This window comes from Gluconacetobacter liquefaciens (assembly GCF_003350405.1).
Classification (GTDB): Bacteria; Pseudomonadota; Alphaproteobacteria; order Acetobacterales; family Acetobacteraceae; genus Gluconacetobacter; species Gluconacetobacter liquefaciens.
This window is the reverse complement of record NZ_QQAW01000019.1, coordinates 1-42,619: the sequence shown is the minus strand read 5'-3', so window position 1 is coordinate 42,619 and position 42,619 is coordinate 1. Positions and strand designations below refer to the sequence as shown.

Annotated in this window: 46 protein-coding genes, 1 tRNA gene and 1 pseudogene; 9 read left to right on the top strand and 39 right to left on the bottom strand. The window is 57.9% G+C overall.

Features of this window, described 5'->3' with window-relative positions:
* Positions 1 to 816 (top strand): annotated as a pseudogene (locus C7453_RS18315) (IS3 family transposase); the annotation flags it as partial.
* 483 nt (positions 817 to 1,299) lie between these two features.
* On the opposite strand, the gene C7453_RS18305 reads toward C7453_RS18315, so the two are convergent.
* From C7453_RS18305 to trbB, 14 genes are all read right to left on the bottom strand, one after another.
* Positions 1,300 to 2,283 (bottom strand): CBASS cGAMP-activated phospholipase, encoded by a 984-nt coding sequence (locus C7453_RS18305; RefSeq protein WP_211311105.1) that lies wholly within the window; start codon positions 2,281 to 2,283, stop codon positions 1,300 to 1,302.
* Between the two features lie 497 nt (positions 2,284 to 2,780).
* Positions 2,781 to 3,980 carry a nucleotidyltransferase domain-containing protein gene (locus tag C7453_RS18295; RefSeq protein ID WP_114729625.1) on the bottom strand — a complete coding sequence of 400 codons (1,200 nt, stop codon included), beginning with the start codon at positions 3,978 to 3,980 and terminating at the stop codon, positions 2,781 to 2,783.
* 93 nt (positions 3,981 to 4,073) lie between these two features.
* On the bottom strand, positions 4,074 to 6,296 hold the full coding sequence (locus tag C7453_RS18290) for a S8 family peptidase (RefSeq protein WP_114729624.1): 2,223 nt from the start codon (positions 6,294 to 6,296) through the stop codon (positions 4,074 to 4,076).
* Positions 6,293 to 7,450 (bottom strand): AAA family ATPase, encoded by a 1,158-nt coding sequence (locus C7453_RS18285; RefSeq protein WP_114729623.1) that lies wholly within the window; start codon positions 7,448 to 7,450, stop codon positions 6,293 to 6,295. Before C7453_RS18285 ends, C7453_RS18290 begins: the two co-directional genes overlap by 4 nt.
* A 215-nt stretch (positions 7,451 to 7,665) precedes the next feature.
* Complete coding sequence (locus tag C7453_RS18280) at positions 7,666 to 7,905, bottom strand: DUF2274 domain-containing protein (protein ID WP_114729622.1); 240 nt, start codon at positions 7,903 to 7,905, stop codon at positions 7,666 to 7,668.
* The gene (locus C7453_RS18275; protein WP_114729621.1) at positions 7,902 to 9,080 is read right to left on the bottom strand and encodes a TrbI/VirB10 family protein; all 1,179 of its coding nucleotides are present in this window, start codon (positions 9,078 to 9,080) and stop codon (positions 7,902 to 7,904) included. Before C7453_RS18275 ends, C7453_RS18280 begins: the two co-directional genes overlap by 4 nt.
* Positions 9,077 to 10,078: a P-type conjugative transfer protein TrbG gene (trbG, locus tag C7453_RS18270; protein ID WP_114729620.1), complete on the bottom strand. Its 1,002-nt coding sequence runs from the start codon at positions 10,076 to 10,078 to the stop codon at positions 9,077 to 9,079. The genes C7453_RS18275 and trbG overlap by 4 nt, the downstream gene beginning before the upstream one ends.
* Complete coding sequence (gene trbF, locus C7453_RS18265; RefSeq protein WP_114729619.1) at positions 10,075 to 10,758, bottom strand: conjugal transfer protein TrbF; 684 nt, start codon at positions 10,756 to 10,758, stop codon at positions 10,075 to 10,077. The genes trbG and trbF overlap by 4 nt, the downstream gene beginning before the upstream one ends.
* Before the next feature lie 5 nt (positions 10,759 to 10,763).
* Positions 10,764 to 12,161, bottom strand: a complete 1,398-nt coding sequence (trbL, locus tag C7453_RS18260) for a P-type conjugative transfer protein TrbL (protein WP_114729618.1) — start codon at positions 12,159 to 12,161, stop codon at positions 10,764 to 10,766.
* Between the two features lie 5 nt (positions 12,162 to 12,166).
* Positions 12,167 to 12,928, bottom strand: coding sequence for a P-type conjugative transfer protein TrbJ (gene trbJ, locus C7453_RS18255; protein WP_114729617.1), 762 nt, complete (start codon positions 12,926 to 12,928; stop codon positions 12,167 to 12,169).
* Complete coding sequence (gene trbE / locus C7453_RS18250; RefSeq protein WP_114729616.1) at positions 12,925 to 15,366, bottom strand: conjugal transfer protein TrbE; 2,442 nt, start codon at positions 15,364 to 15,366, stop codon at positions 12,925 to 12,927. The genes trbJ and trbE overlap by 4 nt, the downstream gene beginning before the upstream one ends.
* A gap of 13 nt (positions 15,367 to 15,379) precedes the next feature.
* Entirely contained in the window at positions 15,380 to 15,658 is a 279-nt protein-coding gene (locus C7453_RS18245) for a VirB3 family type IV secretion system protein (RefSeq protein ID WP_063905681.1), read from the bottom strand.
* On the bottom strand, positions 15,658 to 15,990 hold the full coding sequence (locus C7453_RS18240) for a TrbC/VirB2 family protein (protein ID WP_114729615.1): 333 nt from the start codon (positions 15,988 to 15,990) through the stop codon (positions 15,658 to 15,660). The genes C7453_RS18245 and C7453_RS18240 overlap by 1 nt, the downstream gene beginning before the upstream one ends.
* Positions 15,987 to 16,964 carry a P-type conjugative transfer ATPase TrbB gene (trbB, locus tag C7453_RS18235; RefSeq protein WP_114729614.1) on the bottom strand — a complete coding sequence of 326 codons (978 nt, stop codon included), beginning with the start codon at positions 16,962 to 16,964 and terminating at the stop codon, positions 15,987 to 15,989. The genes C7453_RS18240 and trbB overlap by 4 nt, the downstream gene beginning before the upstream one ends.
* A gap of 134 nt (positions 16,965 to 17,098) precedes the next feature.
* Between trbB and C7453_RS18230 the strand changes: the two genes are divergently transcribed.
* Complete coding sequence (locus C7453_RS18230) at positions 17,099 to 18,205, top strand: DNA-methyltransferase (protein WP_211311103.1); 1,107 nt, start codon at positions 17,099 to 17,101, stop codon at positions 18,203 to 18,205.
* On the opposite strand, the gene C7453_RS18225 is transcribed toward C7453_RS18230, so the two are convergent.
* The 5 genes from C7453_RS18225 to C7453_RS18205 form a co-directional block, all read right to left on the bottom strand.
* Positions 18,202 to 18,909 carry a PDDEXK family nuclease gene (locus C7453_RS18225; protein WP_170143283.1) on the bottom strand — a complete coding sequence of 236 codons (708 nt, stop codon included), beginning with the start codon at positions 18,907 to 18,909 and terminating at the stop codon, positions 18,202 to 18,204. The genes C7453_RS18230 and C7453_RS18225 overlap by 4 nt on opposite strands.
* The gene (locus C7453_RS18220) at positions 18,906 to 19,136 is read right to left on the bottom strand and encodes a helix-turn-helix domain-containing protein (protein WP_114729611.1); all 231 of its coding nucleotides are present in this window, start codon (positions 19,134 to 19,136) and stop codon (positions 18,906 to 18,908) included. The genes C7453_RS18225 and C7453_RS18220 overlap by 4 nt, the downstream gene beginning before the upstream one ends.
* Positions 19,137 to 19,212: 76 nt before the next feature.
* Positions 19,213 to 19,650, bottom strand: coding sequence for a ribbon-helix-helix domain-containing protein (locus C7453_RS18215; protein WP_456303639.1), 438 nt, complete (start codon positions 19,648 to 19,650; stop codon positions 19,213 to 19,215).
* 2 nt (positions 19,651 to 19,652) lie between these two features.
* The gene (locus C7453_RS18210; RefSeq protein ID WP_114729609.1) at positions 19,653 to 21,641 is read right to left on the bottom strand and encodes a conjugal transfer protein TraG; all 1,989 of its coding nucleotides are present in this window, start codon (positions 21,639 to 21,641) and stop codon (positions 19,653 to 19,655) included.
* Positions 21,642 to 21,758: 117 nt separating this feature from the next.
* Positions 21,759 to 22,055 (bottom strand): DUF2285 domain-containing protein, encoded by a 297-nt coding sequence (locus C7453_RS18205; RefSeq protein WP_114729608.1) that lies wholly within the window; start codon positions 22,053 to 22,055, stop codon positions 21,759 to 21,761.
* Between the two features lie 106 nt (positions 22,056 to 22,161).
* Between C7453_RS18205 and C7453_RS18200 the strand changes: the two genes are divergently transcribed.
* Both C7453_RS18200 and C7453_RS18195 read left to right on the top strand, forming a co-directional pair.
* Positions 22,162 to 22,446 (top strand): helix-turn-helix domain-containing protein, encoded by a 285-nt coding sequence (locus tag C7453_RS18200; RefSeq protein ID WP_114729632.1) that lies wholly within the window; start codon positions 22,162 to 22,164, stop codon positions 22,444 to 22,446.
* A gap of 49 nt (positions 22,447 to 22,495) precedes the next feature.
* Positions 22,496 to 22,720, top strand: a complete 225-nt coding sequence (locus C7453_RS18195) for a helix-turn-helix domain-containing protein (protein ID WP_114729607.1) — start codon at positions 22,496 to 22,498, stop codon at positions 22,718 to 22,720.
* A 23-nt stretch (positions 22,721 to 22,743) separates the two neighbouring features.
* On the opposite strand, the gene C7453_RS18190 is transcribed toward C7453_RS18195, so the two are convergent.
* The 6 genes from C7453_RS18190 to C7453_RS18165 form a co-directional block, all read right to left on the bottom strand.
* Positions 22,744 to 23,346, bottom strand: coding sequence for an isochorismatase family protein (locus C7453_RS18190; protein WP_114729606.1), 603 nt, complete (start codon positions 23,344 to 23,346; stop codon positions 22,744 to 22,746).
* Between the two features lie 46 nt (positions 23,347 to 23,392).
* Positions 23,393 to 24,358 carry a LysR substrate-binding domain-containing protein gene (locus C7453_RS18185; RefSeq protein ID WP_114729631.1) on the bottom strand — a complete coding sequence of 322 codons (966 nt, stop codon included), beginning with the start codon at positions 24,356 to 24,358 and terminating at the stop codon, positions 23,393 to 23,395.
* An 89-nt stretch (positions 24,359 to 24,447) separates the two neighbouring features.
* Positions 24,448 to 25,443, bottom strand: a complete 996-nt coding sequence (locus tag C7453_RS18180) for an aldo/keto reductase (RefSeq protein WP_114729605.1) — start codon at positions 25,441 to 25,443, stop codon at positions 24,448 to 24,450.
* 16 nt (positions 25,444 to 25,459) lie between these two features.
* Complete coding sequence (locus tag C7453_RS18175) at positions 25,460 to 26,302, bottom strand: MBL fold metallo-hydrolase (RefSeq protein WP_114729604.1); 843 nt, start codon at positions 26,300 to 26,302, stop codon at positions 25,460 to 25,462.
* Positions 26,303 to 26,335: 33 nt separating this feature from the next.
* Positions 26,336 to 26,662 (bottom strand): hypothetical protein, encoded by a 327-nt coding sequence (locus tag C7453_RS18170; RefSeq protein WP_114729603.1) that lies wholly within the window; start codon positions 26,660 to 26,662, stop codon positions 26,336 to 26,338.
* Positions 26,655 to 27,209, bottom strand: a complete 555-nt coding sequence (locus C7453_RS18165; RefSeq protein WP_114729630.1) for a sugar ABC transporter — start codon at positions 27,207 to 27,209, stop codon at positions 26,655 to 26,657. The genes C7453_RS18170 and C7453_RS18165 overlap by 8 nt, the downstream gene beginning before the upstream one ends.
* Before the next feature lie 164 nt (positions 27,210 to 27,373).
* Between C7453_RS18165 and C7453_RS18160 the strand changes: the two genes are divergently transcribed.
* On the top strand, positions 27,374 to 28,282 hold the full coding sequence (locus C7453_RS18160) for a LysR substrate-binding domain-containing protein (protein ID WP_114729602.1): 909 nt from the start codon (positions 27,374 to 27,376) through the stop codon (positions 28,280 to 28,282).
* Between the two features lie 5 nt (positions 28,283 to 28,287).
* On the opposite strand, the gene C7453_RS19840 is transcribed toward C7453_RS18160, so the two are convergent.
* The 13 genes from C7453_RS19840 to C7453_RS18100 all read right to left on the bottom strand — a co-directional run bounded on the left by C7453_RS19840 (position 28,288) and on the right by C7453_RS18100 (position 39,717).
* A complete protein-coding gene (locus C7453_RS19840; RefSeq protein WP_371858510.1) occupies positions 28,288 to 29,520 on the bottom strand; it encodes a DUF3363 domain-containing protein in 1,233 nt (410 codons plus the stop codon).
* Positions 29,521 to 30,577: 1,057 nt separating this feature from the next.
* Positions 30,578 to 31,231, bottom strand: coding sequence for a lytic transglycosylase domain-containing protein (locus tag C7453_RS18150; protein ID WP_114729629.1), 654 nt, complete (start codon positions 31,229 to 31,231; stop codon positions 30,578 to 30,580).
* A gap of 4 nt (positions 31,232 to 31,235) precedes the next feature.
* Entirely contained in the window at positions 31,236 to 31,571 is a 336-nt protein-coding gene (locus C7453_RS18145) for a DUF736 domain-containing protein (RefSeq protein ID WP_114729600.1), read from the bottom strand.
* Positions 31,555 to 32,160, bottom strand: a complete 606-nt coding sequence (locus tag C7453_RS18140; RefSeq protein ID WP_114729599.1) for a S26 family signal peptidase — start codon at positions 32,158 to 32,160, stop codon at positions 31,555 to 31,557. The genes C7453_RS18145 and C7453_RS18140 overlap by 17 nt, the downstream gene beginning before the upstream one ends.
* The gene (locus C7453_RS18135) at positions 32,157 to 32,672 is read right to left on the bottom strand and encodes a DUF2840 domain-containing protein (protein WP_114729598.1); all 516 of its coding nucleotides are present in this window, start codon (positions 32,670 to 32,672) and stop codon (positions 32,157 to 32,159) included. Before C7453_RS18135 ends, C7453_RS18140 begins: the two co-directional genes overlap by 4 nt.
* Complete coding sequence (locus C7453_RS18130) at positions 32,669 to 33,787, bottom strand: replication initiator protein A (RefSeq protein ID WP_114729597.1); 1,119 nt, start codon at positions 33,785 to 33,787, stop codon at positions 32,669 to 32,671. Before C7453_RS18130 ends, C7453_RS18135 begins: the two co-directional genes overlap by 4 nt.
* Entirely contained in the window at positions 33,788 to 34,057 is a 270-nt protein-coding gene (locus C7453_RS18125) for a helix-turn-helix transcriptional regulator (protein WP_114729596.1), read from the bottom strand.
* Between the two features lie 253 nt (positions 34,058 to 34,310).
* On the bottom strand, positions 34,311 to 35,618 hold the full coding sequence (locus C7453_RS18120) for a hypothetical protein (RefSeq protein ID WP_141289116.1): 1,308 nt from the start codon (positions 35,616 to 35,618) through the stop codon (positions 34,311 to 34,313).
* A gap of 415 nt (positions 35,619 to 36,033) precedes the next feature.
* Positions 36,034 to 36,825 (bottom strand): hypothetical protein, encoded by a 792-nt coding sequence (locus C7453_RS18785; protein WP_141289114.1) that lies wholly within the window; start codon positions 36,823 to 36,825, stop codon positions 36,034 to 36,036.
* 236 nt (positions 36,826 to 37,061) lie between these two features.
* Entirely contained in the window at positions 37,062 to 37,547 is a 486-nt protein-coding gene (locus C7453_RS18115) for a DUF2285 domain-containing protein (protein WP_114729594.1), read from the bottom strand.
* Between the two features lie 49 nt (positions 37,548 to 37,596).
* Positions 37,597 to 37,851 carry a transcriptional regulator domain-containing protein gene (locus C7453_RS18110; protein ID WP_114729593.1) on the bottom strand — a complete coding sequence of 85 codons (255 nt, stop codon included), beginning with the start codon at positions 37,849 to 37,851 and terminating at the stop codon, positions 37,597 to 37,599.
* Between the two features lie 304 nt (positions 37,852 to 38,155).
* A complete protein-coding gene (locus C7453_RS18105; protein WP_114729592.1) occupies positions 38,156 to 38,836 on the bottom strand; it encodes a DNA methyltransferase in 681 nt (226 codons plus the stop codon).
* 203 nt (positions 38,837 to 39,039) lie between these two features.
* Positions 39,040 to 39,717: a DUF2726 domain-containing protein gene (locus tag C7453_RS18100; protein WP_114729591.1), complete on the bottom strand. Its 678-nt coding sequence runs from the start codon at positions 39,715 to 39,717 to the stop codon at positions 39,040 to 39,042.
* A 128-nt stretch (positions 39,718 to 39,845) separates the two neighbouring features.
* On the opposite strand from C7453_RS18100, the gene C7453_RS18095 reads away from it, so the two are divergent.
* The 4 genes from C7453_RS18095 (at position 39,846) to C7453_RS18080 (ending at position 42,568) form a co-directional block, all read left to right on the top strand.
* The gene (locus tag C7453_RS18095) at positions 39,846 to 40,055 is read left to right on the top strand and encodes a hypothetical protein (protein WP_114729590.1); all 210 of its coding nucleotides are present in this window, start codon (positions 39,846 to 39,848) and stop codon (positions 40,053 to 40,055) included.
* A gap of 108 nt (positions 40,056 to 40,163) precedes the next feature.
* Positions 40,164 to 40,487, top strand: coding sequence for a type II toxin-antitoxin system HigB family toxin (locus C7453_RS18090; protein WP_114729589.1), 324 nt, complete (start codon positions 40,164 to 40,166; stop codon positions 40,485 to 40,487).
* A complete protein-coding gene (locus C7453_RS18085; protein WP_114729588.1) occupies positions 40,477 to 40,857 on the top strand; it encodes a helix-turn-helix domain-containing protein in 381 nt (126 codons plus the stop codon). Before C7453_RS18090 ends, C7453_RS18085 begins: the two co-directional genes overlap by 11 nt.
* 13 nt (positions 40,858 to 40,870) lie before the next feature.
* The gene (locus C7453_RS18080) at positions 40,871 to 42,568 is read left to right on the top strand and encodes a recombinase family protein (protein ID WP_114729628.1); all 1,698 of its coding nucleotides are present in this window, start codon (positions 40,871 to 40,873) and stop codon (positions 42,566 to 42,568) included.
* Here C7453_RS18080 and C7453_RS18075 read toward each other — a convergent pair.
* Positions 42,525 to 42,601: transfer RNA gene (locus C7453_RS18075), tRNA-Met, on the bottom strand. The genes C7453_RS18080 and C7453_RS18075 overlap by 44 nt on opposite strands.
* Positions 42,602 to 42,619: the final 18 nt, after the last annotated feature.

Below are 42,619 nucleotides of genomic sequence, written 5' to 3'. Positions count from 1 at the left end.
GTGGACAGGCTTCAGGGGGAGTGGAAGATCTCGACACGGCGCGCCTGTGCGGTGCTGCAGATCGATCGTTCCCTGTATGTCTACAAGTCGAAGCGCGGCACGTAGGCCGAACTGACGCAGCGGATCCGGGAGATCTGCGCAACCCGTATGCGCTATGGCTATCGCCGCGTTCATATCCTGCTGCAGCGGGATGGCTGGGCGGTGAACCCGAAGCGGATCTATCGTCTTTACAAGGAGTTGGGCATGCAACTGCGCAACAAGGTGCCCAGGCGCCGGGTCAAGGCGAAAGTGCGCGAGGACCGTCGTCCGGCGACACATACCAATGATAGCTGGGCGATGGATTTTGTTCACGACCAGCTTGCGACGGGGCGCAAGATCAGGATCCTGACCGTGATCGACACCTTCTCCCGTTTCTCGCCGGCCACCGATCCCCGGTTCAGTTACCGCGGCGAGGATGTCGTCCAGACCCTGGAGCGGATCTGCGGGCAGATGGGTTATCCCAGGAGCATCCGGGTCGACCAGGGCTCGGAGTTTGTCAGCCGGGATCTGGATCTATGGGCGTATCAGAAGGGTGTCGTGCTCGACTTTTCTCGCCCGGGCAAGCCGACCGACAACAGCTTCATCGAGTCCTTCAACGGCAAATTCCGGGCCGAGTGCCTGAACACGCACTGGTTCATGAGCCTTGACGACGCCCGGGCAAAAATGGAGGCTTGGCGTCAGGACTACAACGAGGTCCGCCCACACAGTGCCATCGGTAACAAACCCCCGATATCGCTGCTGAACGGCTCTCCGGCGGATCTGCTAGTGGAGCCTTGAACCCGGAAGTTTCCAGTTCACGCTGGCCCAAAGTCGGGGAGCACTTCAAAACCCCACAGACCCTAACTCAAAACTGAGGGCACGTTCGGGGCAGGGTCAGAGAAGGTCGTGCTGACGCCCGGCCCGAACCGGGGCGAGATCGACGCGATGCTGTATGGAGAACTGGAGACGATGCTGACCTGGATCGAACGGCAAGTCATTGGAAAGTCTGAAAAAAGAAACACCCCCGGAGCGAGGCTCACGGGAGTGCCGGAATCGTTGGTTGCGGGGGCCTGCAAGCACCGATACCGACAATCACTAGCATTTTCTATTTAGGCGAATAAGCAAGTATCTTTATCAAAAATAAAATATGACCCTTAAGATCTCTATGTAAAAAATGACTGCAAGGAGGCGTTATCCTATATATAATTCTCAGTTATTATTACTTTGAAAGCTCGTTCGGAGCCTTTGATTTGCAATATTCACTTGCCCCCACAAGCAGACTCATAGTGGATGATACGGAATAAATGTATCGGCAGGTTTATCAAAAAAATGCCGTCGAAGTTCAGGAAGCTTCTCACGCGCTTCCACAACTGCGCGATTCTTCATTTCAGCAATACGACCAGCATTATCTAATGTGTAACGACCTGACGGGGCTATCTGGTCTACACGCCAGATAGCTTGGTGGCCGTGACCATCTCCTGTAAGTATTTTTGCAGCGCCGAGCGCACTATGAGATTGACCTGCCATGAACAGCCGAGTGACATGAGCAGCCATCGGCAATTTTCCAGTCCATCGAGGCGGGGCATTAACTTCTTCGATCGTCCCGATACTAAGCACCTTCAGGCTCTTGGCGGGCCATCCCAGCGTTCCGACCGCCTCGACCACCGCTGCGCCAATCGGATTATTGGCCCAAACACCACCGTCAATAAGCTCGACTTGATCAGACGTATTATGTGCAGGCAGAAATGTTGGAGCCGCAGCAGTAGCCATCGCTGCATCTACTGCCAACTGCCCAAAATCAGTTTCCAGTCGCGGATGGTGGGCCGTCTTATAGATGTAAACGCGTTCCAATATCGGGTGCCACGCAGGGATAAGCAGTCGAGTTGCGCTTTCCCCAAGACGCCGTTCTCCGAGAATGCCGTCGAGAGCAGCGCGGAGTTCTGTCGCTTCATATTTACTGCCAACCCAGTGCCGCGCGCTTCTCCAGCGCTGACGGAGCCAATTACGAATAATGCCGTGCTGCTGATCGAAGATTGCGGGTCCACGCTCCTCATAAAGTTTTAGAATCTCGTTTGCAGAAAGCCCCAAACCCAAGCCAACAGCTATAATGCCACCGGTCGACGTGCCTGCGATCAAATCAAAGTATCGACCGATCGGATGCTCGAGATGCTCTTCAAGCCGGGCAAGAAAAGCTGCGGGAAACACTCCTCGAATTCCCCCTCCATCTAAACACAAAATACGGTAGAATTTATCCTGATCATCCAACTTGATCATATCCGTTTTGTAATTGGTGTCAGAAGCTTACGCTTCGGTTTATGACTATCGGATCGCTCTCGCACTCTAGGATGTAATCCACCACCTGACCATTCATCGGACAGCAGCCATGCCTCGAAATAGAACAACCAGAGTGCCGTCCATGGTACGATCGTCTGATCTAGCCACATCCAATTTCCCCACTCGCCCGAGTTTGGAAGATAAAGACAAAGCCGTGTTGGGAATTGTTCATATACGTGAGGTAGTTTTCTTCCCTCAGCCAAGATCGTAAGATCAGGCTGGTCAATGTAGACTGCCGGTGCCTTCCCTTGCCGATATTCTATCCGAGCATGATACAACCTGCTTAAGGGCGTAGGCGTTACCGGAAAACTCCACGTAAGAATGTTACCGCGCAGTTTTCCGTGACCTTCACAGATCGGGTTAGACCGTAAGGCGATATACTGTTGGGAAGGCGTCAGCGGCCGAGGAAGATAGAAGCGCATTGGAAACTATGGCGCCCCATAAAACGTATTACTACGGACTGATGTCGTCCGCGCCACAGGCATTTTTGCAGTTGTCAAGCCAATCCCAGGCGCAAAGGCCAGCATACGGGCGGATCGCACGGCCGACATGCTATCAAGCATCTCCTGGATAATTTCTCGCGCAGGAGCCTGTCCAAACGATGACGCAAGGGTTCTACCCAAACCATCAAGCCCTTCAGCAGCACTCAGTCGCTCCAAATCCAGCATCATTACAGCGTGCCACTCGAAAAATTCCTCTGCCTTAACTGGCTCCTCATTCCAACGTTCAGCGAAATTTTCGCCCTCAGTTGTTTCGTTCCAGATAGCCCAATAGATGCGTCCGCTTACCATATTTCTGCGGATAAAAGCAGGCATGTGACGAATCACTGCATGCAAGACATCCAACTCGCTGTCGAACACCATCGTCTGGACACAGTGTTCGTAACTCCACGCAGCAAGCGTAGTTATAATTACTGAAATCGGCGCTAAAGACATATCACGTTCGAGAAAATAACTGTCGCGATGTCTCTTCGCAATTTGCACAATCCGGCACAAAAGTCCTTTAAAGCGAGGACGCTCCGGGAACGGTTCAATATCCGCATCCGCGCGTGCTCGGTCTTCCGCATAACTCATCAGAAGACGCATCTGCGGAACCAACTCGGCCCGACGCTTGAATGCATCTCGGTATCCTTTGGGATTGCTCGCCTTCCATTCGCAAAGGGTTTTATCAGGTACCAATTCTCCGCTGTTGGCACAATCCGCGTTTGGAATAGACGGCGTTATATCCAAATGGAATTCATCTGCATAATTTAGTCGCCAGCAACGCGGCTTTTCCTGAAGAATATTATTATAACGCTGATTGGCCTTCAGTCGGTCACCAACTATCTGCTTGCACAGGGCTGGCGGCAGCCACTGACCGAAAGCCGGAAGATGGCAAACCAAGTCTACATCGTACTCAGTCTGGCCAATCGGCTTTACGGTGGTTCCGAGCGCAATCGACCCTTGCAAGTAAATACTACTGGAGGCAAGCCGGCTATCGCCGGCGGCAGCCAACCATTGACCCACCGCTTCATAACTGGATTTGGCACGACTAGCTTGAGTCTCGCTTGGTTCCAATCGCTCGCAGAGCCGCTCCAAGAGTCCGAAAAGTTCTACCTTCCTGAGCGCAGGGCGCCGTTCAATGTACATTGCAACCTCTGATCAGATGGACTGAACCCATTCACTCGAATGCCAAAGCACCCATTCAATTCGAAAAATACAAAATTCCAACTCCAACAGTTCCTATGTTCGAATTGGCAGAGTTACTTTTGGCTGAATTGGTACGAGTGCTTTTGTATAACTGCGCAAAATATCATTATAGAGATCAGGATGTTTAGAAGCCTCTACTGTGATGATTAGCGCATAACGAATTTTTTCAGCGCTTGTCGTAGCATGTCCTGCTTCACGTGCATTGTAATGGATGTCGAACACTGGGCTATCGAGACTACGACCGAGCATACGTTTATCGCCATGTAGAATCGTTTCCCATTTCCCCATGTCCGAACGACGCTCCTCTTCAGTTGCGTACTTTTTCATATCGAAAAAGCCTTTTGTATCGGCGTTCGCTTTACCTTCTTTTACCTTCTTATCACTGGGACGGAAGACAATATCCAAACCAGCTCGAGTATAGGTAACAGCATCCTGTGGATCTGTTGGTGATGCGTAACAAAAGGTTGCCTTCAGGCGTATTTTCCCTTGTAGACCACCAGCTGGTATTGGAAGCGGTGCGCGCAAATATTTTCCGGGTTTTAATTCGCCTTGATAGACAACCCGCGCCACTCCAGATGGACAAGTAATAACTTCCATCAAATCTTCTGGAACTTTACCCCAACCCACTTCAATTTTATCGTGTTCAGAGGAATCAGCACTATGAACAAGCAACGCTTTAATAGCGAGCGGTGATAAATCCGAACCAAGAACTGCATGAACTCCAACAGCATTGCGCAATAAATATGGTGATGCAAAACTTGTTCCCAATTGAGGCACTAAGGATGGTTTGGCTCCTGATGCCAGAACATGAAAATATTTAGAATTTTCTGCGGCCCCTCCGAAAGCCATAAGATCAGGTTTTACTACGCCTGGACTACGACCGGGTCCAACGGCGCTGTAAGCGGCCCGACCCCAAGTTTTATCAACATTGTCAGCAGCCCCTACGGACAACGCATTCACGCAATCCGATGGCACCTGAACACGTGCGTTACCTGTGGCGCGATCCATAGCTCCGTTATTTCCAACGGCTATGGTCATCAATGTATCGCCATCGCTCAATAAATCATCAATCACAGAAGTCCACGCGTGTACATCCATATCTTCAATTGGGAGATCCGGTCCCAAGCTCAAATTGATGAACTGATAATAACGAGACAGAAGAACTTCTTCCACAAACCCCAGCGTACGATATAATTCCAGTGGATCTTCTGATTCAGTTTCACGATCCAGGACACGGAGATGATCAACATAAGAATAAGGCCGAGACGGAGTGCTATTGGGTGTGATCGGTCCAAAAAGGAATGCCGACGTGACTGCAAGGCCATGCTCCACGCCGCCCGGATCATCTTCGGCATGCTCATCCATGACGCGATAAGTATTTACCCATGGAGCAACGCTACTCTTCTCGGGCAATCCACCATCCAGAATGGCAACTTTAGGCTCTGACGACAGCGGCTGCTCTGTGGGCAGGCTACACGGCACAGTCACCCCAGAAGCTCGTTGTATCGGACGCATACCACGCAACTTGGGCATGGAACGAATTACACGTACAAAAGAGAACTCCGCTAGGTCCCTGATGCTCTCGCTATCGCCCTCGGCAGGAAGAAACCACAAATTCCCTGCGCTAAATGCCAGATCGAGATGCAGCTTTACGCCAACGTCGGTCGCATATTTGGCAAATGCACGTTGTACAAATTGAGAGTTATCTCCAGGTAACAGATGAACACCCACTTCAAAAAAACGATCGTGGGATTTTTCGAATGACACAATGCGATCTGTTGACTCAAAAGCAGAAAAATTCTCAATATGAGAAAGATCTTTAGCTTCACTGGATCCTTCTTCAACTTCTCCAGCCCAATCTGCCAACTGACGAAACGCTTTTCGCCGTCCCACCACAAAAAGCTCCGTGGTTGTTGACTCGCGCGGAGAACCCTTTTTTGACCAGGCCTCCGGGGTCAGCTTTACAGCTCTACTCCCAACCGACTCAAGACCAGCACTACGCAACATTGCGACTGGATAAAAAGAACGCGCGATGTAACTGGGATTCAAGGCGAGACGAGCCACACTCAAGTCGCCCGGACAGGCTTTGGAGGGCAACCTATCGAGATTTGTCGATGTCTCGATAAATTGCGGCACCAAGCGTGTTTTCGCCTGCTGCAACGTATAAACTTCAGTTTTCGTTATGCTTCGTCGGGGCCCCTTGATATCGTAAGTAAGGAGTTCACCCCGTCCTATCAGAAAATTAGTCTGACTCATCCTTCACGTCTCCGCTTTTTAGGAACGACGGCAGGACCGTCAGTCGTGTATTTTCTAATAGTATCTCGGCTTACACCTGTAATATCTGAAATACTATGCTGAGACAGGCGTGTTTGTTTAGCTAGTAAAACAGCCATATCGATACGCCCCTGCCGATCCAACGATAGAGCACGAGCTTTAATGAATTCCTCAATTAAATCGACATCTGGAGCCGTTCCCAATGCTACTGCTCGTCGAAAGCGCTGTATTTCTCTTCCTATATCGCTAAAGGACTGTCCACGAAATGCGAAGGTCAGAATATCTACCCACCGAGCAAACAATGCGAAATCAGGTCCCAAGAAGCGTTTAATAGCTTCTTTGACCGCTACAGGCTCAGGTGTCTTAAATTCGACAACCAAATCAAACCGTCGCCACAACGCAGGATCAATCAGCTCTGGATGATTAGTTGCGGCCAACAACATTCCGGCAGCAGGCCACTCATCAACTTCCTGCAAAATCACTGTCACAAGGCGCTTGAGTTCACCCACATCGGAATCATCGCTACGTCGCTTGGCAATTGCATCAATTTCATCAAGCAACAAAACACAAGGGCGTTGTTTAGCAAAATCAAGAGCTGTGCGTAGGTTGCTGCCGCTGCGCCCTAACAGACTACTCATAACAGCAGTAAGGTCGAGTACATACAACGGTACGCCTAACTGAGCCGCCAACCAACGTGCCGTGAGAGTTTTACCCACCCCCGGTTGCCCAACAAATATTGCAGAACGTGTAGGCACCAGACCCGCCGCCACAAGACGCTCAGCTTGCTTACGCTCTAAGATCAATTGTCCAAGCGTTTCCTCCAAATCGGGAGACAATAGCGGCGCCTCCTGATCAGGAAGGTCCCTGAACTCTTTAAGCAATGATAAGCGCGATTCGTCGTCCACCGGCAAAGCCTGTTCCAGAGAAGATGGAGCAACTGCCTTGCGTAAAGGCGCTCCGGTGCGATGCGGTTTGGTGCGAAGGAACAGATCTACCTGCTGTGCCAGCTCTGGTTCAGTTCCTCGATATTTTCTAACTAGCCGCGCGGCGAACAAGCGCACGTCCTCCGTTTGCTCGGCCAAGGCAAGCCGAACAATCTGGGCTAAATCAGACTTCAATCCACTAGAATCGTCCATAAACACGATAACCCATTCATATAAACCACTTTTTTTCAGTCAAAAATGGACTAAAATTATTCTCTCATATTTTCAGCCTGCTGGAAAGATATTCCGAGCAGTCATTGCCAAGCGCCCCCTCACATTCATGGCTCCCTCATAATCAACTCTATGGCCATGTATGGGACCCGGCGCATCAAGGCAGGAAACCTGTAATCAGATAGGATTTCTCTTCCTCAACCTTCACAGCCGTTTCCTGACCGTTCTCTCCGCGCTTTCGCGAACCCCCGATCCGTGGCGATGAACCTCTCGAGCATAGGCACGATGAGGCGCACCGGTTCAGGAGCTGCCTGCCCGCTCCCTCGACCAAGGATCTCGGCATAGGCGACAAGATCGCGGTGAAGCGCGGCGGGCAACTCCAGCGTGACCTTCACAGGCTTATCATCCTTGATCGGATCAAGCTTCAGCTTCGTCATGGATAGGTTTCCTTCTCTTTCCAAGGCTTGAGAACCAGATCGCGATTCAGAATAAGCGTGAATGGCAGGCCCGGCCGGTCGGTCAGCGTCGGCTGAACATTCAGGCTACGGTCGATCAGCCTGTTGCCGACCATGGAGAACCCGTTGGACGTGCCGCTGCGGATCGCCTGCATCAGATTGTTTTCGTTCCATGACGTCCCGGCTTCGGAGCCCACGCTCAGCAGGGTCGTGACCAGCGCCGCCCTGAAGAGCTGGCCCCAGTGATTGTTGACCTCATCGGACAGGCCTGACTGGCCGATTGCGTCGCCACCGGGTAGTTTTTCGAGCATCAGGCTCTCCCCGTTCGGGTAGATCAGCCGGTTCCAGATGATCTGGGTCCGCTGCTGCCCGAAGGAGACGCTGCTGTTATAGGCCCCGAACAGTGTGCTGCCCTGCGGGATCAGGAGATAACGACCTGTCGGGCTGTCATAGACGTTCTGGGTCACATGCCCGACGATCTGGCCCGGCAGGCCGGAGCTGATTTTCGTGTTCAGCGCGCCAGCGATCACCGTACCCGTCTGAAGGACGTAGGGGGATGCGGGTGGCGTAATCCGGTCTGGGCTGACCGTCGCACGATCGGGCAGGCCTGCCAGAAAGGCGCGATTGCCGGTCTGTTGGTCGGTCCCAGTCGGTGATGCCTGTACTCCGGAAGTGGTAGTCATGACTGGAACCGCCTGCGCACCCTGCTCCTCGCGCGCCTCGATCTGCGCAAACAGCCGACTGGTCCGCGCTGCTTCGATCTCCTGCTCGCCGCGACGATCCCCCATGCCGGGAACCGGCCCCACGCGGCCCTGCCGCTGCGCATTGAGGATCGGCCTGCCCAGATCGCCGGGCAGAGGCTGCCCCAGCTTCGGCACGCCGCTTCCGACATAATCGGACGGCAGTCCGGCCAGCCCGTCGGCCGAGGGACGGACATCGGTATCCTGCGCGGCAGGCGGCGATGGCGCACGATGGCTGTCCTGAAGGGCATACCCCAGCGCGAAGGCCACCGCGACCATGCAGACCCCGCCCAGCGACCAGACCACGGTGCGCGACAGACGGACCACGCGCGGTCGATCGGCCCGCAGACGCAGATCGGGCGGTAACGCTGGCGCAGCACCTTCGGTGCTTCCCGCTGCCAAGTCCTGCCCGGTCATGACGGCCGCCCGTCCGTGCGCACGATCCGCACGCGCTGCTCGGAGTGCTTGTCACCCAGGCGCAATTCGGCGGCGGCAAACAGGCGGTCGACGATCATCCAGTTCTGCCGCACCCGGTAATTGACCAGTTCCGGGCCACCATCCACCCCCAGGACAAAGAGCGGCGGCAGTTCCCCCTGCCCGATCCCCGACGGGAAGGCGATATAGACCTTCCGCCCGTCATCGAAGGCCCGGCTGGGAAGCCAGGGCGGTGTCCCGCCTTTCACCGGCTGGATGGCATAACGGAAATTCAGCGCATTCAGGTCCAGCCCCGCATCCACGGGAGCAGCGTCATCGGCCGCATCGTCCTGACGGTGCAGGGCAATCAGATCGTCCTCGGGGTAGTCCCAGGACACCGACGCCATGTAGGTGGCTGGTGTGGAGCGCAGTTCGGCCAGATACGTCCGGCGATCGGTATTGACGATCAGGTTGGTGGTCAGGTCGGGGCGCGTCGGCTTGAGCAGAATGTGGATGCGTTTTGTCGCCCCTGCCCCGCTCTCGGTATCCCCGATGATCCAGCGCACCGTGTCACCTGCCGCCACGGGACCGGTGCCGACCAGCTTTTCGCCCTGCTGGAGCATGATGTCGGTAATCTCGCCCGGCGAGGCATAGACCTGATAGAGCGCGCCAGCAGAATAGGGATAGACCTGCACCGCGTTGATGAACCCGGCTCGCGTGGGCTGGATGCGGGCCGCCAGATTGGCCTGTGTCACCCGCGCTGCGGGATCGGCGACTTCGGGTGCGGGATGGACCGTGCGTCGTGAGGGCAGCGGCTTGAGCTGGCCCGGCAGGGGAAGTGGCTTCGGGACTTCGACCACCTGAACGGGCTTCGGCGGGTCCGGCAGGCGCACGGCCTGAACAGCGTCATCGTAGCGGATGACGGGCGGATGATACTGCCCCGCGCAGGCGGACAGGGCGAGCAGCGCCAGTGGAACGGCGCGCATGACCATGCGGATCATTGTCCGAGTTCCTTCGACCAGTTGATGGCGGAGACGTAAATTCCGAGCGGGTTTTTCCGCAGATGATCGGCGTCACGCGGCGTGCGCAGCACGATGGACACGATGGCAGTCCAGCGTTCAGTGCCGGTAAACGCTCCATCGCGGTAATGGCGCTCGGTCCAGGCCACGCGGAAACTTCCGGGAGAAGCCCGGATGACCGAGGCGATGTCCACCTCGACCTGCTCCCGTCCGATCCGCGAGAACGGATCATTCAGGCGGGCATAATCGTTCAGCGCCTGCGCGCCCGAAATGGTGGCGAAGTCGTAGGCGCGCAGCCAGTTATGGCGAACCACCACCGCATCCGATGACAGGCCACGGACGTCGCCAATAAACTGCGCCAGATACCAGGCAATCTGCGGATCGGTCGGTGTGTAACCCGCTGTGGCAGGCATCACGACCTGCGCCTGACCGGATCTATCGACCTGCACGACCCAGGGCACGACGGTGCCGCGCGCGGACTGCCAGACCAGACCGGCACCAAGGCCAGCGGACAGAAACAGTGACCCAAACGCCATCAGACGCCAGTTGCGGGCCTGCACACGGGCGGAGCCGATGCGCTCGTCCCAGATCTGCGCGGCTTTCTGATAGGGCGTAACCGGTTCGGGCGTGATCCCGTAGCGGCTGGTGGAGCGACGAAACATCGTCCTCATTCCTTTTCCGAGAGATCAATGCTGGAACTTCCGCTGCCGCCATCGGCCGAGCGGATGACATGAGCCGCCTCGCCGGCATGGGTCGCGGCGTTGCGGCGCTTCATGCTCCGCGCCCAGCGGGGTGGCGTGCCTTCGGGGTCAGAGCCGCCGCCGGCAACACCCCCTCCGCCATTACCTGACGGGCTGTCGGCCGACCCGGCACCCGCATCAGACCCTCCCGTGAAGCGTCCGCCTGTCGCGGTAAAAGCGCCTCGCGCGCCCTCGTCGTAACTCTGCTTCATGGCGTTCGCCGCAGACGACATTTTGCTCTTCACGGCATTCGCGGCAGCGCGACCGGGCGCTCGGGCGACACCGCCCAGCCCGGCTGTCATGCGGGCACCGGCACTTTCGCCAGCAGCATTCATGGCGCCCATCGAATAAGCCGTATTGGCCGCACCCGCGATCGTGGCTCCGCCCCGCGCGGCGGCAGCGGTGGCACCCACGGCCGCCGCTCCGCCAGAGGCAACCGCTCCGACACCAGCGACAGCCGCCGCCCCCATGGCGCCGACAGCCATACCCGTGCCGACAGCTGCGCCCGCGCCAAGCTGTGGCGCGCCGGAGATCAGCCCGTTGGCGATGCTGCCGCCATAAATGGACAGGCCCACGATCGATACCGAAGCCAGCACGACAGAGACCGCCTGGCCGATGGTCGGCACGGCATCGCCATACGAGGTGTTGAACTGCCGGAAGAGCACCGAGGCGATGCCGGAGATCACCGCCAGAACCATCACCTTCGCGCCCGATGACACGACATTGCCCAGTACCTTCTCCGCCAGGAAGGCTGTGCGGTTGAACAGGGCAAAGGGGATCAGCACGAAACCGGCGAGGCTGGTCAGCTTGAACTCGATCAGCGCCACGAAAAGCTGCACGGCCAGAATGAAGAACGCCGCCAGCACGATCAGCCAGGACAGGCACAGCACGAAGATCTGGATGAAGTTTTTGAAAAACGCGACAGGGCCAAGAAGATTATGAACGGACTCCAGCAGCGGCTGGGCCGCATCAAACCCGGTCGCGGCCAGTCGGCCGGGACGGAGAAAATCAGACAATGTCAGATTGCCGCCCCCAGCCTTCAGGCCCATGGCGGCGAAACTGTCAAACACCACCTTCGCAAGATGGTCGAAATTGTTGATCAGGAACGCGAAGAAGCCGATATAGAGCGTCTTCTTCACCAGACGCTGGATGATGTCCTCATCCGCCGCCCAGGCCCAGAACAGGCCGGCAAGAGCAATGTCCAGCACCGACAGCGTACCCGCCAGCGAGATCACATTCCCCTTCACCAGACCGAAGCCGCTGTCGATAGTGGTGGTGAAGGTATTCAGGAAGGTGTCGATAACGCCCACATCGTTGGTGGCCATGACCGTCAGTTCCCGCTGCTGCCGAATATCGACACCGTGCCCGGCACATAGGCGTCATGCTGGGAAAAATGCTGATACTGGGCTTCACTTTCTGCTTCCGTCGCCGCATCGCGCGCCTGTTGCAGGGCTGTGGCGCGGCCATTGGCGGCAAGTTCGGCCTGAATATCGGACAATTGGCGAGACTGTAGCGCCAGAAGCTGGTTTCCCGCCTGCGCGGCCTGCAACGCTCCGGTCGATGTCTGGCTGGCCGAAACCAGTTGCGTCATGGCCGAACTGTCGCTGGGGATGTTTCCGACCACGCGGGCCTGCAATTTCAGGGCATCCTCAAACCCGCCCACGGAATTCTGCCAGCGTGTCCGGGCCTGCGAAAACAGGGCGCTGTCGGACATGCCAGAGGACACGGACGAATACGCCTGCTGGTATTGCTGCTCGACCGACTGGACGCTGTAGGCGATGTTCTGCGCCTGAGCGAGGAGTGCCGTCGTCTGGGACATCGTCGATTGCAGCGTCGACAATGTCGACAGGGGTAGGGTCGCCAGATTGCGCCCCTGATTGACCAGCATCTGCGCCTGATTGGCGAGAGACGTCATCTGGTTGTCGATCTGCTGCAATTCCCGCGCCGCGATCAGCACGGTCTGGACATGCGCAGCCCCATCATAGACCGCCCATTGCGCGTGGGCGGATTGCACCGAACTGCCGCCGGCACCAACAGCCAGGGCCATGACGGATGCCAACAGGTTTGCGCGACGGAAAAGTTTTTCCGTCATGACACGCCCCCTTCCCGCAGAAGGTCCGCCGCCCATATGACACCCCGCGCTTCGAACCAGGCTGGGAGAAAACCGTCCCGCCCATGTTCCGCCAGCACACTGTCCATCAGCCGGTGATCGTCCTTGCCAGATGCCGCGCACAGCGCCAGGGCAACAGGCCCGAGCCCCAGTTCGAACAGGCGATTGCCGCGTTGCGTCTGGCAGTAATACTCCCGCTTCGAGGCCGCACGGGCGATGATCGCGATCTGCCGATCGTTCAGGCCGAAGTCCCGATAAAGCGCCATGATCTGTGGCTCGATTGCTCGTTCGTTGGGCAGGAAGATCCGCGTGGGGCAGCTTTCAACCACCGCTGGCGCAATACGGGAGTTGGCGATGTCCGACAGGGACTGTGTAGCAAAAATCACTGACGCATTCTTCTTGCGTAAGGTTTTCAGCCATTCACGAAGCTGCCCCGCGAAGTCGCCGTCATCCAGGACCAGCCAGCCCTCATCGATGACCAGCAGCGTCGGGCGACCGTCCAGCCTCCCCTCAATGCGATGGAACAGATACGAGAGAACCGATGACGCCGCCCCGGACCCGATCAGGCCCTCGGTTTCGAACACCACGACGTCGGCGTCGCCTACACGCTCGCTATCAGCGTCGAGCAGGCGGCCATAAGGACCACCGAGACAGTAGGGCGCCAGCGCCTGCTTCAGGGCATTAGACTGGAGGAGCGCTACCAGCCCGGACATCGTTCGCTCCGGCAAGGGAGACGACGCAAGCGAATTCAGGGCCGACCAGAGATGAGCTTTGACGTCCGACGTCAGCGCCACGCCCTCGCCGACAAGGATCTGGCCGAGCCATTCACTGGCCCATTTGCGCTCATCAGGATCATCAATCTGCGCCAGAGGCTGGAGCGATACACTGCCACCCTGTTCTCCAGACAGATCGGCGTCTGTCAGCCCACCGCCGAGATCGTGCCAGTCACCGCCCATCGCCAGCGTCGCGACCCGTATCGACCCACCAAAATCGAAGGCGAAAACCTGTGCGCCCTGATATCGCCGGAACTGCAACGCCATAAGGGCCAGCAACACTGACTTTCCGGCCCCTGTCGGGCCGGCAATCAGGGTATGACCCACATCGCCGACATGCAGGGAAAACCGGAACGGTGTGGCACCCGCCGTCCTGCCGTAGAACAGTGGCGGGGCCTTGAAATGACCGTCCTGCTCAGGACCGGCCCATACGGCGGAGAGCGGGATCATATGTGCCAGATTCAGTGTCGAGACCGGGGGCTGACGCACATTGGCGTAGACATGCCCCGGTAGAGATCCCAGCCATGCCTCCACCGCGTTGAGGGTTTCCGTCATGCAGGTGAAATCGCGGCCCTGGATGATCTTCTCGACCAGCCGGAGCTTCTCGGCCGCGATGGAGGCTGACCCATCCCAGACCGTGACGGTCGCCGTGAGATAGGCTTGCCCGACATCATCCGCTCCGAGGGATTGCAGGGCGAGATCGGCATCGGCAGCCTTGTTGGCGGCGTCGTTGTCCACGAGGACCGACGCTTCGTTGGTCATCACCTCCCGGACGATGGCCGCAATACTCTTGCGCTTTGCAAACCATTGACGCCTGATCTTGGCCAGCACCTTGGTGGCGTCGGTCTTGTCGAGCAGGATGGCGCGCGTCGACCAGCGATAGGGCATGGCAAGTCGGTTCAGATCATCCAGGATTCCGGGAAAGGTGCGGCTGGGGAAACCCGTGATAGTCAGGGTTTTCAGGAAGGCATCGCCCAGCTTTGGCTCCAGACCACCCGAAAGCGGCTGGTCCACCAGCAGGGCGTCCAGATGCATCGGAATTTCCGGCACGCGCACGCGCTGGCTCCGCGTCGAAATGGTCGAATGCAGATAGGTCAGGGTCTCCCCGTCATCCAGCCACGCCGCTTCGGGCATGAAACCGTCCAGCAGGGCCAGCAGCCGATCGCTGCGATCGATGAAGGCGTTCAGGAGACCGTGCGGGTCCGGCCCGTCGCGCTCCCTGCCCTCATAGAGAAAGCGCGACGCCCGGTCGGACGATTCCGCAGGTGGTAGCCAGACCAGGGTCAGGAAATACCGGCTCTCGAAATGCGCCCCCTCGTCCTCGAACTGCTCCCGGCGTTCCAGATCGACCATCTGGCTGGCCGCATCGGGGAAATCGCTCTCGGGATACACCGTTGCCGGCACGCGCTGCGCTTCCACGAACACGGCCCAGCCGGAGCCAAGACGGCGCAGGGCATTGTTCAGCCGTCCGGTCACGCCGACCAGTTCGGCTGGCGTGGCGCTGTCCAGATCGGGACCACGGATGCGTGCCGTGCGCTGGAAGGAACCGTCCTTGTTCAGGACCACGCCCTTTTCGACCAGAGCGGCCCAGGGCAGGAAATCAGACAGGAGGGCAGCGCGATTGCGATATTCGCCAAGGGACATCATCACCCTGCCCTCCCTATGCCCGCAGCCAGGCGGGATAGCGGAGATGCCGCCGTCCCACCTCGACGAACAGCGGATCGCGCTTCGCGCCCCAGACCGCGAGGCTATGCCCCACGATCCAGAACACCGCCCCGACCAGCCACAGGCGCAGACCCAGAGAAATCGCGGCCCCAAGCGTGCCGTTGGCGATTGCCAGCGTACGGGGTGCGCCACCCAGCAGGATCGGATCGGTCAGGGAGCGATGCACCGGGACATGAAAACCCGGCACCGCATCATCGTCATATCCGGCGGCCATCAGATCAGTGCTCCCCCGGAGAAGGAGAAGAACGACAGGAAGAAGCTGGACGCCGCAAAAGCGATGGACAGGCCGAAAACAATCTGGATCAGGCGACGGAACCCGCCCGAGGTTTCGCCAAAGGCCAGGGTCAGGCCGGTCACGGTGATGATGATCACCGACACGATGCGCGCCACCGGTCCCTGCACGGATTCCAGGATCTGGTTGAGCGGTTCCTCCCACGGCATGTCCGAACCCGAGGCAAGAGCCGAGGAGCACCATGCGATGGACAACAGCAGCATGGCAGATAGGACAGGCGCGTGCCGACGCACGCGCAACAGCGTGAGGTTCATGGGGAATCTCCATCGGTATCAATTGAATGAATGCGATAGGCGCCTGTGGCGGGGTCGAGCCCGTCCACCGTGGCGAGTTCGGACAGTCGGCGCTGCGTGCCCCGGCCGGAGAGGACCACGATCACGTCGATCGTCTCGGCGATCAACGCGCGCGGCACGGTGACGACGATCTCCTGGATCAGCTGCTCCATGCGGTTCAGCGCACCGATGGCGGTGCCGGCATGCAACGTGCCGATGCCGCCGGGATGACCCGTGCCCCAGGCCTTGAGCAGATCCAGCGCCTCGGGACCGCGCACCTCGCCGATCGGGATGCGGTCAGGTCGCAGACGCAGGGCCGAGCGGACCAGCTCGGACAGCGTGACGATGCCGTCCCTTGTGCGGAGCGACACGAGATTGGGGGCCGCGCATTGCAGTTCGCGCGTATCCTCGATCAGCACGACACGGTCGTCGGTTTTCGCAACCTCGGCCAACAGGGCGTTGACAAGTGTGGTCTTGCCAGTCGAGGTTCCGCCCGCGACCAGGACGTTCTTCCGCTCGGCAACGGCCTGGCGCAGAAACACCGCCTGCCCTTCTGTCATGATCCCGGCAGCGACATAATCGTCGAGCGTGAACACCGCCACGGCAGGTTTGCGGATCGCGAAACTCGGGGCCGTCACCACGGGCGGGAGCAATCCCTCGAACCGCTCCCCGGTTGGCAGTTCCGCCGAGACGCGCGGTGCTGCTTCATGCACCTCCGCCCCGACATGGTGCGCGACCAGGCGCACGATGCGCTCGGCATCGGCTGGCGCGATCTTCTCATCCGTGTCGGAGAGGCCTTCGGACAGCCGGTCGATCCAGAGCCGGCCGTCGGGGTTGAGCATCACCTCGACCACAGCGGGGTCAGTAAGGTGCCCCGCGATCGCCGCTCCCATGGCCGTGCGCAGCATCGAGATGCCGCGTGCCTGACTTTCCGAATTATGCTGAGAAACCGCCATCTCATCCCCGCTCGAACGGGACCGGAACAGATGGTCCCCACACGGGGATGATTAAAAGAGGGCCATTTCGGCTCGATTCAACAACTATCACGCACCGTGCGGTGATCGCGTGGAAACGGCGGGGATCGGCTGAGGTGAAAGGTCAGAAACACATCCTATACACACCTGAGCACTGGTACCCGGACCATCTTCGCGACATAACGCTATGTTCATACGATCGAGTCTATGCGATATTTGGCGACAGTGACGCTCATGCTTCAAATACGGGCTTGTCAGCAGTCAATCAATCTGCCAAAATGATGCCTATGATACCCATTTTTGAAACGACATTGGGCCGTGCATACCAAGGCGATTGCCTAGAATTCCTCCAATCCGTGGAGAGTGAGGTCGTCGACCTTGCTTTTGCTGATCCGCCATTCAATCTTGGCAAGAAATATTCCTCAGGTTTTCATGATAAGCATGAGGAAGAAGATTACATATCTTGGTGCAAGGCGTGGATAGATGAAATGATCCGCACCCTAAAGCCTGGCGGCTCCCTGTTTCTGTGGAACCTTCCAAAGTGGAATCTCCCTTTGGGAGCATATGTCGGCGAAAAATTGACTTTTCGCCACTGGATTAGCGTAGATATTAAATACTCCCTTCCTATTAGGGGACGCCTTTACCCCTCACATTATTCATTATTGTATTTTGTAAAAGGTACCAAACCCACAACTTTTCATCCCGACCGCATACCGACGCCATGTTGCCGTCATTGCGGCGGTGAATTACGTGATTATGGTGGATATAAAGACAAGATGAATCCCAACGGAGTGAATCTGTCAGATGTTTGGACAGATATTCCCCCGGTTCGCCATGCAAAATATAAAAAACGAGACGCTAATGCGCTTTCTTTAAAACTTATGGATCGCATTATCTGTATGGCATCCGATGCAGGAGACCTAATATTGGACCCTTTTGGTGGTTCAGGGACGACCTTTGTTGCCGCTGAGCTCAATGGACGGCGTTGGATTGGATCTGAATTAGATTGCAGTACAATAGTCGAACGCTTTTCGGATCTGAAAGGAGACAAAGAACATTTAATAGATATTCATTCGTCTAAAAACACCCTATTCACAAAAACAGACCTTGAGCGTCGCCGTAAAAACGGGAAACCTCTTCCAAAAGCATATAGATTGAAAGAGGATATCGCTTCATGTGACTGCTCACCTAAAAACGAAGAGCAAATGAAAATATCTTTTTAAATCTCACCTCGACCTTCTGCCGCTCGTCCGTCGTTGCCAACCTTAAAATAAGGGATATTATTTGAATCAGTTAGTTCGTCATGCTCAACAACCGTAATAGCCAGCAATCCACGCTGAACGGTGCTTTTAAGACCCTCCCACATAGAAAGATATCCCGACAGTTCACCAATATTGCCAACTCTGTCTGTCAGATGTTCATAAAGAGCTCTACTTGGAACAATAAGAACGCCTACCTCTACGATACCCGCCCCTAAAGCGATGGCCAACTTGTTCATGCTACGATGAGAGGATGAAATATTTCCTGTTTCCCATTCAATAGCAATACGTGTGCCTCCATCGCCTATTGTCGCCAAATCAAAACCCCCAAAATCGGAAGTAATAGGCTCCCGGTAGTCATCTAATGAAGGATATAACTTGATAGATGGCTGCTCTCGATTTCGAGCAAGATTGACACTTCCCTCCGGTTCCCAACCTTCTACATCACGCATATGCTCAAGAAAGCCATGCCGAAGATAGCCGACGCCGTTCCGTGCCCATTTTCCGTCTGGTTTACGTTCTTTTCGTCTAACTATCAGACGCCCTGAACCTTTTGGATACTCAATACTCTGAATCGATCTAACATAACTTTCGTGTAATTCTCTCCAATCTCGTGAGGAAATAACGTTTCCTTGGTCAAAAAGAATAAGAGTCCGTAGCCACTTCATATATATTCTTTCGGTATATTTTGGGTAAGTGTGGCAACATCGCAATTGAGAGCCTGACATATCTGACAAAGTACTAAGAAAGTCAGGTTTCGTTCACCACGCTCCACGCCACCAATATAGGATCGATCAATTCCCGCACGTTCGGCCAACTCTTCTTGAGTCCATCCGATATTCTTTCGAAGGTCCCTGATGCGTTGCCCAAGGGCTTTGAGATGTTCTGTGTTCACCGTCCTAGAATTCACAAAAAGGCGACTATAAGTCCACGGACTAAGATACCCATTTCATCACTCATAAATGCTCTGTCTAACCTCCCCCTCCATTGCGCCGCGTGTCGATGTCCCGCGACAGTTCCCTGAGAAAGCGATCTCCCGTCGCCAGCTTCCGCCCGAGCGATTGCAGGAAACCCTCGAACCGCTCGACGCCTTTCGCCCTGGCCGATGCCTGGGCACTATCAGGCAGCGGTGGGGTGACGATCAGCCAGAAGCGGATGAACAGTGCCAGCGTCTCACCCATAATGGCGAGGTCTTCGTCCATCCCGGCGATCTGGCGGTCGATCCTGTCCATACGGCGTGCGAACACCGCCTCCAGTCGCTCCGAGGCGTCGGCAGAAAGGAAGGAAGCGACGGCCGCCTCAATCACCGCCGATTTCGAGACATTGCGCCGCAACGCCAGCGCCTCGACCTGCTTCAGAAGCTCCGGCTCGAAATACACATTCATACGGGTCTTGCTCGACATGGGCATCCTCACAGATCGAGACCATCGGCCGGGTCCATCGTCGCCTGACGCGCAACGGAGCGGGCCTGCTGGCGTATAGTGCGCGCTTTGGCAGCATCGACATCCGGCTCGTCGTCGAGCACGTCGAACTCCTGCACGCCCGGACGCTCGGGGCGCGCGACGTCCTCATGCTCTGGCAATTCCGGTTCGCGGCGAATACCGGCATTGGCCGGATCGTCATCAGCCCCATTACTGCCATCCGGTGCTGGCCCTCCTGATGGAACCCCTACCTCCAGCGCCGACCAGTCGTCGGACGGGGGCGCGGACGGGCGCTGCGTTCCGGTAGTCGGGGGCGGCAGGACACGCTCCGTGAACCGCGCGTCCTCGTAATAGCGCGCCTTCTTCGCGCGAACGGGGGCCACACCCGCGACCAGCAACAGTTCATCGGTTGGGGGAAGCTGCATCACCTCGCCGGGCGTGAGTAGAGGGCGTGCCGTTTCCTGCCGTGACACCATGAGATGCCCGAGCCAGGGTGACAGGCGATGGCCGGCATAATTGGTGGAATCACGCATTTCGGTCGCGGTGCCGAGGGCATCCGACACACGCCGGGCGGTGCGTTCGTCGTTGGTGGCGAAGGCAACACGGACATGGCAGTTGTCGAGAATGCTGTTGTTCGCACCATAGGCTTTCTCGATCTGGTTGAGGCTCTGCGCGATCAGAAAGGATTTGATCCCATACCCCGCCATGAAGGCCAGCGCACTCTCGAAGAAATCGAGCCGGCCAAGGGCGGGAAACTCATCGAGCATCAGCAGCAACCGGTGCCGATGGGCGGAGACATGGAGATCCTCCGTCAACCGCCGACCGATCTGGTTCAGGATCAGGCGGATCAGCGGCTTGGTGCGGGCGATATCGGATGGCGGCACAACAAGGTAGAGACTGGCGGGCTGGCGGCCGGATACCAGATCCGCGATGCGCCAGTCGCATCGTGCCGTCACCTTCGCCACCACGGGGTCGCGATAGAGGCCCAGGAACGACATGGCGGTGGACAATACACCTGACCGTTCGTTGTCACTCTTGTTCAGCAGTTCGCGCGCCGACGAGGCGATGACGGGATGCACGCCCGCCTTGCCGAGATGCGGCGTGGACATCATGGCGCGTAGCGTCGCTTCCACCGGCCGCTTCGGGTCGGAGAGGAAATTGGCGACACCGGCCAGCGTCTTGTCCGGTTCCGCATAGAGGACATGCAGGATCGCGCCGACCAGCAGGGAATGCGAGGTCTTCTCCCAATGGTTGCGCCGGTCCAAAGCACCTTCGGGATCGACGAGAATATCGGCGATGTTCTGGACGTCGCGCACCTCTTTGTCACCACGCCGGACCTCCAGCAGCGGGTTATAGGGCGAGGATGCCGGATCTGTCGGGTCGAACAGCAGCACGCGCCCGTGCCGGGCACGAAATCCGGCGGTCAGCCCCCAGTTCTCGCCCTTGATGTCGTGGACGATGGCCGAACCCGGCCAGGTCAGCAGCGTTGGCACGACCAGCCCGACGCCTTTGCCCGAACGGGTCGGCGCAAAGCACAGGACGTGCTCGGGGCCGTTATGCCGCAGATAGTCCTGATCCCACCGGCCCAGCACCACGCCATCGGGATCGAGCAGCCCGGCTTCCGTCACCTCACCAACGTCCGCCCACCTGGCCGAGCCGTATGTAGCGACGTTGCGGGCTTCCCGCGCCCGGAGGATGGACAGGGCGATGGCAACGACGCTGCCGATGAGGCCACCGGATGAGGCGATGTATCCGCCCGTCACGAAGATCGACGGCGCATAGGCATCATAGAAATACCACCACCAGAAGAAGGCCGGCGGATCGTAGAAGGGCCAGCCCGCCACCGTGAACCAAGGAGCGCCAAGCTGGGGCTGAAAGCCGAGACGCCAGGCCGTCCATTCCGTGGCACTCCAGAGGGCGACGAAGACGATCAGCAGGACGAGGGCGACCTGCCCCCACAGGACACGGCTTCCGGACATCGGGGCTCCAATCGGCTTGGGAAATGAAACCGATCAGAGAAGGGGCGACCCAGCGGCAGGCAATATATAATGAGTCGCGATCGTACCGTCGGATACCATGGCGTAGAAAAAGGACGGTCAGTGCCTGGTTGCGCGGGCGTCGATCGCGGCCTGTTCGAGAATCTTCCGGTAACCGATCTTCGTCATCCATTGCGCACGGGCAAGATGACTTTCCCAGCAGGTGCGCGTGCGCTCGGCGTCCGCCGGATCGCGATGCAGCACGATCCGCGCCACCTCCGCCCAGTCGGCCCGATCCGCCTCGGCGTCAAGCAGGCGGAGATAGGTGATGAAATGCACTTCGTCATAGGTCGTGATCTCCGGCACGGTCGGCGCCAGGTCATCGACATCGGGGTCCAGTTCGGGTCTTGCTGTCATCCGACAGCCCTCCAGCAGGATTGCAGTCAACCATATCCCAAAATGGGATAATCCCAAATCAGGATTATCGGAACGGCTCCCCTTGCCCGTCGGAGAGCCGTTCCGCGTGAAGAAATCCCTGCGCACACCCCGGCAGCTTTTGCTGCAATCGCTTCTTGTCGAGGCACGCAAGACCGGGGGTATGACGCAGGCGGAACTGGCGGCCGCACTCGGCAAGCCACAATCCTTCGTCGCCAAATATGAGAATGGAGAGCGACGAATCGATGTCATCGAGTTCGTGGACATAACAGCCGCGCTTGGCGTTTCCAGCGCGGATCTTCTCATCCGTCTCGCACATGGCACGGAAAAGTCCCCTCCGGACGGGGACAATACCACGGGCCAGAACGAATAGGAACGATCATTCCTGGAACGATCGTTCCGACACAGGTCTCGATGATCGCATGGACCTCAAGGAGGTCATGGCGGTCAACCTGCGTCGGATGCGTCATGACAGGGACATGACGCAAGAAGAGCTGGCCGATCGCGCCGGCCTGAGCACCCGCTATGTCGGGGCGATCGAACGCGCGGACGTGTCGGCAAGCGTTACGATCCTGGGAAAGATTGCAGAGGCACTGGACGTGGAACCGGGCGCGTTATTGCAAGCTGTCCCGGCCAGTCCGCGCTGACCGGCTGAGGGGAAAAGACACCCTCATTCCTTCCACGCGGTGCTGTCCTTTACGATGACGGCGAACATATCCGCCAGTTCGGCCAGGGCGACGCGACGCACGGTTTCGGCAGCGATCGTTCCACCCAGCGGATCAGCGACATCACGTGCGGCAATGGCGTCCGCCACAAGGGTCACGCGCAGGCCGTATTCCTCCGCCGCCGCGCGGGCGGTGGTGGATACGCAGACACCAACCGTATCACCAGCGATGATGACCTCGTTCCGACCCGTCTCCTTGATCCGATCCACCAGCCCGGTGCCGATAAACGCATTGGCGTGAGTCTTGAACAGAACCGTCTCCCCTTCGCGGGGCATCACCTGGGGCAGGAAATCACGATACGGACCATCGCTGGCAAAGGCGGGAGCGCCTGGTCCGGCGTCATGGGCGATATGGATGACCGGCACGCCCTTGCACCGCGCGAGATCTAGCAGCCGTCCGGCCTCATCTGCCGCCACATCGACATTGGCGAGCGGTACTCGCCCGTCGCGATATTCGCGCTGGATGTCGATCAGGATCAATACCGACTGATCAAGCGGCGACGGGTTGTCATCGAGCCCATATATCTCGCGGAAAGTTTCTAGGGTCATTGGGATTTTCCTCCTGGTAACAGGCTATTTTGACAGCGCCGACGCTTCATAAACGCGCGCCGCCCGTTTCGTGATGTCCCGGTATCTTGACTAGCAACGATGATGACATGGTTTGACCCCGCATGGTCAAACCATCCAGGCGACTCATATGTGTGGCGAGATCCAGAAGATTACGCAGCGCGGGGCTGCGGTTCTGAGGCGACCAGACAGCGCTGAACCGGGCGTGTTCCTTTTCGTCGTCGATCGGACGGAAGACGACGCCGGGGAATGGCACATGGCTCCCTGCCTCATGGGTCAGCGTGATCCCCTCCCCTGCCGCGACCATATGCATCAGAGTGTCCCGCCCGACATCGCGCCGCTGGAGGCGCGGCGATCGCCCATGCTCGGCCACGCGCCGGACGATATGTTCAAAAACCTGCGGCCCGGCGCCACCCTGCCGGACGAGAAAGGTCTCCGCGAGGAGGTCAGCCCAAGCAAGGGATTCTAAAGTCGCAAGCGGATGCGCGGAAGGAAGAGCGATCACCAGCGCCTCGTTCCAGAGATGCCTACTATGGCAATCCGGCACATCGGCAACATTGACGATGAAAGCCACGTCGAGTTTGCCCTCGCGGATCATGGCAAGGGTATGTGATGACGGTCCTTCGATGATGCTCTGCTCGATTGCCGGGTGGGCTGCGCGATAGCGCCTGCGCAAATCGGCGAGAAATCCTGTCGCGATCGAACCGTGCAGTCCAATCGCGAGGCGCCCGACCATGCCGTCGGCAATCGCGCCTGCCGTCCTGACAGCATGGTCGATCTGCTCGATACCAGCCGAAACCTCCGCAACGAAGCGGCGCCCGGCCTCAGTCAACCGGACCCCGCGATGACGCCGCTCAAACAGGGTAAGACCCAACGTCTCTTCCAGCGCCTTGATTCGGGTGCTGACGCTCGATTGAGCAACACCGAGTGCGTTTGCGGCGTGATGGAAGTTCAGATGCTCAGCAAGCACCAGCATCTGGACAAGTGAAATCAACGGTATCCTACCGCCTGCAACTCCCCTGATCTCCGGAACGTGCCGCGTTCGACGCATGTCACAACGGTCTCCTTGGAAATCAGATCTATCTATTCAAATCCAGTAACAGGATGCGGCAAGTAATCCCTCTCCAATGCCGCAACCTCGTCAATGCTCAACATGATCTCCAAGGCGGCTATAGCATCGTCGAGATGAGGTGATTTAGAGGCACCAACGATTGGAGCTGACACCTCTTGCTTGGCCAGAACCCAAGCAAGAGACACCTGTGCCATCGATATGCTACGCGCAGCAGCGACACGTTCGACGGCGCTGATTACTGCGTTATCTGCCTCTTCCGTCGCGGCGAAAAGCGTCTGGCCGAAAGCATCGCTTTCGCTCCGCTTCGTCTGCTCGCCAACGGGGCGTGCCAACCGCCCACGCGCCAAGGGACTCCACGGCAGGATTCCCACGCCCTGATCCGCACACAGCGGAATCATTTCGCGTTCTTCTTCCCGATAGAGCAAATTAAGATAATTCTGCATGGTGACGAAGCGCGTCCATCCGTTGAGGCGCGCCGTCTCCTGCGCTTTAGCGAATTGCCATGCGAACATTGATGAAGCACCGATGTATCGGGCCTTGCCGGCCTTTACGATATCATGAAGCGCCTCCATCGTCTCTTCGATCGGCGTTCCATAATCCCAACGGTGGATCTGATAGAGATCGACATAATCGGTTCCAAGGCGCGTCAGGCTGGCATCGATCTCGGTCATGATCGCTTTGCGCGAGAGACCCTTGCGATTAGGAGCAGCATTCCCTTCCAGCATCCGTTCAGGAAAAAAGACCTTTGTGGCGATAACTACTTCGTCTCGACGGGTATATTCCTTAAGGAGCTTACCAACGATCACTTCAGAGGTGCCGGCTGAGTAGCTATTCGCAGTATCGAAAAAATTGATCCCACACTCGACTGCTCGCCTGATAATCTGCCGACTATCAGCTTCGCCAATCGTCCAATTATGAACGCCGGCACCCGGTTCTCCGAAAGTCATACACCCCAAGCAGAGACGCGAAATATCAAGGCCAGTGGAGCCGAGCTTTGAGAACAACATTTACCTTTTCCTTCTTTTATTTATCCTCATAGACAAGGCTGTAACTCTGACCTCTTCGCTCAATGTGTCCAAAACCACGTTCGCGAAGATGCATTCCAGCAATCAGCAACCGTTCAGAACTCACGAGGTCAAGCAGTCGTGTCCGTGTCTCGGCTGCGAGAATTGGGTCCAGGTCGAAAGCGATCGACACATCCGGACGTGGAATCTGAATCTCTGGGAAATGAACGATGTCTCCCCAGATCAGAAGGTTTCGACCGCCGGATTCAAGGCGATAGCCAGTATGCCCCGCCGTATGTCCCGGAAGCGGCGCAGCGGTCAGGCCGGGGGACACCTCGCCTCCTTCAAAAAGACTTAACCTGTCTCGATAATTCTCGAATATTTGACGCGCCATGAGAAAATTCCCACGCGCCCGCTCGCTTGCGCGGCTCAGATTGCCGTCATCCTGCCAGAACTCGATTTCTCGCTTATGGACGACCAGCTCGGCATTCGGAAAGACGGCCTCCCCGTTTTTATCCAAAAGCCCAGCAACATGATCTGGATGAGCATGCGTCAGCAGAATCGTGTCGATCCCGGAAGGCTGCACTCCGGCCTGTGGAAGATTGGATGCCAAAAGGCCTCCCCACTGCTTGAAACCACCAGCGCCAGCGTCAATCAGGACCGTGCGACCACCCCCGCGTACCAGATAGCAGTTTATATGAATGGCGGAGGTGTCCTTCACCCCCGCTTCCTCTTCCATCCGCGCAGCATCCGGGGGATCGATATTCGAGAGGAGATCCAGGCTGGCGCTCAGATTGCCATCGCTGATTACCGTGATCGTGAAATCTCCGACTTGCTGGAAGGGGAATTGTGTAGCTGACATTATTCTCTCCTGAGTTCTCCGCCTGGCAGTCATTCAGTTGCGGGCGTGAATGTTTTCGGTCGGATATCCAAAGCAGCGAATACGGGCGGAAAGGTCCGTATTGCGCTTTATGCTGTCGCCGATTTCCTCCATGAACTTTTCCATGACAGAAGCTGTTCGAAACACTTCCAGCCGAAATTGAATTTCGGCAAAAACCGGATGTCCACGACCGGGCCGGACGGCGACGTAGATGATATGCACCTTGTCCAATGCTGCCCCAAGGAGGTCCGTGCAAAGCGCTGTGCATTCCTGAGTGAGCGTCGTAAGTGTCTCTTCCGACGGCATCTTGGCCTGCGATATAAAAAGCGTGACGTTAGGCATCGCTGGCCTGCCGAGGCTTTCTGGAAACAGTATCTTCGGAATTGACCAACTGTGCGGTCATCGGCTCATAGAGATGAATATCCGTCGGCAGAGCCTCGAACGTCTGGGAGCGCTTCAACCTGGCGAGCCATCGATATTCTGGGAATTTTTCCAACGCGACCGCGTGCAGTTCGTTGAAGGCTAAGCCCAAGCGGATCAAGGATTCCGGGCCTTTCTCGCTCATCGCCAGAATCTCGTCAGGCCCCACGGAGGAAGCGCGATCAAGACCAGCGTAAAGATTGCGATGCCAGTCGGTAATGTGGGGCTGCCACCGCGCGAAATTGCCACCGCCCTTCTGACGATACTCTTCACTTGTCAGGACATCGAGGCCGTCAACCGAGTGCATGGCAAGATAGACAGGGCAACCTTCGCGCAACGCCTTGAAACGCTGGGACGTATGAAAGCCGCTGACCGAAACCAAAGCCGGTAACTTGTCCAAGCTGTAGAAGTCGTTCCATTCCGCTTCGCTGCGCGGATCGGCAAAACTGCATTCCACCGTGTAGATCATCTGATATCCCTTGACCGGAACCGTTAACATGGCCTGACCACATCTCTGGTTGATTGTTTGTCATGGTAATCGGACAATCTCAGCACATATATCGATATTGGATCATCCTTCAGTGACCTAATGTCACGGCGGGATTGACCAAAGAAATGAGTCGGGAACCGCTCATGCGCCGCAAGATACCAAGTAACTCCGCGCTCATGGCCTTCGAATCTGCCGCTCGTCATGGCAGTTTTGCCCGTGCAGCGGATGAACTAGCCCTGACCGAAGGAGCGATCAGCCGTCAGATCGCCCGGCTCGAGGCCTTCCTCGACGTCATACTATTCGAGCGCATCGGAAATCGTGTTCGGCTTTTACCGAACGGAGAGCGCTATGCCGCTCAAGTTCGCGAGACACTCGACCGCTTGGAACGAGACAGTCAGGTGCTGATGGGGCAACCCAGCGATGGCGCGAGCCTCGATATCGCCACCATCCCGACTTTCGCAACGCGGTGGCTCATTCCTCGATTGGGACGGTTTCAAGAACTACATCCAAACGTCACGGTACATCTCGCAGAGCGGATGGAACCCTTTGTCCTTGCCGGCAGCGGTTTCGACGCCGCGATCCATTTCGACCATCCGGCCTGGACGGGAATGCGGACACACCACCTGCTGAATGAAGTGCTGGTGCCCGTTTGCCATCCCACGCTTTTGGACAGGGATGGGGCGACGACACTGGATGATTTGCCGCGCCTGCATCGACGGCAAAACCCGGACGCCTGGCAACGATATGCACGGGAAACCGGGATCACACTGACGAACCCCGCGATCGGTGCTCGTTACGATTTACATATAATGCTGATCGAGGCTGCATTGGCCGGCCTTGGCGTTGCACTCGTGCCGCGCCTCTATGTCGAGAGAGAACTGACGGACGGTCGTCTGATCGCGCCTTGGCCTGAGGGAAATTTGGTTTCCAAGACATTCTGTCTCATCCTGCCAGAACCGATCAGATTAAGTGGTGGTTCAACTCAGATTTTTGCGAATTGGCTTATTAAAGAGGCACAATCGTCAAATCCAACTTTTAATACCCCCGGCTGAATCCGTTACAATTCAAGCCCTTTAGTTCGCCCCAACTGCCACGATACCGATCCGCCCTGCACTACGCCCATCACTTCCTGCCCAAGTCGACGCTCGATCACAGGCCGCCACGGGACCAGCGTGAACTCATGGGACTTCTCAACGATGGCGAATTTCCCGCTCGATAGCTGAGCGGTGCCGGTGAACATCCCACTGACCGTCTCGCCGTCAGCGACCGCCCGAAACGGCACGGATTTCGTTGCCGCCAGCTCTGCCCCGACACGGGCAACCTCCCGATCCTGAAGTGTGGCGATCAGGTTACGCCGATAGCTCACGCGTCCATCCGGTCGCCGGGTCGCGTCTCCCTGCTCGATCAACCGCTCCCGCCGCCGCTCCATCGCCTCGCACACCTGTTCTCCGAAGCCGGCGGGCACCAGATCGGACACAACACCTCCTACCAGTCGCCGGTCGAGCCAAGTCGCGCCATACGCGCTGATCTGCCTGTCGAGCTCGATCGACGACAGGATGCGGACACTGGCCCGTCCGCCCCTCCCCGCATCATGAGCCGCAGCACGAGCCGCGAAATCATCAGGGATGCGCCACTGGTCGGCGTCGATCCGTTCGACGATACCGGCCCGGCGCAGGGCCTCCAGCCGCCGGACATGGGAGGCGACAAAACCGTCATAATCACCGCCCGGCACCCGCCCCTCGAACCGGGCCTGTTCCAGATGACGGCTCGGCCGATAGATACCTCCTTCGGCCATACCGGCAATCGCCCGATCGGAGGGACGGCCTGCACTGTCAGGCGGGCCAATTTCGACAATGCTGCCGATCCGTGCCTCCGTGACACGGGCCGCGTCCATGCCCGCGACATGATGCGTGCGGCCATCGATCCCATCGACCACCAGTGTCAGTTCCTCGCCCAGTTCGTCCGACAGATGCTTATCGATGACGCGACCGACGATCGGCGTCGCTGGTGCTGCATCATGGATCGCAAAGCTCATCGGGTCGCGCTCGACGCCCTCCGCCCGGAGCGCCTTCTGCATCGTGCGGATGATGTCGCCGCGCTCACCCATCTCGCGTAGCGTCGGCTCCAGCAGCTCGCTCAGTTCCCACACGCCGGGCGCATGTTCCGTGGCGAGCCCCATATCGCCCAGCTTGCCAAGACGGCGCAGGCGTAGCGTTCGATCCGCCTGCCCGCGCGGATCATCAGGCTCGTGGCGCACATCGAGAAACCGGCCATCGGCCTCCGCGAACATCGCCCGGTCGATGCGGGTAAAACGATCCTGGTCGATTTCGGCGACCAGCTTGCGGCGCTGCTCGACCTCTGTGACAGGGCCGAGTTCCAGCGTGACAAGTTCGCTCGCCCGTTCGCGGATGCCGTTGGCAAGATAGTCGCCGTTGATGACCAGATCCTCACCCAGCTCGTCACGGCCGTTGACGACGACATGCACATGCGGATGGCCGGTATTATGGTGGTTGACGGCCACCCAATCGAGCTTCGTGCCGAGATCGGCTTCGACCTGCGCCATCAGGTCGCGGGTATAGTCCGTCAGATCGGCAAGATCCCCAGTATCCTCCGGTGAGACGATGAACCGAAACTGATGGCGGTCGTCACGCCCACGATCGAGAAAAGCATCGCCATCGGCACGGTCTTCCGTCCCCGAATAGAGCCGACCACGCTCACCGTCGCGGGCGGTGCCGTCGCGCTGGATATAGCGAAGATGGGCGGCGGCCTTGCCATTCCGCCTGGCAGCGCGGACGGAGCGGGATTTGACGACGACACGGCGACTGCCTGGTCGCCGATGGCTCCAGCCATTCGAGAGGTTCCGGGCACGCACGAACGTTGCCCCCCGACCGCGCCGCACGCCACGCCCGGACGCGATGCTTCCCTTCCCCTTCGGCGTACGGCTGGGACCACCTCCTCGGGGACGTCCGCTCCCGCCGCTCGCCGCCTGCTGCTGGCGCGTGACCGTCCGCACCCTGGTCAGGAAACTCCTGGCGCGACCAGCCTTCGCCGTGTCGGCGCGAATGTGACCCAGCCTCGGGCGGAACCGGTTGTCGTCACCCGCGCTCACGGCCGCCGATCCGCCCGAAACTGCCACAAACAGAGAGGAGTGCCGCGAAAAACGGGGCGGAAACCGACTTCGCCGCCTGTCGCGGCACCATACCCCCTCAAAGGGGGTGCCACCCAAAACAATGTGCAGACAAGGGCTTGCCCTGCGGATCGGACCCATGGGGTGCCGTCCGCTTTAATCTTGCGCTCCCTCTTCTCCCCTCTTTCCGCCCCTTCACCCCCTGCCCTGCACACTGTCATCATGGCCGCGATCCCATGCTGCCTGGGGCCACGAACAGACCCTCCGATCGCGGGATGATCCCCGATATATCGCGCACTGACGCACCCGCCGCATTGCGATCCGACTGCACGATGAAGAGCGGCGCACGGGTCCAGGCAAACCGATCGACCGTCGTGATCATGACGGGAGCATCGCCGCCACCTGCGATGATCGGCGCAACGGCAGCGACATAGGCGCGTGTTTCCAGCGGCAGCGGACGCCCTGCCAGAGACGCCTCGTAGCGATCGGGACCGGCGTTATAGGCGGCGAGAAAACCCGGCGAACCGTAACGGTCATGCAGTTCGCGGAGATAGGCCGCGCCCGCCAGAATGTTATCGCGCGGGTCGTAGGGATCGCGGCCAAGATGATGCCGGAGGCGCAGATCAGCCCATGTACCGGGCATGATCTGCATCAGCCCCATCGCCCCCGCTGATGAAACGACGCCCGGATCGCCTGCACTCTCGGCGCCCATGACGGCCCTGATCCATGTCGCCGGAATGTCGAAACGCCGCGCAGCCTCAGCGACCTCGGCGGCATACGGGACGGCGATTGTCTGCGCCGATACAGCGACCGGCGCCATGGAAACGAGACACCCCGCTGCCAGCAGACACGTAATCCGGGTCTGATTGCGCATGGTATCAGTCCCGTCCATCGCGCTTGTGGGGGCGGCTCCAGTGCAACGACCAGAGACCGCCATTGCTGCCGTCACAAAACAGATTGGCGCGTAACGGTTGCGGCAGGAGCGGATCGTCGATCAGCAGAGCAACGTAGTCGCCGGCCCGCTCGCCCGTGCGTTTCCAGCCGGCACCGATCTCCGGGCCATCCTCGTCATCGCAATGGACGCGATAATCCGGGGCGTTGTCGGAGTCCGATTTCTCGGCCGACACGATGACGATCTCATGAGAGCCGAGGAAGGTCTGAATGCGTCCGACAAAGCCGGTCTTGTCGCGCGTGAAGCTACCGATCTGCGGCATGGGAAGTCTCCATAGCGATGTTGGGAAAGGACGGCATCGGCCTGTCAGCAAACAGGCCGTGCCAGACGAAATGACCGTCGCCGTGCGCGTCGGTGTAGAGCGGCGTCGCCCGGCCAATCACGGCGGCGCACGGGAGCGGGCCGAAATAGCGGCCGTCCAGACTGTCGCGAACGGACGGGTTCATGAGAAAAATCTGATCGGGTTCAATGCGGCGACAGCCCTGCCAGACCAGCAACGCGCGCCCGCGCCGGTCACGGTCCTGCGCCTCGCCCAGCCGCACACCATCCACTGTGACGGTACGGCCGACACGGCACACCTGTTGCCCCGGAAGGGCTGCAACAGGCTTGAGCAGTGGCACACCCCGCCCGATATAGCCGCGCCTGACCATGAAATCGGCCAGCGGTTTCGGTGGCCTGACGGCGACCAGATCACCGACCTTCAGCCCATTCTGCGCTGTAAGGTCGTAGAGGCCGAGGGGCGTGCTGGCGGAGGCGTTCCAGAGCAGCTTCACCGGCACGGGGACGATGGACGCGACGGCGACGCCCATCACCGCAAAACACGTCGCCATGAGATAGCCGAAACGGGTCATGGCCTGATCTCCTGCCGTCTGAGCCAGGCCCGATGACGTGCCGTCGTGTAGGCGCGCGGTTGCTCACCCGCGTTCAGCCGGTTACCGACATGCCGCCAGTGATCGGGCGCGACCGTGCAGGCGTCGATGCCGGCCTCTTCAACCGCATCGATATGACGGAGCACCTGTTCGACCTTCGGCCAGCCCGCAACCCGTAGCAGGATTTCACCACCCGGACGAACGAACGGCACGGTCTGACAGGCTTCTCCCGGAGCCACGGCGCGCAGGATGTCGATGTGCGATGCGATCGTGCCGAAATCGTTGGCCGCCCAGCGGACAAAGGCAAAGATGCTGCCGGGACGGAAGGAAAAGATACGGCGCCGACGGTCGAGGATCTGTTCCTGAGCCTCATGGCCGAACCTGACCCAGTTCTCGACCCGCTTCTCGATGTGGGTCAGTTCGACATGGGTCAATGCGTCGCATGCGAACGGCAGGGCGTTGCCCCGCGCACGGGCCGTTGTGGCGCTGCTCATGGCCCGTCTCCCGGCATGGGAGAAAGACCACACGCGTGAGGATCATGCGACCTGTCAGCGGCACCGGTACCACGGTCGGTATCCGGCCGCCCCAACATCAAAAAGTTAGATTCTAAGTTAGACTCTAAGTTAGGAGCGCGATTCCGCGTTTCAGGCCAAAGACTTAACTGGGGTTCGTGCGCCTGAAATCCCGATAGTAATGCGCCCGAAGTCCCGATAGTCCCTGCGCCCGAAATCCCGTGTCCGTCCACACCGTCATCCACAGGCACTGTGGATAAGGTGACGGGACGAATATGCAGTAGGTTCCGCCGCCCTTCGCGCCGGATCGCCAGGCGATAACCGGGGAGCGACTGGCGGGCGGCGATGCGCCGCAGATCGAGCGCGAAATCGGAGACACGCGCCAGGCTGCCGGATTTTTCATGGAGATGGGCGATCTCGAACAGCCAGCCCTGCGGTTGGTGCCCGGCATGTTTACGGGCGACACGGTAGAGCCAGCGTTCGATGCCACCGGTCAGGCGGAAATAGGCCGGATCGATGGTCAGGACCAGCGAGCGGTCGATGACGCCGCGATAGAACCAGTCCGGCAGAACGCACTCCATGCCCTCAACACGGCCGTCGCAGGTCGTCCGTTCCTCCCATTCGTTGATCCAGGAGAACTGATGCCGGCGCCAATGCTCGCCGTTACGGATGGTGGTACGGATCACGGTCGATTGCAGCCGGGCGAATGCGGCCTTGAGCAGGCGATAATCCCGTGCGCCCGTGGCACGACCCACGGCCATCAGAAGCTGGTATGGGGTGAAACGCAGGAAGCGCGACGTCCTGAGACCGCCATTCTCGGCCTCGACAATCTGCGAAGCGGCCCAGATCAGCACGTCGGCGTCCCATATCGTCGCCATGCCGTGTTCGGCCAAGCCATGTATCTCGACCCTCTGGCCGCCGGCCTCGTAGAGGATCGGGGCAACGCGCTTTGCCTTGGAAAGCGAGAAGAACGGCCGCTCCATCAGGTCACGCTGGTCGCGGGGGCTGGCATCGCCACCCGCGATCACGAAGGGGTCGAGGCGCAGACGCTCGCTCTCCCGCCTCTGCTGGCCGCGCTGCGGCATGCCGCCGGCCATTCAAAGGGTCGCCTTTTCGGCCGGGGTCAGCGGACGGGCCGGAAAAACGCGGCAGGGTGTCACATCGGTCGTAGAGCGACGGACGCCATTCTCGACCCACCCCTGAAGATCTGGGAGAGCATAGACGATGCGGCCCCCGATCTTGCGATAGGTCGGGCCGGTGCCGTAGGTGCGGTGCTTTTCCAGTGTACGGATGGAAATACCGAGAAAGCGCGCAGCATCGGGCGTGCGCAGGAAACGGGGCGGCAACCCCGTCTTGGGATCGAGCATGATCGGGCCTCCGGTTGGGTTCGGCGGCTGTCGGTCACGACAGCAGGCCATGGCGAACCGTGGCGGAGGATCGGCGGTCTGGAGAGTGCCGGAATCAGGTGGGATCGATTCCGGCACCTCGATAGGAAATGCTTATTGAGAAGGATCGTTATGACCAGTGAACTGAATCTCCAATGTTGAGAAGGAAGATTAATTCATCGAACACTTTGACTTTTTTCCAAATTTGACAGGCATGTAGTCGTTACTTTTTCCATTACTCGATGCTGTTCACCGAGGGAGTCTCAGGAATGCGCAGAATTATTCCTTCGAATTTATCAGATTGCTTGCCACATAGGAGTGCAAGTTCGTGGGCCAAATCAGGATGTGCACGAGAAAAAACAGCTCGGTCATGGATATTTTTAATATTCTCGACAACTCCCGCCAGACGCTCAATATGATGAAGTAGATCCTGAATGGGCAGCTTTGACACTCTAACGACTAGAATTTTGTAGTCTTCGGAGTCTTGGTAATATTCTTTGAAGGCATACCCGTCTTCATCTGCAATAAAAACCTGCTCGCCCTGTAGGTGATAATTGTAACCTTGATAGAAAACTTGGCCACGCCGTATGAAAGTGTAGGAAGTTTTCGAGATATCTATTTTCGGCAATGTCGCGTCGATCAGAGAAATCTGGGATTCCGACGCCTTATACGGACCGGTTACGGTAATAGATGTATATCCGGTGATATTCGGCCGATTCTCAATGCGTGGAACATCCCAAAAAATGTTTAGAATACGATCTGATGGTTGTATGGAGTCAATAGTTTCCATTAGGGATAGGAGCGTTTCCAATCCTTTTTTATTGGAAACTGCTGCGCGCAAATCAACCCCATTAGTCCATTCGGACATTAGTTCGATTGATTTTTTCTCGATAAAATCTTTCACTTCTGTAATATTCTCAATTGCTTTGCTATCAAAATCCATCAACAGCAAAATCACGGACTGATATCCGCTGAACGTTACCAGTTGTTCAAATAGAGCAATTCGACGGGCATCTGTCTTCTTGAGTTCTCCAAGTGATACCTCAACCAACTTTCGAAGTCGTCTCAAAATCTGATCAGCATCCGAATAAATTAGTTTGATATGTTCCTTGGCCTTATCCAGAGGCAGAGATAACGCTAGGAGAAGATTTTCCCGTACAAATTCAATGTCTGTGCTAAGTTGGGTATTCTTCCACGCTTGCAATTCTTCGACGCGATCTATCACTTCCGCAAGGAGAATATTATTCTCTGCGACCTGCTTTTTAATTTCGGAAATATTTCCGGAAAGGTGACCAAAACAATCCACAAACCAATTCAAGTAATATATATCTGGACGGATTGATGATCGACTAACGGCCTCGTAAATAGCATCCAATTGACGTAGCGGCACCAAACCACTTTCGACTTCAAGCATGGGCCCCATCCAATGGCCTTTTTCTTTGCGGAGCAAAGAACCAGTTCGGCCATGAGGCTTCCATCCTTTGGGTACCCCAACCACAATTGCTGAGCCTGGCTCGATTTCGTGTTCATTGTGACTGCTCATAATCTCAGGCCCTCACTTATCCACTTTATACCAAATTCTGGAAATTTATCATCATTTTAGCAGATTGAGTTTCTGCAGTCCTTGTTTTATCTGCTCATCAGCTTTGCCTATTAGCTTGCCCTGATGAAACTCCATCGCCCATTTGGCGAATAGGCTCCAAGGAACTCATATCAACGGCGGATGGTTCTAACTATCTGCGATGTCACGGCGGACACCTTCAGTGCGTCCTGCACGAATAAGCGGAACCCAATGCGCATTTTCTGGCAGACAATCCGATCTGCACTTTGCGCAAACAAAGGTAGCTGCGTGGCCTATTATGACCAAAAAAATTTACGTTGAGTATTATAACCGAGCTATCAACCCAATTTTGACAGGGCCTTAATCGTTAGAATTTTTGGCTAAAATATAATACACACTATAATATTTTAGCCAAATCAATGTGGGGAATATTTGGAATGAGAGAGGTAGAATTTGTGAATTCCTCAGAATTAAGGTCAATTAAACCTCTCCAGTAATGTACATTATTACCATTGATTTCTATTACTCCATGAGGACGAAATCTATTCGCATCAAGATCACCGTACTGAATATTTCCTCCCACGCTTGGCACTTCAGGATCGTCAATGACGGATTTGAGTGCTCCAACGATATTACGTGGGGTTAGCGGCTGTCCTTCGAGAATACGCTCAGCTTCGGCTTTACCGCTTCCCATCACCTCTATCTCACCCGGTTGTAAAAGAACCTCAGTTAATGAGGGAATCGTTGTTTCTGTCAGTTCCATTTTATAAACCCGGTGCTTACGTGCCTTTTCACACCATCCCCCAAATATAATACCGACATTAATTTTACCGTTGGTTTTGAAATCTGCATCTCGCGCTATGGTGTCGAATGCATGGAAAATAAATTTAGACAATGCATCCATGTCATAGTCGGACCACCCCGGAACGGCTTGGACCTTGAAAAGAATTTCTGCCAGAGCCTCCTTCATCATCAATGGTATAATGCTGTAACCGGCGAATGTGATGGCAATATCTCCACATCGAATAAGGGAGGGTTCTTCTCCATCCATAGCGGGACCATATATATTATAAGGCATTCTATTTATCTTAATACCGAAATCGCTTGACGATGCGCCCAAATTGACACGCGAATCTGAAAAAAAATGAACTCTGTATCCAGGATCTCTCCAAACAATATTTAGGGTCAATTGCTGTCTCCTAGTGCTGAGAATACCTATAGCTTTCTATTTATAGATACCTGCTTTTCTAGATCCATTCAAATATCTCGCATGCCCGGGGCGTCATCTTTTTGACCTGATATTCGAACGTCAGCCTCATTCGGCAACAGAGCTTTGCACCGATCATATCCGCTACGTGCGCATAGCAAAAAGCGGCTCTAATAACGATCGCAAGAAAGAAAGGAGCAGCCACTCCCGGACAAACCTCAGCATTCAAATAGTCGGATCGGATAGTGCAGCAAGTCACGATAGCCTCCCCGAACATAATACCGACCATCAGCGACCAGCCGACGGACCTGATTCTTGCGAGGATCGCTTTCCCAGTTCGCCTTTCCACCTCGAAACGCGAGCAAAATCTCGGCAAGCTTGCGATAACTCGCGCCAGCCTCCCGCCCGTCAAACGCCCGGAGCATCAGGATATGCCGGTCCCGTGTCTGTTGCGGGAAATCATGCGCCCGCCTGCCTTCAGACCGGCCGACCAGCACACGCCATAAACGCATTACGGCTTCCGCCCGAAGGTCCAGCAACTTGTCGAGCGGCAGGATCACGACATAGGTGGCAGGCCCGTCCGCCGGATGTGTCGGGAGCCAGACCTGATGTGCCGACGGGCCTGATCGCCAGAAACCATGCCACGCATCACTGTCATCGAGCCGCGCAACGAGCGCCGGTAATTCCACGAGATTGATCGGCATGACGGCCGGATCATCCACATTCGCCAGAGCCTCGCGCAGTTCGATAACGTCAGGCGAGAGTTTCGGTATCCAGAAAACAGGTGTGCTGCCAGCAGGCTGCGCCGGATCGACAGGGAAATCGCAAACCCCATCGTTCGGAAAAGGCTTTGCTGCCCCTTGGCTTGGGAACCGCAAGCGTTTTCATATTTTGGAACGCGCGACGGTATTCGTCATCACGTCGAAGATATTCCCAGGCCATGCCGGCGGCAGCAATGTCTTGTGCATGTTCGTAAGCGGCCGGCGACTGCCAATCTGATATCGGCATCACGTTCCCCTTCCTCTTTCGCCTGCTTTTGGCAGCAGGAACATCAGGATGCGCAAAGGGAAGATTTTGTGCAGACTGCATTTGGAGATATGTCGATCTCGTAACGTGATCGCACGATATTATGTCGCTCTTCCGCACCTGCCAGAATAGTTCGCGAGCCGGGCATTCGCCCGGCGAGCGGTGCTTATTTCTCATCTTCCCGCCGCCGATCCGCGAAATCGAATCGGCGCAAGTTTGTGCGGACAGACAGGTCAAGGTAGGGGGCGCCGCAGAACCGAATTGTCGGCCCTGCGGCGTTCACTCCCTACGCCGCTATTTTCCTCGCCGCGTGCCAGGCCAGGCGCCGGGTCGCCGTTGCCGCGTGGTCCGCGTCCAGTTCCATCCCGAGCCAGTCCCGGCCAAGATGCTGCGCCGCCACCAGAGACGAACCCGAACCGGCGAATGGGTCCAGAACCAAACCGCCCACCGGGCAGAACGCTTCCATCAAGGGCAGCAGCGCCACCACGGGCTTCTGCGTCGGGTGCAGTTTATTTCCTGAATACGGCATGTCGATCACGTCCGGCACTGGCTGACCAGGCCGCTTCACGTTCCCTTTCGCCAGAAGGTAAGCGCTTTCATGCTCGTAACGCAAAAAACCCGATGACGACGCATAGGATTTTCGAAACACGATATGCCCGACCATGCGGAACCCGGCCGCTTTCCATGCTTCGGCAAACAGGTCGATCTTGTTCCATCCGTAAAAACTGACGGCAAAACCGCCCCATTTCAGCACACGGTGCATCTGGTTCACCGCTGGACGGAGCCAGCGTGCATTGTCGTCGTTGCGCACCTTCCGCCCGTCCCTGCCCTGATAATTCACGAGGTAAGGCGGGTCGGTCAGAATGAAATCCACCGAATTGCGCGGCATTGCCCGCATCAGTTCCACGCTGTCGCCGTTAAGGATCGTGTTGCGGAAATCGGTCGCCGTGTTGGTGTTGCCGGTCATGGTCTTTGCCCTTTGTTCCGCGAGGAACAGCCCCCGCTGTTCCTCTGCCTCGCGGCGAGCAGCGGGGTAGCAACGGCAAGGGCGACCGATGGGGAGGGGTATCGCCCGGTCTGCACGGAGCGCAGCGCAGGAAGATCGGGGACACCCTATCGGGCGGCGTCAGTTCACTGACGCGCACCCTTGCCGGCGCGAGGGCGGAGCCATTAGCCTGTTCTTGTTTCTGTTTCCAGCACTCCAACTTTCTCCGAAAGTGCGGCGAAGATGTCGGGCTTGCTCATCCTCTCGGGAATTTCGAGCAGCGGGATATCCGCCTTCTGCAAGGCCAGGCGCTTTACCTCCATTCGAGCGTCCGCGTCGCCGGACAGGTCGTGGCCCGAACCATTATACTCGACCACCAATACCGGCTGCCCACGACGATTGATCAAAAGGAAATCCACGCGCTTGCCGCTGTAGGAACTAAAAGCCCGCTTCTGACGTGGATCATCCGGGGCATAAGGCGTTTTGATGAATCCGCCCATCGCGACCTCGAAAGCGAAACGCCAGGCGGGTTGCCTATTCTTGATCCACTCGTCGATGGCATAGAGCACTCGCACCGCTTCCCGATTGACAGGAGGAACGGCCTTCAGGCTGCATTCATCAATGAACCGCAACTGATTCTGCGGATCGGACAGGTCATTCTCCTGTCGGTATTGCCGGCGTCGCTCGTCTTCCTGCTGCCTATCGGCAGCCTGTTTGTTGAGCGTGGCGATCTGTCGACGAAGCGTCTCGATCTGAACCGCAGTCTGCCGTTCGGACTGCACAAGAGCCTCTTTCGCACGACGATCTCGAATATAGAATCCAATGGCATATCCGATCGCCAGAAGAATGATCACCTTTTCCACGTCCGATAAGCCTCCCTTTTCTGCGCGATCACCGCCGATTACCGCACGGACCGGCGCATGGTCTTCTCAAATCCCCTTGTCCTGTCCTTCATCGTTCCTGTCGCCCCACGACCCGGAAGGTGGACAGGATGGCACGCAGACCCGACAGGATCAGGATCGAGGTATTCGCCCCCGCCAGTGACGCGGAAACGGCCAAGGAGGCGTTCCGTCCGTCCGATGACGCCGTCCGCTCGCTCGCCCACCTGATCGGCCGCCAGATGGCCCGCGAGCAGTTCGAGCGTGCCCGCGCGATGGAGCGGAAACAGGCTCGACAGAACCGATCCGGTCCTATGCGGTAGCCTCCCCTTTCCGGCAGTATTGCCCCCCCCCCCCGGCGAACGACCCTTCGCCGGGGAAACGTGCATTTTTCTTGTGACCATTATGGTCCCGTGATATAAGGTCAGTCAATGAGGATCATCGCCCGTCGCACGCTGAGAGAGTTCGTCGACAGTCTGGCGAGCCAGAAGGACCAGCCGGCCGTCAAGGCGGCGCTGGATGCCTGGTTCGCCGAAGTCGGAAGGGCCGCCTGGACGAGCACCGCCGATGTGAAGCGGCTCTACGCCACGGCGAGCATCGTCAGCGCGGAGCGGATCGTCTTCAATATCAAGGGCAATGCCTATCGCCTGATCGTGGCGGTCGATTTCGAGAAGAGCATCGTCTGGATCAAATGGATCGGCACGCACAAGGCGTATGACAGGATCGACGTGACGGAGGTGGAGCATGATGGCTGATCTGAAGCCCATCCGCAACGAGGCGGATTATGACGCAGCACTCGACGAGGTCGGGCGCCTGTGGGGAGCGAAAAGCGGCACGCCAGACGGCGACAAACTCGACGTGCTGGCGACCCTGATCGACGCTTATGAAGCGAAACACCATCCGATCGACCCGCCCGATCCGGTCGAGGCGATCCGCTTCCGCATGGAGCAGCAGGGTCTCAGCCGCAAGGATCTGGAACCGATGATCGGCCCGCGCAACCGGGTGGCGGACGTACTGAACCGCAAGCGCGGCCTGTCGATCGACATGATCCGCCAGTTGCATGATGGCCTCGGCATCTCGGCCGAGGTGCTGATCCGGCCGAGCCGGATGGACAAGGTCGCCTGACAAGGAGCATCCCATGACCCGCGTCGCCCTGTATGCCCGCTACTCGTCCGACAACCAGCGCGACGCCTCGATCGAGGACCAGTTCCGCATCTGCCGCGAACACGCCAAACGCGAGAAATGGAAAGTCATCGGTGCCTACAAGGACGCGGGCATCTCCGGCGCCAGCATGATCCTGCGTCCCGGCATCCAGACCCTGTTGCAGGATGCCCAGGCCGGACGGTTCGACATCGTGCTGGCCGAGGCACTCGACCGCATCTCCCGCGACCAGGCCGATGTCGCCACCCTGTTCAAGCACCTGAAATTCGCCGGCGTGCCGATCGTCACCCTGGCGGAAGGCGAGATCAGCGAACTGCATGTCGGCCTCAAGGGCACGATGAATGCGCTGTTCCTCAAAGACCTCGCTGCCAAGACCCATCGCGGCCTGCGCGGTCGGGTCGAGGACGGCAAATCCGGCGGCGGGCTGTGCTACGGCTATCGCGTCGTCCGGCAGTTCGACGCCAAAGGCGAGCAGATCCGGGGCGACCGAGAGATCGATGCCCATCAGGCGGAGATCATCCGCCGCATCTTCCGCGACTTCGCCGCCGGTATCGGTCCACGCGCTATCGCCAAAGCCCTGAACGACCAGGGCATCGCCGGCCCCGAGGGCAAGCTGTGGAGCGATACCACCATCCGGGGCCATGTGAAGCGCGGCACCGGCATCATCAACAATGAGCTGTATGTCGGCCGGCTGGTGTGGAACCGTCAGCGCTATGTCAAAGACCCGTCCACGGGCAAGCGCGTCTCGCGCCTCAATCCAGAATCAGAATGGGTGGTGACAGAGGTTCCCGATCTGCGGATCGTCGATGACGCACTCTGGCAGGCGACCAAGGCGCGACAGAGCGTCATTGCCGAGAAATACGTCAACGTCACCGAAGCCGTGCGGGCGCATCACAAGCGCAACCGGCTCAACGGCACGCGCCGACCGAAATCCCTGCTGTCTGGCCTGCTGTTCTGCGGCCAGTGTGGAGGCCCTTACACGCTGCGAGGTTCCGACCGCTTCGCCTGCTCGTCCCACGTCACCAATGGTTCCTGCACCAACAGTCGGACGATCCCCCGCCCCGATCTGGAACGCCGGGTGCTCTCCGGTCTCAAGGACCGGATGATGGCGCCCGAGATCGCGGCCGAGGCGATGCGCGCCTATGCCGAGGAGACCAATCGGCTCAACCGCGAGCGCCGGTCCAATGCCGATGTCTGGCAGGTGGAACAGGTAAAAGTCGAGAAGCAGATCCGGGGCATCATCGAAGCCATCAAGGAAGGGATGTTCCATCCCAGTATGAAGACGGAGATGGACACGCTCGAAGCCCGCAAGGCCGAACTGACGTCCCTGCTCTCCGACGTTCCCAACGATGTACCGGACATGCTGCCGAGTACCTCCGCCATCTACGCTCGCAAGGTCGGCCGCCTGACCGACGCTCTCAACCGCCCCGAGGAACGGCTGGAAGCCGCCGAGGCGCTGCGAGCACTAATCGAGAAGGTCGTGCTCACTCCCGGCCCAAACCGGGGCGAGATCGACGCGATGCTGTATGGGGAACTGGGGACGATCCTGACCTGGATCGAACGGCAAGCCATTGGAAAGGCTGAAAAAAGAAACACTCCCGGAGCTGGGCTCACGGGAGTGTCGGTATCAGTGGTTGCGGGGGCAGGATTTGAACCTGCGGCCTTCAGGTTATGAGCCTGACGAGCTACCGGGCTGCTCCACCCCGCGGTGGTGTAGGTAGACTGG

Excerpts from the sequence above, each read along its gene's own strand:
- C7453_RS18295 (WP_114729625.1), bottom strand. The coding sequence starts at position 3,980 with ATGTACATTGAACGGCGCCCTGCGCTCAGGAAGGTAGAACTTTTCGGA.
- C7453_RS18290 (WP_114729624.1), bottom strand. The coding sequence starts at position 6,296 with ATGAGTCAGACTAATTTTCTGATAGGACGGGGTGAACTCCTTACTTAC.
- C7453_RS18285 (WP_114729623.1), bottom strand. The coding sequence starts at position 7,450 with ATGGACGATTCTAGTGGATTGAAGTCTGATTTAGCCCAGATTGTTCGG.
- C7453_RS18280 (WP_114729622.1), bottom strand. The coding sequence starts at position 7,905 with ATGACGAAGCTGAAGCTTGATCCGATCAAGGATGATAAGCCTGTGAAG.
- C7453_RS18275 (WP_114729621.1), bottom strand. The coding sequence starts at position 9,080 with ATGACCGGGCAGGACTTGGCAGCGGGAAGCACCGAAGGTGCTGCGCCA.
- trbG (WP_114729620.1), bottom strand. The coding sequence starts at position 10,078 with ATGATCCGCATGGTCATGCGCGCCGTTCCACTGGCGCTGCTCGCCCTG.
- trbF (WP_114729619.1), bottom strand. The coding sequence starts at position 10,758 with ATGTTTCGTCGCTCCACCAGCCGCTACGGGATCACGCCCGAACCGGTT.
- trbL (WP_114729618.1), bottom strand. The coding sequence starts at position 12,161 with ATGGCCACCAACGATGTGGGCGTTATCGACACCTTCCTGAATACCTTC.
- trbJ (WP_114729617.1), bottom strand. The coding sequence starts at position 12,928 with ATGACGGAAAAACTTTTCCGTCGCGCAAACCTGTTGGCATCCGTCATG.
- trbE (WP_114729616.1), bottom strand. The coding sequence starts at position 15,366 with ATGATGTCCCTTGGCGAATATCGCAATCGCGCTGCCCTCCTGTCTGAT.
- C7453_RS18245 (WP_063905681.1), bottom strand. The coding sequence starts at position 15,658 with ATGGCCGCCGGATATGACGATGATGCGGTGCCGGGTTTTCATGTCCCG.
- C7453_RS18240 (WP_114729615.1), bottom strand. The coding sequence starts at position 15,990 with ATGAACCTCACGCTGTTGCGCGTGCGTCGGCACGCGCCTGTCCTATCT.
- trbB (WP_114729614.1), bottom strand. The coding sequence starts at position 16,964 with ATGGCGGTTTCTCAGCATAATTCGGAAAGTCAGGCACGCGGCATCTCG.
- C7453_RS18225 (WP_170143283.1), bottom strand. The coding sequence starts at position 18,909 with ATGAAGTGGCTACGGACTCTTATTCTTTTTGACCAAGGAAACGTTATT.
- C7453_RS18215 (WP_456303639.1), bottom strand. The coding sequence starts at position 19,650 with ATGCCCATGTCGAGCAAGACCCGTATGAATGTGTATTTCGAGCCGGAG.
- C7453_RS18210 (WP_114729609.1), bottom strand. The coding sequence starts at position 21,641 with ATGTCCGGAAGCCGTGTCCTGTGGGGGCAGGTCGCCCTCGTCCTGCTG.
- C7453_RS18205 (WP_114729608.1), bottom strand. The coding sequence starts at position 22,055 with ATGACAGCAAGACCCGAACTGGACCCCGATGTCGATGACCTGGCGCCG.
- C7453_RS18195 (WP_114729607.1), top strand. The coding sequence starts at position 22,496 with ATGGACCTCAAGGAGGTCATGGCGGTCAACCTGCGTCGGATGCGTCAT.
- C7453_RS18190 (WP_114729606.1), bottom strand. The coding sequence starts at position 23,346 with ATGACCCTAGAAACTTTCCGCGAGATATATGGGCTCGATGACAACCCG.
- C7453_RS18180 (WP_114729605.1), bottom strand. The coding sequence starts at position 25,443 with ATGTTGTTCTCAAAGCTCGGCTCCACTGGCCTTGATATTTCGCGTCTC.
- C7453_RS18175 (WP_114729604.1), bottom strand. The coding sequence starts at position 26,302 with ATGTCAGCTACACAATTCCCCTTCCAGCAAGTCGGAGATTTCACGATC.
- C7453_RS18170 (WP_114729603.1), bottom strand. The coding sequence starts at position 26,662 with ATGCCTAACGTCACGCTTTTTATATCGCAGGCCAAGATGCCGTCGGAA.
- C7453_RS18165 (WP_114729630.1), bottom strand. The coding sequence starts at position 27,209 with ATGATCTACACGGTGGAATGCAGTTTTGCCGATCCGCGCAGCGAAGCG.
- C7453_RS18160 (WP_114729602.1), top strand. The coding sequence starts at position 27,374 with ATGCGCCGCAAGATACCAAGTAACTCCGCGCTCATGGCCTTCGAATCT.
- C7453_RS19840 (WP_371858510.1), bottom strand. The coding sequence starts at position 29,520 with ATGTTCGCGGAGGCCGATGGCCGGTTTCTCGATGTGCGCCACGAGCCT.
- C7453_RS18150 (WP_114729629.1), bottom strand. The coding sequence starts at position 31,231 with ATGCGCAATCAGACCCGGATTACGTGTCTGCTGGCAGCGGGGTGTCTC.
- C7453_RS18145 (WP_114729600.1), bottom strand. The coding sequence starts at position 31,571 with ATGCCGCAGATCGGTAGCTTCACGCGCGACAAGACCGGCTTTGTCGGA.
- C7453_RS18140 (WP_114729599.1), bottom strand. The coding sequence starts at position 32,160 with ATGACCCGTTTCGGCTATCTCATGGCGACGTGTTTTGCGGTGATGGGC.
- C7453_RS18135 (WP_114729598.1), bottom strand. The coding sequence starts at position 32,672 with ATGAGCAGCGCCACAACGGCCCGTGCGCGGGGCAACGCCCTGCCGTTC.
- C7453_RS18130 (WP_114729597.1), bottom strand. The coding sequence starts at position 33,787 with ATGGCCGGCGGCATGCCGCAGCGCGGCCAGCAGAGGCGGGAGAGCGAG.
- C7453_RS18125 (WP_114729596.1), bottom strand. The coding sequence starts at position 34,057 with ATGCTCGATCCCAAGACGGGGTTGCCGCCCCGTTTCCTGCGCACGCCC.
- C7453_RS18120 (WP_141289116.1), bottom strand. The coding sequence starts at position 35,618 with ATGAGCAGTCACAATGAACACGAAATCGAGCCAGGCTCAGCAATTGTG.
- C7453_RS18115 (WP_114729594.1), bottom strand. The coding sequence starts at position 37,547 with ATGCCGATCAATCTCGTGGAATTACCGGCGCTCGTTGCGCGGCTCGAT.
- C7453_RS18110 (WP_114729593.1), bottom strand. The coding sequence starts at position 37,851 with ATGCCGATATCAGATTGGCAGTCGCCGGCCGCTTACGAACATGCACAA.
- C7453_RS18105 (WP_114729592.1), bottom strand. The coding sequence starts at position 38,836 with ATGACCGGCAACACCAACACGGCGACCGATTTCCGCAACACGATCCTT.
- C7453_RS18095 (WP_114729590.1), top strand. The coding sequence starts at position 39,846 with ATGGCACGCAGACCCGACAGGATCAGGATCGAGGTATTCGCCCCCGCC.
- C7453_RS18090 (WP_114729589.1), top strand. The coding sequence starts at position 40,164 with ATGAGGATCATCGCCCGTCGCACGCTGAGAGAGTTCGTCGACAGTCTG.
- C7453_RS18085 (WP_114729588.1), top strand. The coding sequence starts at position 40,477 with ATGATGGCTGATCTGAAGCCCATCCGCAACGAGGCGGATTATGACGCA.
- C7453_RS18080 (WP_114729628.1), top strand. The coding sequence starts at position 40,871 with ATGACCCGCGTCGCCCTGTATGCCCGCTACTCGTCCGACAACCAGCGC.